This is a genomic window from Thermosynechococcus sp. M3746_W2019_013 (assembly GCF_015296045.1).
Taxonomy (GTDB): Bacteria; Cyanobacteriota; Cyanobacteriia; order Thermosynechococcales; family Thermosynechococcaceae; genus Thermosynechococcus.
Genome location: NZ_DVDW01000016.1, coordinates 1 through 56,563, shown reverse-complemented (window position 1 = coordinate 56,563; position 56,563 = coordinate 1). Strand labels below are relative to the sequence as shown.

Annotated in this window: 59 protein-coding genes and 1 pseudogene (1 of these 60 cut by a window edge); 19 read left to right on the top strand and 41 right to left on the bottom strand. The window is 53.5% G+C overall.

The features are described 5' to 3' along the window. Positions 1–364 carry the 3' end of a tryptophan synthase subunit alpha gene (trpA, locus tag IGQ16_RS03035; RefSeq protein ID WP_365970669.1) on the top strand. The gene continues 431 nt to the left of window position 1, outside the view, so only the last 364 of its 795 coding nucleotides appear in the window; its start codon lies off the left edge, out of view; its stop codon occupies positions 362–364. Here trpA and IGQ16_RS03030 read toward each other — a convergent pair. The 12 genes from IGQ16_RS03030 to IGQ16_RS02975 form a co-directional block, all read right to left on the bottom strand. After that, the gene (locus IGQ16_RS03030) at positions 361–2,085 is read right to left on the bottom strand and encodes a ShlB/FhaC/HecB family hemolysin secretion/activation protein (protein WP_297060189.1); all 1,725 of its coding nucleotides are present in this window, start codon (positions 2,083–2,085) and stop codon (positions 361–363) included. The genes trpA and IGQ16_RS03030 overlap by 4 nt on opposite strands. 187 nt (positions 2,086–2,272) lie before the next feature. Continuing rightward, entirely contained in the window at positions 2,273–4,231 is a 1,959-nt protein-coding gene (gene nblS, locus IGQ16_RS03025; RefSeq protein WP_297060187.1) for a two-component system sensor histidine kinase NblS, read from the bottom strand. Positions 4,232–4,277: 46 nt separating this feature from the next. Beyond that, the gene (locus IGQ16_RS03020; RefSeq protein ID WP_024125088.1) at positions 4,278–6,809 is read right to left on the bottom strand and encodes a mannose-1-phosphate guanyltransferase; all 2,532 of its coding nucleotides are present in this window, start codon (positions 6,807–6,809) and stop codon (positions 4,278–4,280) included. 239 nt (positions 6,810–7,048) lie between these two features. Further along, positions 7,049–8,560, bottom strand: coding sequence for a F0F1 ATP synthase subunit alpha (gene atpA, locus IGQ16_RS03015; protein ID WP_024125087.1), 1,512 nt, complete (start codon positions 8,558–8,560; stop codon positions 7,049–7,051). 41 nt (positions 8,561–8,601) lie between these two features. Beyond that, complete coding sequence (atpH, locus tag IGQ16_RS03010) at positions 8,602–9,159, bottom strand: ATP synthase F1 subunit delta (protein ID WP_024125086.1); 558 nt, start codon at positions 9,157–9,159, stop codon at positions 8,602–8,604. Beyond that, positions 9,156–9,695, bottom strand: coding sequence for a F0F1 ATP synthase subunit B (locus IGQ16_RS03005; RefSeq protein WP_367116110.1), 540 nt, complete (start codon positions 9,693–9,695; stop codon positions 9,156–9,158). The genes atpH and IGQ16_RS03005 overlap by 4 nt, the downstream gene beginning before the upstream one ends. Positions 9,696–9,697: 2 nt before the next feature. Further along, positions 9,698–10,114, bottom strand: coding sequence for a F0F1 ATP synthase subunit B' (locus IGQ16_RS03000; protein WP_297060183.1), 417 nt, complete (start codon positions 10,112–10,114; stop codon positions 9,698–9,700). A 61-nt stretch (positions 10,115–10,175) separates the two neighbouring features. Then, entirely contained in the window at positions 10,176–10,424 is a 249-nt protein-coding gene (gene atpE, locus IGQ16_RS02995; RefSeq protein WP_024125083.1) for an ATP synthase F0 subunit C, read from the bottom strand. An 83-nt stretch (positions 10,425–10,507) separates the two neighbouring features. Beyond that, entirely contained in the window at positions 10,508–11,266 is a 759-nt protein-coding gene (atpB, locus tag IGQ16_RS02990) for a F0F1 ATP synthase subunit A (protein ID WP_024125082.1), read from the bottom strand. A 41-nt stretch (positions 11,267–11,307) separates the two neighbouring features. Beyond that, a complete protein-coding gene (locus IGQ16_RS02985; protein ID WP_024125081.1) occupies positions 11,308–11,655 on the bottom strand; it encodes an ATP synthase subunit I in 348 nt (115 codons plus the stop codon). A gap of 123 nt (positions 11,656–11,778) precedes the next feature. Next, positions 11,779–12,234 carry a ribonuclease III domain-containing protein gene (locus IGQ16_RS02980; protein WP_297040725.1) on the bottom strand — a complete coding sequence of 152 codons (456 nt, stop codon included), beginning with the start codon at positions 12,232–12,234 and terminating at the stop codon, positions 11,779–11,781. A 50-nt stretch (positions 12,235–12,284) separates the two neighbouring features. Then, complete coding sequence (locus IGQ16_RS02975; protein ID WP_024125079.1) at positions 12,285–12,698, bottom strand: STAS domain-containing protein; 414 nt, start codon at positions 12,696–12,698, stop codon at positions 12,285–12,287. A gap of 141 nt (positions 12,699–12,839) precedes the next feature. On the opposite strand from IGQ16_RS02975, the gene IGQ16_RS02970 reads away from it, so the two are divergent. The 5 genes from IGQ16_RS02970 to hemB all read left to right on the top strand — a co-directional run bounded on the left by IGQ16_RS02970 (position 12,840) and on the right by hemB (position 17,259). Continuing rightward, the gene (locus tag IGQ16_RS02970; protein ID WP_024125078.1) at positions 12,840–13,157 is read left to right on the top strand and encodes a hypothetical protein; all 318 of its coding nucleotides are present in this window, start codon (positions 12,840–12,842) and stop codon (positions 13,155–13,157) included. Between the two features lie 51 nt (positions 13,158–13,208). Further along, on the top strand, positions 13,209–14,651 hold the full coding sequence (locus IGQ16_RS02965; RefSeq protein ID WP_024125077.1) for a deoxyribodipyrimidine photo-lyase, 8-HDF type: 1,443 nt from the start codon (positions 13,209–13,211) through the stop codon (positions 14,649–14,651). Positions 14,652–14,740: 89 nt separating this feature from the next. Continuing rightward, complete coding sequence (map, locus tag IGQ16_RS02960) at positions 14,741–15,565, top strand: type I methionyl aminopeptidase (RefSeq protein ID WP_024125076.1); 825 nt, start codon at positions 14,741–14,743, stop codon at positions 15,563–15,565. A 5-nt stretch (positions 15,566–15,570) separates the two neighbouring features. Then, entirely contained in the window at positions 15,571–16,119 is a 549-nt protein-coding gene (locus IGQ16_RS02955) for an NUDIX hydrolase (protein ID WP_024125075.1), read from the top strand. Positions 16,120–16,272: 153 nt separating this feature from the next. Then, on the top strand, positions 16,273–17,259 hold the full coding sequence (gene hemB, locus IGQ16_RS02950) for a porphobilinogen synthase (protein WP_297060181.1): 987 nt from the start codon (positions 16,273–16,275) through the stop codon (positions 17,257–17,259). Here hemB and IGQ16_RS02945 read toward each other — a convergent pair. From IGQ16_RS02945 to IGQ16_RS02935, 3 genes are all read right to left on the bottom strand, one after another. Continuing rightward, positions 17,256–17,804, bottom strand: a complete 549-nt coding sequence (locus IGQ16_RS02945) for an NADPH-dependent FMN reductase (RefSeq protein ID WP_024125073.1) — start codon at positions 17,802–17,804, stop codon at positions 17,256–17,258. The two genes, hemB and IGQ16_RS02945, sit on opposite strands and share 4 nt — an antisense overlap. Positions 17,805–17,865: 61 nt before the next feature. Then, positions 17,866–18,900 (bottom strand): hypothetical protein, encoded by a 1,035-nt coding sequence (locus IGQ16_RS02940; protein ID WP_297060178.1) that lies wholly within the window; start codon positions 18,898–18,900, stop codon positions 17,866–17,868. Positions 18,901–18,959: 59 nt separating this feature from the next. Beyond that, positions 18,960–19,541, bottom strand: coding sequence for a PAP/fibrillin family protein (locus IGQ16_RS02935; protein WP_297060177.1), 582 nt, complete (start codon positions 19,539–19,541; stop codon positions 18,960–18,962). Between the two features lie 107 nt (positions 19,542–19,648). Here IGQ16_RS02935 and IGQ16_RS02930 point away from each other — a divergent pair, with 107 nt between their 5' ends. Further along, entirely contained in the window at positions 19,649–20,788 is a 1,140-nt protein-coding gene (locus tag IGQ16_RS02930) for a glycosyltransferase family 1 protein (protein ID WP_024125070.1), read from the top strand. Here the strand turns inward: IGQ16_RS02930 and IGQ16_RS02925 are convergent. Further along, entirely contained in the window at positions 20,785–21,939 is a 1,155-nt protein-coding gene (locus tag IGQ16_RS02925; RefSeq protein WP_297060175.1) for a class I SAM-dependent methyltransferase, read from the bottom strand. The two genes, IGQ16_RS02930 and IGQ16_RS02925, sit on opposite strands and share 4 nt — an antisense overlap. After that, complete coding sequence (pruA, locus tag IGQ16_RS02920) at positions 21,939–24,881, bottom strand: L-glutamate gamma-semialdehyde dehydrogenase (RefSeq protein WP_297060173.1); 2,943 nt, start codon at positions 24,879–24,881, stop codon at positions 21,939–21,941. The genes IGQ16_RS02925 and pruA overlap by 1 nt, the downstream gene beginning before the upstream one ends. A gap of 455 nt (positions 24,882–25,336) precedes the next feature. Here pruA and priA point away from each other — a divergent pair, with 455 nt between their 5' ends. After that, entirely contained in the window at positions 25,337–27,778 is a 2,442-nt protein-coding gene (gene priA, locus IGQ16_RS02915) for a primosomal protein N' (protein WP_024125067.1), read from the top strand. On the opposite strand, the gene cruF is transcribed toward priA, so the two are convergent. The 9 genes from cruF to lepB form a co-directional block, all read right to left on the bottom strand. Further along, the gene (gene cruF, locus IGQ16_RS02910) at positions 27,734–28,648 is read right to left on the bottom strand and encodes a gamma-carotene 1'-hydroxylase CruF (protein ID WP_024125066.1); all 915 of its coding nucleotides are present in this window, start codon (positions 28,646–28,648) and stop codon (positions 27,734–27,736) included. The two genes, priA and cruF, sit on opposite strands and share 45 nt — an antisense overlap. 70 nt (positions 28,649–28,718) lie before the next feature. Further along, positions 28,719–29,414, bottom strand: a complete 696-nt coding sequence (locus IGQ16_RS02905; protein WP_024125065.1) for an energy-coupling factor transporter transmembrane protein EcfT — start codon at positions 29,412–29,414, stop codon at positions 28,719–28,721. A gap of 21 nt (positions 29,415–29,435) precedes the next feature. Then, a complete protein-coding gene (locus tag IGQ16_RS02900) occupies positions 29,436–30,149 on the bottom strand; it encodes a TrkA family potassium uptake protein (RefSeq protein WP_024125064.1) in 714 nt (237 codons plus the stop codon). Between the two features lie 32 nt (positions 30,150–30,181). Then, complete coding sequence (locus IGQ16_RS02895) at positions 30,182–30,469, bottom strand: glutaredoxin family protein (RefSeq protein ID WP_024125063.1); 288 nt, start codon at positions 30,467–30,469, stop codon at positions 30,182–30,184. Beyond that, complete coding sequence (locus IGQ16_RS02890; protein ID WP_024125062.1) at positions 30,466–30,933, bottom strand: VOC family protein; 468 nt, start codon at positions 30,931–30,933, stop codon at positions 30,466–30,468. The genes IGQ16_RS02895 and IGQ16_RS02890 overlap by 4 nt, the downstream gene beginning before the upstream one ends. Positions 30,934–31,040: 107 nt before the next feature. Next, positions 31,041–31,355 carry a hypothetical protein gene (locus IGQ16_RS02885; protein ID WP_024125061.1) on the bottom strand — a complete coding sequence of 105 codons (315 nt, stop codon included), beginning with the start codon at positions 31,353–31,355 and terminating at the stop codon, positions 31,041–31,043. A gap of 48 nt (positions 31,356–31,403) precedes the next feature. Beyond that, entirely contained in the window at positions 31,404–32,729 is a 1,326-nt protein-coding gene (locus IGQ16_RS02880) for an aspartate aminotransferase family protein (protein ID WP_297060171.1), read from the bottom strand. A gap of 4 nt (positions 32,730–32,733) precedes the next feature. Continuing rightward, complete coding sequence (locus IGQ16_RS02875) at positions 32,734–33,561, bottom strand: DUF975 family protein (RefSeq protein ID WP_024125059.1); 828 nt, start codon at positions 33,559–33,561, stop codon at positions 32,734–32,736. Positions 33,562–33,879: 318 nt separating this feature from the next. Continuing rightward, positions 33,880–34,449: a signal peptidase I gene (gene lepB, locus IGQ16_RS02870; RefSeq protein ID WP_297040407.1), complete on the bottom strand. Its 570-nt coding sequence runs from the start codon at positions 34,447–34,449 to the stop codon at positions 33,880–33,882. A 326-nt stretch (positions 34,450–34,775) separates the two neighbouring features. On the opposite strand from lepB, the gene IGQ16_RS02865 reads away from it, so the two are divergent. Next, the gene (locus IGQ16_RS02865; protein WP_024125057.1) at positions 34,776–35,462 is read left to right on the top strand and encodes a TPM domain-containing protein; all 687 of its coding nucleotides are present in this window, start codon (positions 34,776–34,778) and stop codon (positions 35,460–35,462) included. 19 nt (positions 35,463–35,481) lie between these two features. Next, on the top strand, positions 35,482–36,216 hold the full coding sequence (locus tag IGQ16_RS02860) for a 2-phosphosulfolactate phosphatase family protein (protein WP_297060169.1): 735 nt from the start codon (positions 35,482–35,484) through the stop codon (positions 36,214–36,216). On the opposite strand, the gene IGQ16_RS02855 is transcribed toward IGQ16_RS02860, so the two are convergent. Continuing rightward, positions 36,206–37,084 (bottom strand): 4-hydroxybenzoate solanesyltransferase, encoded by an 879-nt coding sequence (locus IGQ16_RS02855; protein WP_297060167.1) that lies wholly within the window; start codon positions 37,082–37,084, stop codon positions 36,206–36,208. The two genes, IGQ16_RS02860 and IGQ16_RS02855, sit on opposite strands and share 11 nt — an antisense overlap. A 153-nt stretch (positions 37,085–37,237) precedes the next feature. Between IGQ16_RS02855 and corA the strand changes: the two genes are divergently transcribed. From corA to IGQ16_RS02840, 3 genes are all read left to right on the top strand, one after another. Beyond that, complete coding sequence (gene corA, locus IGQ16_RS02850; RefSeq protein ID WP_297060165.1) at positions 37,238–38,416, top strand: magnesium/cobalt transporter CorA; 1,179 nt, start codon at positions 37,238–37,240, stop codon at positions 38,414–38,416. A gap of 222 nt (positions 38,417–38,638) precedes the next feature. Beyond that, positions 38,639–39,541: a Tic22 family protein gene (locus tag IGQ16_RS02845; RefSeq protein WP_024125053.1), complete on the top strand. Its 903-nt coding sequence runs from the start codon at positions 38,639–38,641 to the stop codon at positions 39,539–39,541. A gap of 9 nt (positions 39,542–39,550) precedes the next feature. Further along, the gene (locus tag IGQ16_RS02840; protein ID WP_024125052.1) at positions 39,551–40,618 is read left to right on the top strand and encodes an esterase-like activity of phytase family protein; all 1,068 of its coding nucleotides are present in this window, start codon (positions 39,551–39,553) and stop codon (positions 40,616–40,618) included. Here the strand turns inward: IGQ16_RS02840 and IGQ16_RS02835 are convergent. Both IGQ16_RS02835 and ebsA read right to left on the bottom strand, forming a co-directional pair. Then, positions 40,615–41,682 carry a phosphotransacetylase family protein gene (locus IGQ16_RS02835; RefSeq protein ID WP_024125051.1) on the bottom strand — a complete coding sequence of 356 codons (1,068 nt, stop codon included), beginning with the start codon at positions 41,680–41,682 and terminating at the stop codon, positions 40,615–40,617. The genes IGQ16_RS02840 and IGQ16_RS02835 overlap by 4 nt on opposite strands. Before the next feature lie 45 nt (positions 41,683–41,727). Continuing rightward, a complete protein-coding gene (gene ebsA, locus IGQ16_RS02830) occupies positions 41,728–42,102 on the bottom strand; it encodes a type IV pilus biogenesis protein EbsA (protein ID WP_297039354.1) in 375 nt (124 codons plus the stop codon). Positions 42,103–42,248: 146 nt separating this feature from the next. Here ebsA and IGQ16_RS02825 point away from each other — a divergent pair, with 146 nt between their 5' ends. Beyond that, positions 42,249–42,581, top strand: coding sequence for a DUF760 domain-containing protein (locus IGQ16_RS02825; protein WP_024125049.1), 333 nt, complete (start codon positions 42,249–42,251; stop codon positions 42,579–42,581). A gap of 42 nt (positions 42,582–42,623) precedes the next feature. Continuing rightward, a complete protein-coding gene (locus tag IGQ16_RS02820; protein WP_297060161.1) occupies positions 42,624–43,052 on the top strand; it encodes a hypothetical protein in 429 nt (142 codons plus the stop codon). Here IGQ16_RS02820 and IGQ16_RS02815 read toward each other — a convergent pair. Further along, positions 43,049–43,348, bottom strand: a complete 300-nt coding sequence (locus IGQ16_RS02815; protein ID WP_024125047.1) for a TM2 domain-containing protein — start codon at positions 43,346–43,348, stop codon at positions 43,049–43,051. The genes IGQ16_RS02820 and IGQ16_RS02815 overlap by 4 nt on opposite strands. An 87-nt stretch (positions 43,349–43,435) precedes the next feature. On the opposite strand from IGQ16_RS02815, the gene IGQ16_RS02810 reads away from it, so the two are divergent. Continuing rightward, the gene (locus tag IGQ16_RS02810; RefSeq protein WP_297060159.1) at positions 43,436–44,719 is read left to right on the top strand and encodes a glycosyltransferase; all 1,284 of its coding nucleotides are present in this window, start codon (positions 43,436–43,438) and stop codon (positions 44,717–44,719) included. Here IGQ16_RS02810 and IGQ16_RS02805 read toward each other — a convergent pair. The 9 genes from IGQ16_RS02805 to IGQ16_RS02765 all read right to left on the bottom strand — a co-directional run bounded on the left by IGQ16_RS02805 (position 44,707) and on the right by IGQ16_RS02765 (position 52,103). Then, positions 44,707–45,933, bottom strand: a complete 1,227-nt coding sequence (locus IGQ16_RS02805) for an aminotransferase class I/II-fold pyridoxal phosphate-dependent enzyme (RefSeq protein ID WP_367116109.1) — start codon at positions 45,931–45,933, stop codon at positions 44,707–44,709. The two genes, IGQ16_RS02810 and IGQ16_RS02805, sit on opposite strands and share 13 nt — an antisense overlap. A 45-nt stretch (positions 45,934–45,978) precedes the next feature. Next, positions 45,979–47,127, bottom strand: a complete 1,149-nt coding sequence (gene cruG / locus IGQ16_RS02800; RefSeq protein ID WP_081711816.1) for a 2'-O-glycosyltransferase CruG — start codon at positions 47,125–47,127, stop codon at positions 45,979–45,981. A gap of 44 nt (positions 47,128–47,171) precedes the next feature. Continuing rightward, a complete protein-coding gene (minE, locus tag IGQ16_RS02795) occupies positions 47,172–47,486 on the bottom strand; it encodes a cell division topological specificity factor MinE (RefSeq protein ID WP_024125043.1) in 315 nt (104 codons plus the stop codon). Beyond that, a complete protein-coding gene (gene minD / locus IGQ16_RS02790) occupies positions 47,483–48,286 on the bottom strand; it encodes a septum site-determining protein MinD (RefSeq protein ID WP_024125042.1) in 804 nt (267 codons plus the stop codon). The genes minE and minD overlap by 4 nt, the downstream gene beginning before the upstream one ends. Positions 48,287–48,324: 38 nt before the next feature. Continuing rightward, the gene (gene minC / locus IGQ16_RS02785) at positions 48,325–49,125 is read right to left on the bottom strand and encodes a septum site-determining protein MinC (RefSeq protein WP_297060155.1); all 801 of its coding nucleotides are present in this window, start codon (positions 49,123–49,125) and stop codon (positions 48,325–48,327) included. Continuing rightward, positions 49,122–49,913, bottom strand: a complete 792-nt coding sequence (locus IGQ16_RS02780; RefSeq protein WP_297060153.1) for a nuclear transport factor 2 family protein — start codon at positions 49,911–49,913, stop codon at positions 49,122–49,124. Before IGQ16_RS02780 ends, minC begins: the two co-directional genes overlap by 4 nt. A 19-nt stretch (positions 49,914–49,932) precedes the next feature. Next, positions 49,933–50,781, bottom strand: a complete 849-nt coding sequence (locus IGQ16_RS02775; RefSeq protein ID WP_024125039.1) for a Ycf66 family protein — start codon at positions 50,779–50,781, stop codon at positions 49,933–49,935. 103 nt (positions 50,782–50,884) lie between these two features. Then, complete coding sequence (locus tag IGQ16_RS02770; RefSeq protein ID WP_164921214.1) at positions 50,885–51,010, bottom strand: photosystem II reaction center X protein; 126 nt, start codon at positions 51,008–51,010, stop codon at positions 50,885–50,887. A 94-nt stretch (positions 51,011–51,104) separates the two neighbouring features. Then, positions 51,105–52,103: a phosphodiester glycosidase family protein gene (locus IGQ16_RS02765; RefSeq protein WP_024125037.1), complete on the bottom strand. Its 999-nt coding sequence runs from the start codon at positions 52,101–52,103 to the stop codon at positions 51,105–51,107. Between the two features lie 187 nt (positions 52,104–52,290). Here IGQ16_RS02765 and IGQ16_RS02760 point away from each other — a divergent pair, with 187 nt between their 5' ends. The 3 genes from IGQ16_RS02760 to IGQ16_RS02750 are packed head-to-tail and all read left to right on the top strand — an operon-like array spanning position 52,291 to position 55,595. Further along, entirely contained in the window at positions 52,291–53,277 is a 987-nt protein-coding gene (locus IGQ16_RS02760; protein ID WP_041429669.1) for a cytochrome c oxidase subunit II, read from the top strand. 34 nt (positions 53,278–53,311) lie between these two features. After that, a complete protein-coding gene (ctaD, locus tag IGQ16_RS02755) occupies positions 53,312–54,970 on the top strand; it encodes a cytochrome c oxidase subunit I (RefSeq protein WP_024125035.1) in 1,659 nt (552 codons plus the stop codon). A 19-nt stretch (positions 54,971–54,989) separates the two neighbouring features. Next, on the top strand, positions 54,990–55,595 hold the full coding sequence (locus IGQ16_RS02750) for a heme-copper oxidase subunit III (RefSeq protein ID WP_024125034.1): 606 nt from the start codon (positions 54,990–54,992) through the stop codon (positions 55,593–55,595). Here IGQ16_RS02750 and IGQ16_RS02745 read toward each other — a convergent pair. Then, on the bottom strand, positions 55,592–56,308 hold the full coding sequence (locus IGQ16_RS02745; RefSeq protein WP_297041682.1) for a DUF4079 domain-containing protein: 717 nt from the start codon (positions 56,306–56,308) through the stop codon (positions 55,592–55,594). The two genes, IGQ16_RS02750 and IGQ16_RS02745, sit on opposite strands and share 4 nt — an antisense overlap. A 41-nt stretch (positions 56,309–56,349) precedes the next feature. Further along, positions 56,350–56,563 (bottom strand): annotated as a pseudogene (locus IGQ16_RS02740) (hypothetical protein); the annotation flags it as partial.

Genomic DNA, 56,563 nt, shown 5'->3' with positions numbered 1-56,563 from the left:
TTTGGGCTTGGAATTGACACTGCTGATTGCACCCACCACATCCCCTGAACGGATGCAGGCGATCGCCACCGCTTCTCAGGGATTTATTTACCTTGTCAGCACCACTGGCGTCACTGGCATGCGTCAAGAAATGGCCAGCCGTGTTCAGGAACTCTTGCGCACCCTACGGCAGATCACCCCCAAGCCCATTGGTGTCGGGTTTGGCATTGCCAGTCCAGAGCATGCCCGCCAGGTACGTGATTGGGGTGCCGATGCCGCCATTGTCGGCAGTGCCTTTGTTAAACGTCTGGCAGAACCGGATCAGGGGGTTGCCGCTGTTGCTGAGTTTTGTCAGTCACTCCGCACCGCCCTCGATACGCCCTAGGGACGCACCGTCAAGGAAAAGTAAATGCCATCGGACTGCAAACTACGGGTTTGACCCGGCAGATCAATTAATGGTGCTGCATATTGAAACTGAAGATCGAGGTTGCGCGTCGGTTGCACCAAGAGCCCCAAACCCAGACCGGCAATGACATCGTTAGCAACGGGACCTGCTGGATTGCGGCTATTGTTCCAGACTACCCCCAGATCAAACAGCGGCCCAAGGGAAATAATCGGGCGACGATTGGCAGTCCGCAGCACTGGGAAGCGGGCTTCTCCAGAAAACCGCAGGCCATTATCCCCAGAGAGCGCATTGGTTGAGTAACCGCGCACCGACAGCGGCCCACCAATCACAAATTGGTGAAAGGGGAGCAGGCTATTGGGACTGAGTTGAACATCGGTGCGTAAAATCAAGAGATTGTCTGCCCAAAGGCGTTGTACCCGCCGCCCCTGTCCTAGCCAGCTAAAAAAGGTGCCATCCGGTAGCGGACTTGGATTTTCTGTTGCCCCCAAAATGGGCAGGCCAACGTTAAACTGCGAGCGAAAGACCCATACCCCTTGGGGGTCGCGGCGAGTATATTCTTGGGTGAGTTCTAGCACACGGGAAGCACTGTAGCCAGAAGCATCAGCTCCAGCGGAAATGGGAGCTGGTATTCCCGCTACAAAGGTTTGCCCGGACTGCATCAAGAAGCCAATGCCAAAGGCCAGTTCCTCGCGGATATTGCGAATCACTGGTTGGCGAAAACTGGCTTGGTAAATCGAAGATTCACTGCGAATATTAAGGGCCGCAAGGGCGGGGGGGCGGGTAATTTCGCTGTCCGCTTGCAGGGTGCGAATGGTGAGTGTGCCATTCATGGCATTGAGGGGGAGGCTGTAGCCAAACTCCACGGTGTTGGATGCTCCCCAATCAAACGTGCCTAGATTGTTACCGATGCCGTAGGAGCCATAGACACTATCGCCGCGCCCACTGAGGTTGTTGTATCCCAAAAAGGCCGTGGTCCGATTCGGGGCGATCGCTGGCGGCGTATTGTTATCCAGACCAAAAGCAGCATTCAGCCAGCGGGCAGGTACCACCCGTACCACCAAAATACTCTCCTGGGGTGTCGTGCCGGGTCGCAAACTCGCAGAAAGATTGGCAAAAAGCGGATCTGTTCGCAACAGACGCAACTGCTCTTCAAGGCGATTGGAATTGAGGGGCACGCCTGCACCAAGGGCAATACGGCTGCGAATATAGCGCTGGACAATTCCTTTATTGCCTTCAATACGAATGTCCTCTAGGCGGCCTTCAAGAACTTGAATCGTGATGACCCCATCCCGTGCCACCTGCTCCTTCAAAACGGCGCGAGAAGTCAAATAGCCCCCCTCTAGATAGAGTTTTGTAATGGCATCGGCGGCTCCCTGTAGCTCTGCGAGGGTCACCTGCCGCCCTTCGAGGGGCTTGATAATTGGATCAAATACTGCCGGCCCAAAGATGGTGCTGCCTTCAACAATAATTTTTCGTACAGGTATTAAAACATTTTCTGACTCGGGGGGTGGACTAGGGAGTGAGGGGGGCGGTTCAAGAACTGGCGGTGAGGTGGGTGGTAGAGGGGGTGGAGCCGGTAGGGCTGGCTGAATATCCTGTTGGGTGGGAGCGATAATCGGAATTCCTAAAGCAGGCAACACCACCCCCGTACTGCCGAAAATAGATAGAATCGCAACGGGTGTAAACGAGTTTGTTTTCACTTCCTCAGCTCCAATGTTTAATAGCGAGTTTTAGATTGAGATGAAAATAAATGCAAAAACCTGTATTTTTTTCCTCAGGGCCCAGCCCAAGCAGCCATTGGCGTGAGGAGTGATGGATTCTTGCCTTCAGATTTTAGCGGATGATTTGTTGTTACTGGCAAGGGGGCATCGCTCCCATCCACCCCTTTTAAGCGGGGGGCAGCGCCGTTTCAGCGGTGCCATGAGGGTTATCAACGAGGGCGGATTCATCAATGGCCAAATCAAACCAAAAGGTACTACCGACCCCCAATTCACTAACTAAATGAATTTGCGTATTGTGCTTGTGGATAATATCTTGGACAATGGCCAACCCCAGACCCGTCCCCTCTAGGGTATGCACGCGATTCTCGACGCGGAAAAAGCGTTCAAAAACACGGGGCTGATCCTCTGGGGCAATCCCCATACCCGTGTCCGCCACTTCAATGCGGACCCGTTCCTGCTCTGGATCGCTGGGGGGATGCCAGACATAGGCACGAATCGTTACCCGTCCATTTTCGGGTGTAAATTTCAAAGCATTGCCCACCAAGTTAGTGAGCGCCCCAATGAGCAGATCGTAGTTGCCCCAAACCGGTGGCAGGGGGTTTTCCACCTCGGCAGTTAGGGTAATGGACTTATTGGCCGCATTGAGTTGGTAGGTGCGCATGATCTGATCAATCACCTGCGCCATCTGTACGGAGCCAAACTGATAGGGGCGACCCGATTCGAGGCGGGAAATATCGAGAAAATCATTGACAAGGCGAGTCAGGCGATCGGTCTCGTGGTTAGCGGTTTCTAGGAATTCCTGTTGCTCTTTTTCGCTGAGGCTGCTGCCGTACTCTTGAATCGTTTCGATGATTGATTTGATATTGAATAGAGGTGTCCGCAACTCATGGGAAACATTGCTAATCAATTGCGCTTTGGCTTCGTTGAGTTCCACTTCCCGGGTAATGTCCTGAATCGTAATCGCAATGCCTTTGGGCTTTTCCCGCTGCACATCCATAACCGTTGTCAGCAGAATCCGTACTGATCGCGAGCTAGGTTCTTGCAGCGTCACCCGAAATTCTCCCCCTTCTGACTCTCCGCGAGAGGCCTTGTAAAGGGGACAGGTGAGTTTTTCGCACACCGGTGCTGGAAAGCAGTCCAGGGCATTTTGGCCAATGACGTTCATCCCCTCCCAATTGAAAAGACGCTGCGCTGTGGGGTTGACAAGAATAATCCGCATGTCGGTATCTAACAGAATTGCTCCATCTGCAATCGTGGACACCAAGGTATCCAGTTTGGCTTTCTCGGCTTGGAGTTCTTCAATGTTTTGGGCCTCGTAGGAGGCGAGGCGCTCAGCCATGTCATTAAAGCTGGTGATCAACTCCCCCAGTTCACCGCCAAAGGGCAGGTGAATACGTTGCTTAAAATTCCCCGCTGCAATGTTTTTCACCCCCTGCACCAATTCTTTAATGGGTTGGGTAATGGTGAGGGCATTGAAGACCCCCCCCAAGATCACCATGATCCAGAGGGAAACAAAGACAGCGATCGTGAGATCCCGCGTGAGATTGGCAGAAGCAATGAATGTTGGGTTTGGGTTAATCCCCAGGGCAACAACCCCTAAGTTTTCGCCATTGAAGGTTAAGGGAACAAAGACATCGGCAACTAGACCATTGGGGGTTTGGTGTTGGCGCACGAGGGGTTCTTGGCTAGCACGGTAGGTCTCTGGCAGTTGAATACGGCGGCGCAACGTCAGGGCACTTTCCACTTGGGGGGCAGAGTAGGGCAGGCCATAGTAAATTTCTCCGTCGGGATCCGCATAGAGGATGTAGCGAATACTGGCACTGCGCTCATAGAATTTGCGGGAAAATTCAGCAACAGCGGCGGTATCCCCTTTGGCCACAAGGGGCGCCACATCAGCGGCTAGGAGTAACCCTAAATCGCGACCATAGCGGGTGTCATTGAGGTGGGCATTGGTTTGAATCGTGTTCACCGCCCAGAAGGTGAGGCCACTCATGATGATGGAGACCACGAGGGTTGCTGTGGCCATGAGGCGGGTTTGAATCTTGAATTCTGACCACCAACGGACAATTCCCCGCAATTTATCGCTCAAGCTCCCTTCGGTTTTCTCCGTTTTCAAAACCACCATTGTGCCTAACGTACGAAAAATTTTCCCTGATTCTACGGGATTTGGGTTACATCTTTATTGTGGCATCTGAGAGAGGTTCCAAGCGGGCAAACTCTTCAATGCGGCGGCTATAGCGTTGCAGCATCTGCTCACTCCAAGGGGCATCAGGACTATTCACGTAGAGGTGTACCAGTGGCTCACTGGCATCGGGCAGAATCAGTACCCAATGGTCAGTATTGGGTTCACCAATTTTGACGCCATCAATGAGACTTAAATGGTTGCGGGGATGGGTTTCCACTAAGTGGCGCATCAATGACCCCTTGGCAAGCCAAGGACAGCGAATTGGGCGGTGATAGTAGTGGACGCGGGGCAGTTCTTGGCGTATGACTGTGAGGGGCTTACCAATGAGTGCCAGCAGTTCGAGCAGGGTGGCGATCGTAAACATGGCATCAAATCCCGGATGCAGTTGCGGGAAGATGAAACCGGTTTCTGCGGACCCCCCTAGGACAACGCTGCTGTGGTGTTGGCAGGCTTCCATAAGATCAGTCGGGTTGGTACGACTGCGGATAATGTGCCCTCCCTGCTGGCGGGCGATCGCCTCCACGGCACTAGAGGTTGTGACCGGCACCACGATGGTGCCCCCCGGATGGGTCAAGAGGGTCAAGTAGGTCATCAAGGCCGTGAGTTCTTGATCACTGAAAACCTGACCGGCATTGTCCACCAAGGTCAACCGTTCGCCATTGGCGGAGACTTGCACCCCTAAACTTGCAGAAAGTGCTGTCACCACCTGTCCTAGTTCCCGCAGGAGTCGCTGTCGCTCGAGAATATTTAGGGGAGTGGGGTGGAGGGTGGCATTGAGAACAACGGCATCGCAGCCAAACTTACTGAGGATCTGGGGCAAGACGACCCCAGAAACGGCATAGGCATAGTCAATAACAATTTTGGCGGGGTTGCCATAAAACAGTTTCGTATTCAGCCACTTTTCAAAGCCTTGGGCATAGGCGGCCACGCAGTTGTTGGGATGGGTCATGACACCGACATCCATCAGTAGGGCACGGCGAATCTCTTCGCGGAAGTAGGCGGTTTCGATTTGTCGCTCTTTGGCTTTACTGAGGTTGATGCCTTTGTGGTCAAAAAACTCAATCAAAAGCTGATCGGCGCGATCGGGATGGGCGCGCACATGAATTCCCCCACTGACTGAAAGGGTTTGGGCGGCAAACCGGGCAATCGGCAGGGCGATCGCCTCCAAATTGAGGACATGAATCCCCACCGACATCAAACCCGACATTAGGGCATGGGACACCATCCGCGATACATTTCGCTGATCTCGCGACACGAGCACACTGGTTCCGGGCTCAAGAATGGAGGCATAGGCTGCCGCCAGCCGCACGGCAAACTCCGGTGTAATGTCTACATTGGCCACGCCGGCCACTCCCCGCTGCCCAAAGAGATAGCGCTGCCCTGTTGTGCCCCAGATCAGGCTTTCATTGACAATTGCACCCGCTTCAATACGTTTTCCTGGCCAGATCCGCACTCCCTGACTCAGGCTGGCTTCCTCCCCCACCACACAGCGACTGCCAATAATCACTCCTTCCTGTAGTGTTACATGGCGATCAACATGGACATAGCGAGCTAAGATGCAATGCTCCAGTTCACTGTCATCCCCAATAAAGCAGCCATGCCAAGCCACCACTGAACGCAACCGACTGCCATTGCCAATAATCACGTTATCCCCCAAGACCGTTCCCGCCCCAAGGGTGACCCCCGCACCAAAGCGGCAGTTATTGCCCAAGACGAGCGGCGCCTGTAGCTGAACCGTTTGCGGCAATGGGGTGTTGTGGCCTACCCAAATTTGCGGCTGAACTTCGTGCCCCTGAATTTCCAAGTGCACTCGGCCATAGAGGGCATCCTGTTGCACCTGTTGGTAGGTTTGGAGACTGCCGACATCGCACCAGTAGGCATCGGTGATATAGCCATACATCGGCACATCCGCCTGCAACAGCAATGGGAACAAATCCCGCGAAAAATCCCGCTCGATGCCGCTACTAAGGTAATCCATAACTGTGGGGCTGAGGATGTAGATACCCGTATTGACTGTATCTGTAAAGACTTCCGCTGCTGAGGGCTTCTCCAGAAACCGCCGCACGCGGCCATCGCTATCAGTAAAGACAATGCCAAACTCCTTTGGCTGAGGCACGCGGGCAAGGATCAGGGTTACGGGAGCACCGTGCTGCTGGTGAAAACGCAGGGCATCGGTTAAATCGACATCGGTAATGCTATCGCCACTGACTACTAAAAACGGATCCGTTAACAAATTGGCAATGTTTTTCACCGAACCGGCCGTGCCAAGGGGCTGCTCTTCCTCAACCACATAGCTCAGGTGCACCCCAAACTCATTCCCATCGCCAAAATAGTCCCGCACGATATCGGGGAGATAGTGCAATGTCATGACCACATCATCAAGGCTATGGCGGCGCAGGAGATTGAGAATATGCTCGGCAATGGGACGATTGACCACCGGTACCATGGGTTTGGGTAGATCGCAGGTGAGGGGGCGTAAGCGAGTGCCACTCCCACCGGCCATGACAACGACACGCACTACAGAACTCCTTGATAAAGGTTTGTCCGCGGATCCTCAGTGTAAGAGAGAATACAAAGCTAAGGGGTCCTCATTAACGAAACTGCAATGATTTTTGATACTCCTTTTTCTCTAACCCGCTACCAACTAGCGCCACATTGGCTATTGACAAAAAAACCTACCCTTGGTGGAGGGCAGGTTCAAGTCATTGTTGATTTGTTGATCTTGATCTGTTGATCGTGATCTAAGTAAGGTGATGCTTAGGCACTAAAGGCAGCTTTGTACTCAGCGATCGCCGCCTTCAGCAGGGCTTCAGCCTTTTCATCCAGTTTTTGGGTGGTGCGGATAATCTCACCGTATTCTGGCTTATTGGTGTGCAGGTAATCGCGCAGACCGGCAACAAACTTGGCCACTGCCTCAACGGGGATATCGTCAAGGTAGCCATTGGTACCTGCATAGATGGTTGCCACTTGGTACTCCACAGGAATGGGCGAATATTGAGGCTGCTTGAGGATTTCCCGCAGGCGCTGACCCCGGGCCAGTTGGTTTTGGGTGGCTTTATCCAAGTCGGAGGCAAATTGGGCAAAGGCCTGCAGTTCATCAAATTGCGCCAACTCCAGCTTCAGTTTCCCGGCCACCTGTTTCATGGCTTTGATTTGAGCAGCGGAACCCACCCGCGACACGGAAATCCCCGCGTTGATGGCAGGACGCAAGCCAGCGTTGAAGAGGTCAGAGGAGAGGAAGATTTGACCGTCGGTAATGGAAATGACGTTGGTGGGAATGTAGGCAGACACGTCACCGGCTTGGGTTTCAACCACCGGCAGTGCTGTCATGCTGCCACCACCAAGGGCATCGTTGAGCTTGGCCGCCCGCTCTAGCAACCGGGAGTGCAAGTAGAACACATCCCCAGGATAGGCTTCGCGACCGGGGGGACGACGCAGGAGTAGCGACATTTGCCGATAGGCTTGAGCCTGTTTGGAGAGGTCGTCATAGACAACGAGGGTATGCTTACCTTGGTACATGAAGTACTCAGCAATCGTGGCCCCGGTGTAGGGGGCAAGATACTGCAAAGCCGCTGGATCACTGGCGTTGGCGGCAATTACAATCGTATAGTCCAGCGCCCCCCGCTCCCGCAGCACGTTCACCACTTGGGCAACGCTGGAGGCTTTTTGACCAATGGCTACATAGACGCAAATCACGTCTTGGCCCTTTTGGTTCAAGATCGTGTCAATGGCAACAGCCGTTTTCCCTGTCTGGCGATCGCCAATGATCAGTTCCCGCTGACCGCGACCAATGGGAATCATAGCGTCAATGGCGGTAATCCCCGTTTGCAACGGCTCACACACAGATTTGCGCTGGACAATACCGGGTGCGGGAGATTCAATCAGGCGAGTTTGCGTTGTGTGGATCTCCCCTTTGCCATCAATGGGGCGCATCAGCGCATCCACAACCCGACCAATGGCCGCTTCACCCACGGGAATCGAGGCAATTTTCCCAGTAGCACGCACAGTACTGCCTTCTTCGATGCCGAGGCCATCGCCCATCAGCACCACCCCCACATTATCCTCTTCGAGGTTGAGGGCAATCCCCACGGTGCCATCTTCAAATTCCACCAATTCGGAGGCCATCACCTTGTCGAGGCCATAGACACGGGCAATCCCATCGCCCACCTGCAAGACAGTACCGACATTATCGACTTTGATCGACTGTTCGTACTGCTCGATTTGCTGGCGAATAATGCTACTGATTTCGTCGGGTCGGATACTTACCATAGAAGTCGCTCTCAAGGGTTGAACAGTTTACAAAGAGGATATTAGGCGGCTTGCGCCAAGGTGACACTGAGGCGGCGGAGTTGACCCCGCAGGCTGGCATCAAAGATTTGGGAGCCAACTTTAATGACCACGCCACCAATCAGTTCAGGATCACAGGCAGTGACAAGCTCTACATCGGCAGCACCGGTTATGGTTTTGACCTTCTCGACCACTGCACGGCGTTGATCGTCATTGAGTTCGACGACACTGGTCACTTCCGCCAAGGCCACATTGCGGAGTTTGCGCACCAGGGCACGGTACTGCTCACAAATGGAACCGAGAAAGTTAATTCGCCGCCGATCCACGAGCAACATTAGGAAGTTGAGGAAATAGCCGTGCACCTTATCCACTGTCAACTGCCGCAGCACATTCTTTTTGGCCTCAGGCTTAATCAGGGGATTCGCGAGAAACTGTTGCAGTTCACTGGAACTGGCAAGCAGTTCCAAAATCAATTGCGTGTCCTGCTGAAACTGATCAATGAGGTTGTGGGCTTGCGCCAACGACAGCAGCGCCTCGGCATAGGGTTCAACAACTTCACCACGGACGGTGGTCTGCATCATTTGCCTCCTAGTAGGGCAATACTGCGATCAACAAGGGTGCGCTGAAGGTCTGGATTTTGGCTCAACCGTGCTTTCAGTTGGTTTTCTGCCTCTGCCAGTGCCATAGCGGCAATCCGCTCACGAATTTCGGCGATCGCCCGCTCAGTGGCAGCACTGGTATCTTGGGAAGCAGTTTCCTTCAAGCGCTCAATTTCCCGCTTGGCTTGGGCAATGATTTCTTCCTTGGCAGCCTTTGCACGGGCAAGAGCCTCCTCGCGAATGCGTTGTGCCTCCTGTTTAGCCTGAGTCAGCTTTTGCTGCGCTTCGGCGAGGCGGGCTGCCGCCACTTTCTGGCGTTCTTCTGCCTCGGCAATGGCTGTGGCAATTTGTTTCTGGCGATCGCCCAAGGTTTTGCCAAGTACACCGCGGCCAAAATACACCAACACCCCAATAAGGATGCCAAGGTTGATCACATTAGTTTCGAGCAAATTGGTGTTAATGCCAAAATGCCCCACCTCTTCCGTTGCCAATAAAAATACTGCGTCCATGACCCACACTCCTAGGCCAGTAACTTCGCTAATAACTGCTCACTCAAGCTGGCAACTTGGCCCTCCAGTGCCTGCAGTGTCACCTGCTTTTGCTCATCAATCTCTGTTTGAAGCTTGAGTAACTCTGCTTGCACAGCCTGCTGTGCTTCGGCAATTTCGGCGGTGGCAATTTTCTGTGCCTCAGCTTTGGCCTCTTCAATTAAGGCTTGGGCTTGGCGACGGGTACTGGCCAATTCCTGCTCATATTGTTGAGCCAGCTCAGTGGCCTGTTGCAACCGCTCCTTAGCCTGCTGCAAGTTGGTTCGGATATACTCATCCCGATTGTCCAGCGCCTGACCCAAAGGCTTGTACAGCAGTGCATTCAAAATAACGGTCAAGATTAAGAATTGCAGAGCCATCAGGGGTAGGGTGGCATCAAAATCAAACATCAGCCTCTCCAGAATGGGGGATTGGGGGAAAGCTCAGCCAAGCCTCCCCCACTGGGGTGAATTAGGATGCAAAGGGGTTGGCAAACAGGAGCACCAGCGCAATCACCAGACCGTAGATGGTCAGGGACTCCATGAAGGCTAAACTCAGCAGCAAGGTACCGCGAATTTTACCTTCTGCTTCGGGTTGGCGTGCAATGCCTTCTAGAGCCTGACCAGAGGCATTCCCTTGGGCAAGCCCAGGACCCAGTGATGCCAAACCAATTGCCAAAGCAGCAGCCAAAACGGAAGCAGAAGCAATTAAGGGATTCATAGTTGATTTCCTCGAGACGTAGTAGGACAAAACAAAATTTCCAGAGATCACAATAGCAGGGGATGTACCCCTTTTAGGAGTTTTTAGGAGTGGGCCGCTTCGTGATCACCCCCATGACCCTCCATCGCCTCCCCGATGTAGGTGGCTGCGAGGGTCGAAAACACAAGAGCCTGAATGGCACTGGTAAACAGGCCCAAAACCATCACAGGCAAGGGTACAAACAACGGTACCAGCAACACCAAGACACTCACCACCAGTTCGTCCGCTAAGATGTTGCCAAAAAGACGGAAGCTCAGGGAAAGAGGTTTTGTGAAGTCTTCCAAGATGGCGATGGGAAGTAGGACGGGCGTTGGCTCAATGTACTTGGTGAAATACTTCAGCCCCCGCTTGCGGAGCCCGGCATAGAAATAGGCCAAGGAGACCAGCAACGCCAAGGCCACGGTGGTATTGATGTCATTGGTGGGTGCTGCTAGCTCCCCTTCTGGCAGTTCAATGAGTTTCCACGGTACCAGTGCCCCTGACCAGTTACAAACAAAAATGAACAGGAACAGTGTCCCTACGAAGGGAACCCAAGCTCGGTACTCGTGCTCACCCATTTGACTTTTGGTCAAGTCACGGATAAATTCCAGTGCGTATTCCATCAGGTTTTGGATACCACTGGGTACCCGCTGAATATTCCGCGAGGCCGCAAAGGCCACCGCGATGAGAACGGCCATCACAAACCAAGTGGTAATGAAGACTTGGCCGTGAACTCTCAGATTGCCAATGTACCAGTAGAAGTGATGTCCCACCTCCAGCTTGGCAAGGGGAAGAGCTGTCCAAAGGTCTATCAAAGGCATCATGCCTCCGCGCTCGCTCGTTTAAGCATTACAGTGGGCCAGTGTTAAGGAGAGGGCAAAATCCCACGCAACAAATGAACCAGAAGGGCAGCTTTGTAGGTTAAGAACCCCAAGAAGACTGGAATAATCTGTAGCGCTTGCCAACGGGCTGCCACAATCATCACAACCACGACGACAAGAAGCTGCGCTTTTCCCAGCTTTTTCTGGTCGTTGCCTAGGCGCTCCACACTACGGGCTAAGAGCCGCAAGTAGATTAGGCTGGCACTTGCCCCCAAAAGGTAATTCAACGCTGTGTTAAGGCCATAAATCAGCCAAACCGCTCCAAAGGCGATCGCCATAAGGACGAGGGTTGTCGTAAATAATTCACGACAGAGTTGGTAAAACTCCACCATTGACCCCTCCTTTTTTGAGGAATGGGAAACGGTTGGAGCTACAGGGTCAGGAACGGTCACAGCAGAATATGGAGCATCCGAGGATGCCTTAAACTGGCCACTAAGCATCCTATCACGCAGTGGTTACATTTCACTGGGGGATTCTGTTGCGGGTCTCTTGTTTTCAACTTCACTGCGGATGTGACCTGCAAGGAGTTGAAAAATTTCCTGTAGGCGTTGCGGATTGGTGAGGTAAAGGTACCCAAGTAGGGCTTCAAAGCCAGTGGCTTGGCGGTAAATTTTTGCAGTGACTCGCTTGGGGCCATCGGCAGCAGCATTGCGACCTTGGCGGAAAATGGCGCGTTCAGTTTCTGTGCAATATTCCCAAAGAAAGTCCATGTAACGGGCTTGGCTTTCGGCACGCACGTGATCCACCACTTGGCGGTGGTAGGCGTTAATGCGTTGGGGGGGGGTCAAAAAAAGTAGCCGAATAAAGAGTTCATAAACTGCATCGCCAAAGTAGGCTAAAGCTGCTGGGGGGAGCTGGTGGGCGGGAATCTTGGGGGGTTGCAGGGGTAACAGTTCACCAAAGTCAAGCATGATTGTTCAATACGGGCACCCCCCTTGGTTTTACCACGCCCAGCACAGCTTTATTGCGAGGGGGATTCGCCACTGATTTTGGCGATCGCTGTCGCCAGATCTGGCTGAAGAGACAAGAAATTTTCTAGGCGAACCAGTTTAACGGTTTGGGTGACACGGGGATTGGTGACAATTTGTAGTTGCCCCTGGCGTTCCTGGGCTTTTTTGGCCAGTTGGACTAGGATGCCAAGGCCAGAGCTGTCAATAAATTCAATTTTTGAAAGATCGAGGATGACGTTGGCAGGCCCATCGTCAAAACACTTACTAATCACCTTGCGAAAGGCTGACTCTGAAAATGCATCAATGAGACCCGTCAGGCGAAAAACCTGATAGTTATCGCGAATCTCACGGGTTCCCCTTAGACTTTGGGTGAGGGCAAGTGGTTCAGAAATGAGAGCCTCCTTTGCCGATGACTGGGCACGCAAAACGATAGAACACAAGTATAGGAAAAGGTAGCATTCTTGTCTATGGCTTCATCCGCAACTCAACAAAACTTTGAAGGAGCAGCGACAACAGGAAGCGGTTTGCCAGAATTGGCTTAGTGATTACTTGCAGGGGTTGCCGCCATGGCCCTTTCCAAACTATTAATTGCTTTTGTGAGCATTAACGCGCTTAGCGCGCTGAGTTTGCCGCTCCTTGCCCAACAAACGCCAGCGGCGACTTATCCCCCAGAGGCGATCGCAGTCTTTATGCAGGAGTGTCAAGCCAAATTTGCGGCGCAAGCCCCTCCCGGTTTTCGCGATCGCGGCGATCGCTACTGCACTTGCCTCATTAACCACCTCCAAGAAAAAATGACCTATGGGCAATTTCAGCAAATGACCCCCGATAATGCACCTCCAGAACTGAAGGCCGCAACCAACGCCTGCATCGGCGCTATTTTCTAGATTGTCTAGGTTATCTAGGATCCTTAATCCTGTTTTTAGGATTGACTGACCATGAGCCTACGCCTGTTTTGGCATCGTCGCGATCTGCGCCTCAATGACAACCTGGGCTTGGCTGCTGCCCACACCCGTACCCCCAAAGTGGTTGGTCTTTTCTGTTTTGACCCCGCGATTCTCAGCGCCTCAGACATTGCCGCAGTGCGGGTAGCCTACCTTGTTGGTTGCCTACAGGCTCTGCAGGAGGCCTATCAGCGACTTGGGGGGAGCTTTTTAATTTTTCGTGGTGACCCGCGTCAGATTCTGCCCCAAGTGGCCAGTGGTTTAGGGGCAGTGGCGGTGCACTGGCATGAGGATGTGGAACCCTATGGACGGGGGCGCGATCGCGCAGTGGCTGCTGCCCTCAAAGAAAAAGGTATTGCTGTGGAAACCGCTTGGGATCAACTCCTGCATCCCCCAGAGGCTATACAAACTCAACAAGGACAGCCCTACACCGTCTATTCCCCCTTTTGGCGCAACTGGTCAAGCCTAGCGAAACCAGAGCCTGTCCCTACCCCCAGCTACCTCGAACCCCTCACCGAAATAGAACAGGCAACGGCGCGCACCTTGGGGGCGATTTGTCTCCCCACCGCTAAGGACCTGGGATTTCATTGGTCGGGGGAACTGATCCTTGCTCCCGGTGAAGCCGCTGCCCAAGCACAACTGGAGACATTTATTGACCAGCACATTCAAGACTATGGGGAGCAGCGCAACTATCCGGCGCAGCCCGGAACCTCCCTCTTAAGCCCTGCCCTCAAGTTCGGCGTCATTGGGATTCGCCATGTCTGGACAGCCACTCAGGCCGCTATGGCCGCAGCCCGCAGTGAAGAGGGACAAAGGAGTATTCGCACCTGGCAGCAGGAATTGGCTTGGCGGGAGTTTTATCAGCACGCCCTCTACTGGTTTCCCCACTTGGCGGAGCGTCCCCATCGCCAAGGATTTGCCACCTTCCCTTGGCTGAATAACGAAGCGCACTTTGCGGCTTGGTGTGAAGGTGCCACGGGTTACCCAATCGTGGATGCTGCCATGCGGCAACTCAATGAAACAGGCTGGATGCACAACCGCTGCCGTATGATTGTGGCCAGTTTCCTCACCAAGGATTTGATCATCAATCCCCAGTGGGGTGAGCGCTACTTTATGCAGAAACTCATTGATGGGGACTTGGCAGCCAATAATGGCGGTTGGCAGTGGAGTGCCTCCAGTGGCATGGACCCAAAACCCCTGCGGATTTTTAACCCCGCCAGTCAGGCGCAAAAATTTGACCCGGAAGCAGAATATATTCGGCGTTGGCTTCCAGAAGTGCGATCGCTGGACACTACAGATTTAGTGACGGGCAATATTTCCCCCCTAGAGCGACATCGCTGTGGTTATCCTTTGCCGATTGTGGATCACAGGCAGCAACAGCGGCGATTTAAGCAGCTCTATCAAGAGCATTTTCGTTCACCAATCCCTCAAGAATAACAAGAATAAACAAATAAAATTTACATTCCCCTGATCAGCGCAACAGCGTTATCCTGAAAAAGAAAGATTTTTGCGGTAGCATCGCGCCCATGAATATTCTTGGTAGTCTGCTCACTCCCTCCCCCACCCCTGTCCAAACCCGTCCCCGCCGTGGTATTGAAATTAAGTCCAAGCGCGAAATTGAGATTATGCGGCAGGCTTCGCGCATTGTGGCGACGGTGCTCAAGGAAATCTCCCAGATGATTGAGCCAGGGATGACGACGGCGGATCTCGATGCCTATGCCGAGAAACGTATTCGGGAAATGGGGGCAACCCCTAGCTTCAAGGGCTATCACGGCTTTCCCGCATCCATTTGCGCCTGCATCAACAATGAAGTGGTTCATGGCATTCCTAGCCCCCGCAAAGTGATTCGCAATGGCGACATTGTGAAAATTGACACCGGTGCCTATTACAACGGCTTTCATGGCGATTCTTGCATTACGATTCCGGTGGGGGAAATTTCCGAAGAGGCCGCTAAGCTGGTGAAAGTGGCCGAAGAAGCCCTCTACCGCGGCATTGAGCAAGTCAAAGAAGGCAACTACCTCATGGATCTGGCGGGTGCCATTCAAGATTATGTGGAAGCCAATGGCTTCGTTGTCGTTGAGGATTTTACTGGCCACGGCGTAGGGCGCAATCTCCATGAAGAACCTTCGGTATTTAACTTCCGCACCCATGAACTCAAGAATGTGCGGCTACGGGCGGGGATGACCTTGGCTATTGAACCCATTGTGAATGCGGGGTCAAAACAGGTGCGTATTTTGCGCGATCGCTGGACGGCGGTTACAGTTGATAATTCTCTCTCTGCTCAATTTGAGCACACCGTCTTGGTCACCAAAACAGGCTACGAAATCCTCACCGATCGTACCCTCGTCTAACCCCTATGACTAAAATCCCCCCCGAAGTCCTCGAGCGCCACTGCTTTTGTCGCAGCCGCAAGTTTACCTTCGAAGTCAATCAATACCGTCTGCCCCATGGATCTGTCTCGATCTTGGGAACTGTGCGGCACCCAGGGGGGGCACTTGCTGTCCCTGTAAACCCAGAGGGAAACCTGATCCTTGTCAAACAATATCGCTTTGCTACTGAGGAGTATCTACTGGAGTTTCCAGCAGGCACCGTTGAGGATCATGAAAATCCTTTTACCACGATTGAGCGGGAAATTGAAGAGGAAACCGGCTACCGCGCCCACCATTGGCAAAAACTGGGGGAGTTTTACATTGCCCCCGGCTATTCCGATGAAGTGATCTATGCCTATTTGGCTACCCAACTGGAGAAACTAGAGGTACCCCCACCTCAGGATAGTGATGAGCACATTGAAATTGTGGAGTTTTCTCTATCTGAGTTGGCAGCCGCCATTCATAGTGGTCAAGTAAAAGATGCCAAGACCGTCACTAGTTTCTATCTGGCTTTGCCCTATCTTCAGCCCGCTTGAGCACTGAGGTTTTTGTAAACGTTCGTAAGCATCCTCAACCCCCCACAGTCTTGATCCCTTAAGGTGAGATAATGCGGAAATAATCCAAAGGTTCTATGTGCTGATCCACAGCCGTTTGAACTGGGACATGAGTGAGTTTTTGATTGTTGAATTATGGAGCTAACCCATCGGCCTCGCCGTTTACGCCGCACGGCTCAAATTCGTCGCCTGGTGCGCGAGCATACCCTAACTACGGCGGATTTGATCTATCCGGTCTTTGTCATGGAGGGGGAAGATCAGGTGCAGGAAGTCCCCTCGATGCCCGGCTGCTATCGCTATAGCCTGGATCGCCTAATTTTAGAGCTGAAGGAGGTCTATGCCTTGGGAATTGGGGCGATCGCCCTATTTCCCTTGGTCCCTGAGCATCTCAAGGATAATGCTGGCACCGAAAGCTACAATCCCGATGGCCTGGTCCAGCGATCGCTACGAGCGATTAAGGAAGTCTTACCTGATTTGCTCATCTTTACGGATGTGGCCCTTGATCCCTACAGCAGCGAAGGCCACGATGGCATTGTCAAAGATGGCGAAATTCTCAATGACGAAACTGTAGAGGTGCTGGTCAAACAGGCAGTGAGTCAAGCGGCTGCGGGGGCCGATTTTGTTGCCCCCTCGGATATGATGGATGGCCGTGTCGGTGCCATTCGGGCGGGTCTGGATGCCGCGGGCTATACTCATGTGGGAATTCTTGCTTACTCTGCGAAATACGCTTCCGCCTACTATGGCCCTTTCCGTGATGCTTTAGACTCAGCTCCCAAGTTTGGCGATAAAAAAACCTACCAAATGGATCCCGCCAATGTCCGCGAGGCAGTGCGGGAAGTGAGCTTCGACATTGAGGAAGGGGCAGATATTGTCATGGTGAAACCTGCCCTTGCCTACATGGATGTCATTGCGCAGCTAAAGCAGGTGAGCGATGTTCCCGTGGCTGCCTACAATGTTTCTGGCGAATACGCAATGGTGAAAGCCGCCGCCCGCAATGGCTGGATTGATGAGAAAAAAGTGGTCCTAGAAACCCTACTGGGCTTTAAGCGAGCAGGTGCCGATGTCATTCTCACCTACCATGCCAAGCAGGTGGCGCAGTGGCTGCAGGAGGGATTGAACTAGGCCCTTGCTTCTCGGAGTTGACGGGTGGTTTGAATCCAACTGGCAATCAGTTTGTCCACTCGCTCCTCGAGCTTGGGATCGCTCAATTGCCCCTCGGGTGTGAAGGCTTGCCAAGCCTGACCAATGGCCACCTGTTCTGGAATCACCCAAGCATGCACCCAGCGCAGAATCACCCGTAGATCGTTGAGGGCATTGCTGTTGGTTTGGCCACCGAGGACACTCATCATGGCGACTACTTTGCCGCTGAGATGTTCAAAGCTCAGGAGATCGAGGGAGTTTTTTAGCACACCGCTGACACTGCCATGGTACTCCGGTGTCACTAGCAAAATGCCATCGGCTTCCTTGACCTTAGCTTGAAAGGCGGCCACATCGGGATAGTCGGGGTAGCTCTCAGCACCTGTGCAAAAGGGAAGCCTCATCTGCCGTAGATCAAGACGTTCAACGGTAACCCCTCGGGTGGCTGCTTTGGCAATCGCAGCATCTAATGCCCTTTGGGAGTAGGAGCTATCCCGCAGACTCCCTGCCCAACCAATGAATTTGACCATAAACAAACTCGTAATGACTATGATTTATTATACGAAATTTAGATTTGGGAAGACATCCTCCCTAAGAGGGAACTTCACTGAGGGAAATGGAGCCACCCGTGGCCATTTGAGCAATGACTCGTTGTAACTGTGCGAGCGATCGCTCCGCCTCGGTGTAGCGATCTTTCCAGTGTTGCACAGCGGTTTCCTGCTCCCGTGCCTGCTGCGCTTGATGGAGAATTTGCTCTTGAAGTTCCGCAATTTGGGCTTCTAGGTGTTGTAGCCGTTCCTGTTGTTGGCGAGTGCGGGCTTCCAATTCTTGGTTGTAGTGTTGGGTGGTCATATATTGCAGGCGCTGCTGCTGATAGTCCCGTTCTAATTCCTGTAGCTTGGTTTGAGTTTTTAGTAGGGTTTTACTGAGTCCCTGAATAACACTGTTTTTGCTGGTCTGTGATCCTTGAGCCTCTTGCAGCGCACTAATGATCCGTCCCTGGGTTTCAATTAAATGATTGGCTTGGGTGAGGCGACGATTGAGATCATCTATTTGGGTTTGGCGATCGCTCAATTCTGAGCGGGCTTGTTCAAGGCGAGTTTGTAGCAGCGCTTTTTCCTCTTGGACTTGGCGCAGTTGCGCTTCCAGGAATTGGCAGTCCTGTTCCCGTTGCCGCAGGAGACGATGGCTATGCACCAATTTAGCTTCAAGGGCATCTTGGGCCTTGAGTAGCCGCTCCACCTCCTGATGTAGGTGCTCAATTTCCATTTGCGATTGCTGAAGAATGGTTTCCAAGGATTGGCGATGGTGGCTCATTTCTGCCAGCTCCTGGGCACAGGTGGCTTGGGAGCGCAATTGTTCTTGAAGGGCAACGATCGCCTGTTGTTGAATCTGAGCTGTTTCCTCAGTACGGGCCAGCAAATCCTCGAGAAACGCCTGATTGCGCAGTTGTTGCTTTAATTCATCAATGTAGTGTTGACACTGATCAATGGCTTGCTCTAAGTGCTGGATGCGCCGTTGGCTATTCTCGCCCTCTGCACCAGTTGCCAGTGAGCTTTCCGTCAGAGGCTCAGAGATAGTTGGGTTCCATGGAAAACTAAGTTGGTTGGGGGGCTGTGTTTCCATTGCAGGGGATGTGAGAATGGTGCCACTCTTCCTTAGTCTAAGGGTATCGGGAATCGGGACTAAACCCGGGTTAAGACAAAGAGGCTGCCTTCATTGCCGCGGCTAATTCGCAAATCTTCATCCAGGTAGGTAATGTCAAGCCAGCCCTGTTGATCATTGCTGTTGAGGGGCACATCTAGGGCCATCAGGGGCTGATGGCTGTGGAGTTGGGGAATGAATTGGGCGGGGGAGTAGTAATTCAACCACTGGCGCAGGCCAACAATGGAACGTTCAAAGTACACCTGTACCCGCTGTTGGGTCAAGGGTTCAAATCGGGCCAACACGCTGATAATTCCCTCAAGGAAGGGCAATCCATAGAGTTCAGCAATGTTGTAGATGCGCTGCTGCTGCGGACGAATGCACTGATAAATTTGCCCCAGCTTCACGAGGGGAGAGCGATCTAAGGCGAGAAGGGCCTGACTACTGGTGTAGATCAATCGCCAATCCCCAGCTAATTTTTCAGGGGCATTGAGGGGATCCGAAGTGGGATTCATGCCTTCCAGGGAAGCGACAAGGGCGGCTACCTGTTTGCGATCGCGCGGTGTGGCTAGCAGACCTCGATTCAGGCCAGCGATCGCCATCAATAACTCAGCTTTTGCCACAGTTTACCCCTCCTTAATCTAAGGAACTTTTTCGCCCTAATGGGTTGCGTCAAGCCCCCCCTAATTCGAGAATGGGAGAAATCCCCCTCGCCCTTCAGGTTAGCGAAATGCGGATCGCGCTATTTACTGAGACATTTTTGCCTAAAATTGATGGCATTGTTACCCGTTTATGTCAAACTGTCCGACATCTGCAGCGGAATGGCCATCAGGTGCTAGTGGTGGCCCCCGAGGGCGGGTTAGACCATTACGAAGGCGCGCGCATCTATGGTGTCTCCGGTTTTCCCCTCCCATTGTATCCTGAACTCAAATTGGCCCTGCCGCGACCCGCTATTGGCAAAGCCCTAGAGGCCTTTGAACCCGATCTGATCCATGTGGCCAACCCAGCTGTCTTGGGCTTGGCTGGTCTGTACTATGCCCAGAAACTCCAATTGCCCTTGGTGGCCTCCTACCACACCCACTTGCCCCAATACCTGAAGTACTATGGCTTGGGTTTTCTGGAGGAGCTCCTCTGGTTCCTCTTGCGCTGGGGCCATAACCGCGCCCAACTCAACCTGTGTACCTCAACGGCCATGGTGGCAGAGCTGAAAGCCCATGGGATTCGCCATCTGGATCTCTGGCAGCGGGGGGTAGATGTGGAATTGTTTCATCCACAACGCCAAAGTCAAGAAATGCGCCACTTTCTCAGCCAGGGGCATCCAGAAGCCCCCTTACTGCTCTACGTTGGTCGTCTCTCTGCTGAAAAGGAAATTGAGCAAATTAAGCCAATTCTTGAGCAGATTCCCCAGGCACGGCTGGCTCTGGTGGGCAATGGCCCCCATCGCGAGGCCCTGGAAAAACACTTTGCTGGCACACCCACCCATTTTGTCGGCTACCTGCGCGGTGAACGCTTAGCAGGGGCCTTTGCCTCTGCCGATGTCTTTGTCTTTCCCTCGCGCACGGAAACCCTTGGCTTGGTTCTCTTAGAAGCAATGGCGGCGGGCTGTCCTGTGGTGGCTGCCAATAGTGGGGGAATTCCCGATATTGTCACTGATGGGGTAAATGGGTTTTTGTTTGATCCAGCAGACCCTACGGGAGCCATTACCGCTTGTCAGCGCCTCTTTGACTCTCCGGGCGATCGCGAGACCCTACGCCAAAATGCCCGCCAAGAAGCCGAACGCTGGAGCTGGGCGGCAGCCACGCAGCAACTAGAGCAGTACTACCAGTCAGTTTTGCCAGTTCCCCAGCGGGATGTGGCTCTTAGTCATTAACCGAATCCCTGAATCGCTTCCCTGAGTTGCGGTAGATCGAGGCTGGCTTGCTTTCCTTGAAGAACGACGTAAAAGCCCCCAAGGCCAAGGGGATCAATGAGTTGGTGGAGTGATTGATGGCGGTTGAGGGCTTGCAGGAGATTGCCATTACTCTGTTGTTGTGCCATTAGGCGATCGCCCAACCCCAAAGCCATGAGAAATAAACTCTGGCGGGTGACATAGAGGGTTTCAAGACCAAATTGCTCACCATAGCATGTTAAAGCGGTTACATCCACATGGGCCGTAATGTCCTGCTCGCCAACAAAGCAGTAAGGATTATCGTGGCAGCGGTGTTGGTAGTAGCACTGCAACGTGCCCTCACAGCGGGCGGGATGATAGTATTGCTGGGCGGGATAACCATAGTCAATGGTGAGAACAAAGCCCCGCTCTAGGTGCTCACTTAGATCCTTGAGCCATGGGATCAGGTTCAAATTCACCTCAGTACGGTAGCCGTCGCTGTAGCCCTGCTGCTGCGGATCAATGCCAACGGTGGCAAAGTACTCGTGAATGCGATTGTCGCTGAGGGGACCCAAAACCTCTTGAAACGCTCCCTGGGCATTGAGGCTGACATAAATTTCATGCCAGTTGCCCCCCTGCCATTGCAGGCGATGTACGGGAAACGCATCCACCAGCTCATTGCTAAAGATGCAGCCAACACTGGGTTCACAGGCGGTGTCCAAGCCTCGCCAGCGCAGGCGATCGCCCCAAGGTGCCAAGCGTTGCCGTTGACGTTCCTGTAAACAGGGGGATTGCTCTTGAATCTGGTACTCAAGGGCAGCAAAGAAATCGGGATAGGTCCCTTGGCTGTAGCTTAAGACCCCCTCGGCAAAGTGGCCTTCACCGCCACCCATCTCCAGGAGGGTAAATCGCTGCGGTCGCTCTAAGGCGTGCCACATCTGCACAAAAGCCTCAGTGAGCAGTTCCGCAAAATCCCTCGTGAGACTACTGGAGGTGATAAAGTCGCCGCGCCGACCAATCTGCAGTTGGGGACGATTGTAATAGCCCCCCTGTGGTGCATAGAGAGCCAAGCTCATAAACTCACAGAAGGAAATGGCGCCCGCTGCTCTGATGCGCTCCTGAATCTCGGCCAATAACGGAGTGCTTTTTGGCATCAGTCATCTACCCCGGCAATGGGGGCAAACCCTTGACGCTGGACATTCTCGGTAATGACGCGCGGTTCAAGGAATTGCAGTAGGTAATCGCGTCCACCGGCTTTGGAACCAAGGCCCGACAGCTTAAAGCCACCAAAGGGCTGCCGATCCACGATCGCCCCTGTAATCCCACGATTGATGTACAGGTTCCCTACAGCAAATTGGGCTTTGGCCTGCTGAATATGGGAGGGCGTCCGCGAATACAGCCCCCCTGTCAGGGCATAGGCGGTGGCATTGGCAATTTCAAGGGCTTGGGTGAAGCTTTCTGCCCGTAGTACGGCTAGCACCGGGCCAAAAATTTCCTCTTGGGCGATCGTAGCTGTGGGGGGCACGTTGGTAAAGATCGTGGGCGAGACAAAATAGCCCACCTCCGGTACCGGTACGCTCAAGGCGAGTTCCGCTTCTTGCTGGCCTTTGGCAATGTATTCCTGAATGCGATCGCGGGCGGCGGCCGTCACCACCGGTCCGACACGGGTACTGGGCAAGTGGGCTGGCCCAATATTCAGGGACTTGGTGGCCGCTACTAAGCGCTCCACAAAGGGTTCGTAGATGGACTCAAGGACAATCACCCGCGAACAGGCGGAGCATTTTTGGCCGCTATAGTCAAAGGCGGACTGTATAACCCCCGCCACTGCCTGATCTAAGTCGGCACTTTCGTCAATGATGATGGCGTTTTTGCCCCCCATCTCGGCAATCACCCGTTTGATATGGGTTTGTCCCCGCTGTAACACTGCTGCCTCAGCAATAATGCGGCAACCCACCTCTTGGGAGCCAGTAAAGGCGATGAGATGCACATCGGGATGTTTGGTTAAATAGGGGCCAATCACGGAGCCAGGTCCGGGGAGAAACTGAAACACCCCCGGCGGAAAACCGGCGGCAATCAGGATCTCCGCTAGTTTGGCAGCAACCACGGCGGCGGGATCCGCAGGCTTGAGAATCGTGCAGTTACCTGTCACTAAGGCGGCCACGGTCATACCTGTGGGAATCGCCAAAGGAAAGTTCCAAGGAGAAATCACGACCGCAATGCCCCGCCCTTGGTAGTGGTAATGGTTTGTTTCGCCGGGAAAGTTGCGGTCATAGCCGCCGCTGAGGCGCTCCATTTCATCGGCGTAGTAGCGGCAAAAATCAACGGCTTCCGAGACTTCGGCATCCCCTTCTGCCACCACCTTGCCCACTTCGTAGCACATCCAAGCCACTAGTTCATGGCGCTGTGCCTCTAGGAGATCTGCTGCCCGCCGTAGCAGAGTTGCCCGTTCGGCCACGGGGGTCTGTTGCCATTGGGCTTGAGCGGCTTTGGCAGCCCGGATCGCATGCTCGGCATCTTCAATGGTGGCCAGGCCAACCCGACCGACGATTTCCTCCGGCTGCGAGGGGTTCAGGGAGTGACTGTATTCGCGGCAATTGACGCGATCGCCATTGATGATGGGGGTATAGGTGTGCCCCAGTTGGCGATGGACATGAATTAAGGCCGCTTGAATGGCTTCCCGCTGGCTGGCTCGGGCATAGTCACTATTGGCAGCATTGACAAAGGTTGAAGTCTTGCCCGTGGTCAGATGGACGTTCACAGCCGCAAAGTCCGCCGTTGGTTCCGGTGGTGCCAGTAATTCCTCGACGGCCACAGCCCCCAACTGTTGGCGTAAAAAGGAACTGTTGGCGGTATTTTCCAAAAGCCGCCGAATCAGGTAGGCCATCCCCGGAATGAGATCGCCATAGGGACAATAGACCCGCACCGTTTGCCCTGCGTCCACCAGTGCCTTGGCCAGTTTATCGGCCATGCCGTAGAGAACTTGGCATTCCATGGCTGTGGGCGGAATGTGCTGCTGTTGAGCGATGGCGATCGCCCGCGCTTGGGAACGCACATTATGGCTAGCGATCGCCGTACGCAAAACCGTATGGTGACTCAGGAGCAGTTCAATGATGCGCTCAAAGTTGGCATCAGTGTCCTGTTTGTGTTGATAGACGGGCAATGGCCAATGATGTTGTACTGCTTTAATGAGTTCCTGATCCCAGTAGGCGCCCTTGACCACCCGCACGGTAATTGGTGTGCCCCGCTGTTGCACCCAAGTAATTAGATCTTGGGCATCTTGGTAGCTATCCCGCAGATAGGCCTGCAGTGTTAGCCCAATATCGGCGCGATCGCGAAACTCTGGCTCTAGCAAAATATCCTTGAGGATCGCCAAGGTAATGTCTTTGTAGGCATACTGTTCCATATCAAAGTGCACCGCCACCCCCAATTCTTGGGCACGATGCAACAGCCGGCGAATCGGCTCTCCCACCTTGGCCCGGCAGCCAGAAACATCCAAAGGATCAAACTGGGAGTAAAAGGCCGTCAGCTTTACGGAGACCTGGACTGGATTCAGGCCCTCCCGTTGGCCCAAGGGACTGAGGTGCTCCATCAAATCAAGGTAGCGATCGCAATACTGCTGTGCCTCTGCCTCCGTAATCACAGCTTCCCCCAGAATATCCATCGTCACCAGCATGCCCTGCTTGCGCAGACGGCCAATGGTTTTCAGCACCTGCTCGGTAGTTTCACCGGCAATGTACTTGTGGGCAAGGGCTTGAACTGCTGTTGTGAAGGTGGTTGCCGCTGCTTGGGCGGGCAGGGAATCCGGCTGGGCAAAGTTCAAGAGTTTTTTCAGGCCGGGCGGCAACTCCACACTGGGGTCACTGAGGTACTCCTGCAAGTGGCGTGCCACCTCGGTTTTGCTGCGCAGACTCGGCAGACAGTCAATGAGGCGAAAGAGTTGTACCCGTAGACCCGGATGTTCCATAGCCCAGCCGAGGAGCTTATCTTCAATGCGCATTTGCTCCCGCAGTTGGCTAAAGAAGTTGCGTGACTCTTGGCTAGCCGCCCACAGTTGACGGGCGATCGCGATCGTTTTTGCTTCGTAAAGACCGGTCATGGAGAATGTTAGGTGAGGAGCAGTTTTTCCTATTTTCCCATGTCCTCTCAAGCAAACAACCCAATTCTCAGTGGGGACAAATAAGACAAATCAATTGACGGCTGGCTCGCACCAAGCAAATGTGCTCCGACACCTTAGCCAAGGCAACCCTGACGATCCGTATCGTGGTAAAACTGGCGGGTGTGATATTGGTTGTTAAGACTGTCCCCTTGGGAAAGTGGCGCGCCACAGGGCACAATCTCCCTATTTGGCCAGCAAGCCCTGGGGCCTACTAGGCCTGCAGCACCTTGTCCAAGCAGCGACAGTTGAAACGATGCCCATCGGGATCAACCACGACCCGAGGAGGCGATATAGTCGCCATGGCAGTTGGGTTGGGGTAAATTGCCGTTTTGGGCAAGGATAGGAAGTAGCAGCAAAGTTCTCCCAAGGCTGCCATTCATGGCTCTCCCCGCAAGATGACGAGTTCCTATTTAGGATTTCCCTCTCATGAAGGCCCTACCTACGCCAGTGTGCTTGTGGACTGTCCGGGGGCAACCGCAGCCTATACCTACCAAATTCCTAGGGGTTGGCAGGTGCAGGGGGGAGACGTGGTGGAAGTGCCCTTTGGCTCTCAGGTGGCACGCGGGATTGTTCTAGAGGTGTTGGCGGCATTGCCCCCATCAGTCGAGCCCCAGCGGTTGCGATCGCTCCTTGAGGTGGTTGACCAGCAGCTTTTTCCCAAGGACTACTGGGCCCTGTTAGAGCAGATTGCCACCTACTACTGCACACCTTTTATCCAAGTGGTACGCACTGCTCTGCCGCCGGGGGTTTTGGGGCGATCGCAACGGCGGGTACGCCTGCGGCCACAACAGGGGATCCCCCCCCTTTCGGAACAAGGGCAACATCTACTGCGCTTTCTCCAGACCAAAGGCAGTGGGGACTACAGTGTACGCTACCTCCAGCAACAGCTTCCCAAGGTTCAGCGGGCCCTCCAAGAGCTCGAACGCCTTGGCCTAGTGGAAACCTACTTAGCGGCACCCGCGAGTCAACAGCCAAAACAGCAACAGGCAGTGATACTCCTCAATAGTAAAGGGGAAACCTTAACGCAGCGGCAGCGCCAAATCCTCCGCTACTTGCAGCAACAGGGTCGCGATTGCTGGCTACAGGAGGTGCTCAAGGCCACGGGCACGACCCCCCAAACCCTCCACCGCCTTGCTGCTAAAGGATACATTGCCATTGTGGAGCGGCAGCACTGCCGCACTGAACGGGGGATAGCGGTGACACCCGATCGGCCAAAAACACTGACGACGGCCCAAGCCACTGCCCTGCAAGTCATTTCAAAACACCTAGACTGTGCCCAAACGTTTCTCCTACACGGGGTCACGGGCTCGGGTAAAACGGAAGTTTATCTGCAAGTTATTGCTGAGTGTCTAGGGCGAGGGCGATCGGCCTTGTTGCTGGTGCCGGAGATTGGCTTGACACCCCAACTGACGGATCGAGTGCGAGCCCGCTTTGGTGAACGCCTGTTGGTTTATCACAGTGGTCTCAGCGAGGGAGAGCGCTACGATACTTGGCGATTGACCCTGATGCCGGAGCCACGGGTAATCATTGGCACGCGCTCGGCGGTACTGCTGCCTTTGGTGGGCTTGGGTTTGATCATTCTCGATGAAGAGCACGACAGCGGCTACAAACAGGATCAACCTCAGCCCTGCTACCATGCCCGCACTGTTGCCCAATGGCGATCGCGCCAGCAACAGTGTCCCCTGATTTTAGGAACCGCCACCCCTGCCCTCAGCACTTGGCAGGCTGCCCAGGAGGGACAGATTCACCTCCTTTCCCTACCTCAGCGCATTCATGCCACCCCCTTACCCCCCATCACGATCGTGGATATGCGCCAAGAATTGCACCGTGGCAACCGTTCGATGCTCAGCCGTCCGCTTCAAGAAGCGCTGGCGAATCTTCAGGGACAGCAGGCGATTCTCTTTGTACCGCGGCGGGGTCACAGCACGTTTGTCTCCTGTCGCAGTTGTGGCACAGTGATCTACTGTCCCCATTGCAGTGTGTCTCTGACTGGGCACCTCTTTGGCGAAGAAATGGAAGTGCTGCGCTGCCATTATTGCAACTACACTCAGGGGGTGCCGCAGCGCTGTCCCAGTTGTGGGTCCCCCTATCTCAAGCCCTTCGGTGGGGGAACGCAGCGGGTGGTGAGGGAACTGAATCGCCTCTTTCCCCAGTTGCGAGTACTGCGCTTTGACAGTGATACCACCCAACGCAAGGGTGCCCATCGCCAGTTATTGACTCAATTTGCAGCCGGCGAAGCCGATGTGATGGTGGGGACGCAAATGCTGACGAAGGGAATTGATTTGCCGCAGGTCGCCCTCGTGGGAATTTTGGCTGCCGATAGTCTCCTGCACTTGCCCGATTATCAGGCGGCAGAACGCACGTTTCAAATTCTCACCCAGGTGGCGGGGCGATCGGGTCGAGGGGCGCATCCCGGTAAGGTTATTCTCCAAACCTATGTGCCGGATCATCCAGTGATTACAGCAGTCCAAGCCTATGACTGGGACAGCTTTGCTACCCAGGAGCTCAGTAGCCGCGCCCCCTTGGGCTATCCCCCCTATGCCCAACTGATCCTGCTGCGCTTGAGTAGTCCTGATCCTGAGGAAGTAGCCACAACGGCACAGGCAATTGCCCAACAACTCCAGATCTTGGCCCCGGTTTCTCAGGGAGACTGGGAACTCCTTGGCCCCGCCCCCGCCGCGATCGCCAAAATTGCTGGCCGCCACCGCTGGCAAATTTTACTCAAGGGCAAATTACTGCAAAGTTCTGAACTCGGCCAAGCCCTGATGCATCTCAAGGGGCAATGTCCCCGCTCAACCCGCCTCAGTATTGATGTTGACCCCCTGAACTTTCTCTAAGGGTGCTTCGGCAAACCACCACAGGGCTGTGACCGGCACGACCCCCAAAACAAATCCCAACGTTACCGGAATCCAAAAGCGTTGATCCAAGGACGTGAGCGTAATCATTGCCCCAAAGGCAAAATTCACCAGATACACCACCAAGGGGGTAATCAGTTGTCCACGGTTGACGACCATTGGCTTTGGCCACCAAGTGATCATCGCCAGTCCCATAAACACGGCTCCTGTGCCCGTCCAGCCCAGAATATTGCGGTAGGGCATACCAAAGAACTCACCCACCTCCTGAAATTGCCAAAAGGGAATCGTGGTTTGACTCATGGCCGGATCAAGGACAAAATCCCAAGCCGTTAAAAAGATGGCTCCCAAGCCTACCGTCATCAAAGCTGCCCCCAACCCCACGCCTTTGCCTTCCCGCCGGGGACGACTAATGAAACCACTGTAGGCCAAAAGAAACGTGACTAGCCCCATATAAAACCAAGAAAGGGGAATCGTGAAGGGTACTAACCCAGCAATTTTGTAGCCCAAGCCACTGAGGTAACCGTAATGGCCAAAGGGAAAGCCGGTACTCGTCCCCAACAGTTCACTGGTGAGGGAAATGCCCACCGCTGGCAGCAAAAAGCTAAGGAGTTTGCCAAGGCCAAAGTTGCGATAGGTATGAAGGGCGATCGCCAGCGCACCCAGGATAATATAAACTACGCCGCCATTCCCCATACTCCATTGAAAAAGTTGCTGACCCCACGCGGGCAATGCCAAAATAAACTCGGGACGGGGTACAACGAGGAGCAACCCCGCTAAGCCAAAGGCCATCGCCACAATATGGCCAACGAGGCACACCTGCTCCGCAACGAAAAGCGTGTTCTTGGGTTTCATAGGGGCAATCTCAAAGGGGCAACCGTTTACAAATGTTAATATGTTAATGTATCACTGTTCCCACCATTGGCTATTCACTCCAAAAAGGCAGTTTGATTTCCCCAAGGGTGTCATAGGTTGCCAACAACCCTGCCCCTATGCTAGCAATCAGCGTGAGCCCCCAACTCCACGGTGCTCCCTCAGAAAATTGAGGACGACGGTGGAGGATTTGCCCATAACCCCGTAGCCGCATTGCTAGGTAAATCTGCTGGGATCGTTCTTCGGTGCGAATTAGAAAGCTGCCAATCACTTGCCCCCAAGGGCGAAGACGGCCCCAACTCAACTGAAATCCTCGCAGAAACAGAGCCTGCTGCATTTGCGCCAACTGTCTCTCCAGCTCAAAAAGGTAGCGATAGGTCAATGCCAGGGTATCCACCAACAGCGGCGGTAGCCCCCACCAGCGACAGACGCGCACCCACTCGCTAAAGGTGAGGGTGTCGAGCAAGACCACTCCCAGAGCCAGACACAGCAGCAGGCGCCAAGGGAGCAGGAATGACATCGGCCACGGGGTTAGTGCCAAAAGTGCCCACAGCCCTAGAAAAAAGAGCCACATCTGCCGTAGACGTTTGCCCAAGCGCTCCCAGGGGAGGTGGCTCAGGGTGTAGAGCAGCACCACCAGCACAGTCGCGATCGCCAGGCTGGGCCAGCGCTGCAAACTGCTAATACAAAGAATCCATAGAAAAATAGCTAATACCCGTGCGGGGGGCGACCAGTGATGGAAGCTCAACAGCCTAGACCTGGGTTTGTCTCAGTGAATGTGCTGACTACGCAAAAAGCGCTCAATATCGTTATTGTCACCAATCACCACCATGATGTCCCCTTGATGCAGCTTCTGGCTGGGACTGGGATTGATTTCAAACTTATCATCAAAGCGCAGGGCAATCAGGTTCAAACCATAGCGACTGCGGAGTTCAACCTCCGCAACTGTACGGCCATGAAATGCTGCGGGTACTTTCACTTCCACAATACTCTTTTGCGGATCGAGGTCAAGACAGTCTAAAATCGCAGGTCGAGTGAGCGATCGCGCCAGTTCACAACCTGCCTCATATTCTGGAAAGACAACCCGGTCGGCCCCTACCCGCTCTAACAATTTCTTGTGAACTTCCGATGAAGCCTTAGCAATAACCTTGGGAACACCGGCTTCCTTGAGGTTGAGTGTGGTAATAATACTGGCATCCAGGTGATTGCCAATGGCCACAATGACCGTTTCAAACTCAAAAATTCCTGCCTCCTTCAGGGCTTGAGGATCGGTAGCATCCAATTGAATCGCATGATCCACAATGTGATCTTGGAGGACTTGATTCACTAGCCGCTCCTGATTGTCACTGCCAAGCACCTCATAGCCCATTCCGTGCAGGGTTTCACACACCCCGCGGCCAAACCGTCCTAGGCCAATGACCGCAAACTGCTGCGAGAGCTTGACGCCACGGCCACGAAAGAGCATCGCTCCCAGGTCTACCATGCGTGAGTTCCTTCTTGGTTTTGCTATGCCGATTATGCACCTGAATTGGCCGCCGCTGATCCAGTTCCCTTGGCCAATTCCTGGAGACGTTGACGAATGTGGGCCACCGAGGCACGGGGGGAAAGTCGCGGCACAGACATCACTTGGGCCCCAATCACTAGGTAGAGAACAGGAATCTCGTACTGGTAAGCCTGCCACCAATCTTCACGGCTGGTGATGTCGCGTACCTCGAGGGTAAATTCCCTCAAGGTGGCCAGCTTTTCCTGCAGTCCTTCACAGAGGTGACAGCCCGGCTTGCTGTAGAGAATCAGATGACTCACGGTTGCGGTGCAGAAACGAGGGGGGTATCCCCAATCTTACGGTAATCCCGCAGACCAAAAATGGCTTCTGGGTGGCGGTAGTGTTTAATTTCAATCAGGTTGTGGAAGGGGTCTGCAAGAAAAAAGGTTTGGTGCTCTAAGGGGGTATTGGCAAAGCGGGTACGGGGTGGTTGGTAAAAGTTCAGCCCCTTGTGGATCACGCGATTGCAGAGATTTTGCCAGTCTGCCTGCCCCAAGAAAATTAGGCCAAAGTGGCGCGGATAGATTCCTTTGGGGGCCACCAAGGGTTCCTCGGTGACATGGGCCACCAGTTGATGACCATAGAGCTTCATGATCAGGCAGTGGGGATTTTCCCGCCCCGGTTCGCACCCCAAACCATCAATGTAGTAGGCCTTGGTGTCGGTGAGATTATTGACGGGAAAGGCCAAGTGAAATAGCACTGGAGCGATCGCCAACTGAGCCATAGATTTCTCTTGAAGGAAAATGGCTAAATTAGCTGCTATTGTAGCAGGAGAAGAAGCTCTTGACCTGCTTCCCAACTCGAGTCAAGTATCAATTCCTGTATTGTTGCTTATCGACAACGGAATGGATAACAGGGGTAATAGGGGTAGTAAACCGGTGAATAGGGGGGCTGGTAAATTATGGGGCGGGGTGGATAGGGCACTGGCACGATAATGTAGGTCGCTGATTGCCCCGGCGGCCGGTAAATGATCGGATGGTAGGGATCATACTGCGGTGTCCGTGGCCGCCCAAAGGACTCTAGCCCCGGGAAGAAGATATCGACACCCGGCTGATTGGGAAAGAGGGGATAGGCAGCACGGCCAGGGGGCGCGATCGCCAGCAGTGTCACAAAGCTACTGATGGCCAGTGGGAGGACGCGTAACATACAAGCCTCCAAGGAGAGAGTGATCCTTTAGATTTGACGCTGTCGTACCTAGGGAAGTTCCTGGAGAACTCGACTTAAAATGTCCACCATTTGATCAATGTGCGATCGCTCCACAATCAACGGTGGCGAGAGGGCAATAATATCTCCCGTGACACGAATCAATAGTCCCGCTTCAAAGGCCCGGCAGAGGGCATCATAGCCCCGTGTTCCTCCTTGACCCTCCCGTGGCGCCAATTCAATGCCAGCCACCAAACCCAAGTTGCGAATATCAATGACATGGGGAAGACCCCGTAGACTGTGGATGGCCTCCTGCCAATAAGGCGCAAGGGAAGCCGCCCGCTCAAATAGGGCTTCTTTCTCGTAAATCTCCAGGGTTGCCAAGGCAGCGGCACAGGCAAGGGGATGTCCCGAATAGGTGTAGCCATGGAAAAACTCAATCTGTCCCGCTGGTCCTTGCATAAAGGTGTCGTAAATCTCATCGCGGACAATGACCGCTCCCATTGGCACAGCGGCATTGGTGAGACCCTTAGCAACAGTGATGAGATCTGGAGTGACGCCAAAGTATTGACTGGCAAAGGGGGCACCGAGACGGCCAAAGCCTGTGATCACCTCATCAAAGATCAGCAAGATGCCGTAGCGATCGCAAATGGCACGGAGGCGTTCCAAATATCCCTGAGGCGGAATCAATACTCCGGTAGAGCCAGCAAGGGGTTCGACAATGACCGCTGCAATTGTTGAAGCATCATGGAGCGCCACTAGGCGTTCTAGCTCATCGGCTAAATGTGCCCCCCAAGTGGGTTGCCCTTTGCTGAAGGCGTTGTGTTCCAGGTTGTGGGTGTGGGGCAAATGATCTACCCCTGCCAAGAGAGAACCAAAGAACTTGCGATTGGGGGCAATTCCCCCCACCGAAGTCCCACCAAAGCCAACTCCGTGATAGCCCCGCTCCCGCCCAATGAGCCGTTGCCGCGTCCCTTCTCCCCGCAGCCGATGGTAAGCGAGGGCAATTTTTAAGGCTGTATCCACGGCCTCAGAGCCAGAGTTGGCAAAAAAGACATGGTTGAGGGGGTCAGGCGTAATTCTGCGCAGGCGATCGGCCACCTGAAAGGGTCCCGGATGTCCCATCTGAAATGTGGGGGCAAAATCTAGGGTGGCTGCCTGTTGGGCGATCGCGCTAACAATTTCCGGACGGCAGTGCCCAGCATTAACACACCACAACCCAGCCGTGCCATCGAGAATCTCACGGCCATCTATACTCCTGTAGTACATCCCCGCTGCCGAAACAAGGAGCCGCGGACTTTGCTTGAACTGGCGGTTTGCGGTAAAGGGCATCCAAAAGGGGTCGAGGTTGAGATCCACAAGGGTGGGCAGCGTCATTGCTCTAAGACGGGTTGGTGGTATCAGTGGTGGGTCTGAGGCCAATAATATCGCGGTAGGCTGCCACAATTACACAATTACTCCAGGGACCAGTCACCAGCAGCCCCACACAGCAGAGACAAAAGCCCAAAATATTGCAGAAAATAATTGACACAATGAGGAAAAAGCAGCGCCACCAATTACGGGAGACCAAGCGGCGACTTGTTTCTAGGGCTGGCCACACGTCAAACTGGTGTTCCACCACCAAAGGTACAGCAAACACGTAGGCTATCCCAAAGTAAATCCCCGGCAGCAGCAGGACCACACCCAGGAAGATTAAAACAGGGTTGAGTCCATCCGGTACAGGGGGAAGCTGCTCCAGTAACGCTAGCAGTTGTTCTAAGTCGGCATCGGGCTTCGCTGCTTCAGCTGCCGCCTGCTCTAATATCCTTTGCAACAAGGGTAGCCCCGCAATCATGAATAGAAGGCTGGCACTGATCACAAACACATTCGTAATCAAGATGATCGCTAGGTTTGTCAATAGGATGGGCAAAAAGTAGTTGTTTTTGAACGCATTAAAAAATTCGCTAAATGTGGGTCTTTGGTTGCGGGCAATGCGAAAGCTAAAAAAGTAGTAGCCTGCGGCGAAGGGCCCTGACAAAATCGTGCTAACAATCAGGCCAACCCCTGGAATATTGTTGAGTACACCATTGATAATCGTCATCAGAACCAGGAAGCCAATGTAGGCAGCGGGTTGAGTGCTGAAAATTTCCCAGCCCTCCTTGAAGTATTGACCAATTCTGACCTGATAACGACGGTTGGCGATCGCTTGGGGAGTATGTTCACTGTACATGATGACACTTCCTAAGGAGGCATCTTTAGCCTAGCGATCGCTTGCGGCGGCATCAACTGTCAATGTATCACTTTTTACCTTTCTAATTACCTTTCTAAAACAGAGGATACAATTTGGCGGCAGTCTCTTGCTGCGACGATCATTTGAGTTGGTTAGCAGTGTTTTCTTACGATATCTTTGGCTTGCAGCCAAACCCATAGCGCGCTACAGGTGGGAGCAACGGTTATTAAAACCATGAAAACCTATTTGTTAGGTGAGCCGAGCTGCCCATTGAGTGAGGAAGGGGGGAGGATGCCAAACAGTGATGCAGCTGGCCACCTAGGTAGCCGGAGACAAAATTTTGCCCGCATGGTTAGGGGGCCAATAGCAGGCGATCGCCCGACCAATGACATTCTCCAGGGGCAAAAATCCCCAGATGTGGGAGTCGTTGCTGTGGTTGCGGTTATCCCCCATAACAAAAAGCATATTCTCTGGCACGGTGACTGGAGAGAGGGTATAAATGGGTGGCTCAGCAATGTAGGGCTCATCGAGGGGGCGATCGTTGACCCAAACGCGGCCATCATGCACGGCAACGGTATCCCCGGCTGTCGCAATCACCCGCTTAATCAGGGCTTGATCAGCACCATAGCCCAGGGTTTGCAAGAGGGGTGGAGTATAGAAGACAACAATATCCCCCCGCTGGGGCGATCGCTGGCGATAGGTGATCTTTTCTACCACAATGCGATCGCCGGGCCAAAGTGTTGGCTCCATAGACTCTGAGGGAATAAAACGCGACTCCGCTACAAAAACGCGAATCAGGAGTGTGATCAGCACAGCCACCCCAATCAACAGGGCATTATTGCGTAGCGATCGCCAACGAGAAGAGGAATGGGTTACCGAAGCAGACATGCAGCTTTTTTCTAAAATATGGAGGTTTTTCTAGATATAGAATAAACGAAGGCGATGAAATACTACCCTACAGTGACCTTCACAGTGTTAAGCGTATTCTATTGAAAGAGAGCTGTACCATTTCTATGGGTTAGGTTGATAAACCCACTTACTTTCAAATCCTTGACTAATAACCAAGGACATTATTTTTGGGCAAGGTTTACGCTTGGGGGTGCTCCTTCGTAGAGCAGTTCTTTGGGAAATACTTTAAGATTTGTTAAAAGAAAATTTAGTTTTGCAAGCAATATCTGGGAAAATTGCATTGAGAGATACAGGATGAAGCACAGATGCATTGGCAAGTGGCTTGGAAAAACGGCATTCGCTATCTTTTGCTGGCACTACTCGCTAGTACGTTGTGGGTCACCCCTGTCTGGGCAACCGGGGCGATCGATATCCCCTTTCCGGGAACAGCAGCCGGGGTCATTGATGAGGGCAATGTGCTCAGTGCCGTCACCCAAGGCAGTGTTGGGCGATCGCTCCAAGACCTCTCCGAGGCAACGGGCATTCATGTTCATATTGTTACCCTACACCGCCTTGACTATGGCGAAACCCCCCAGAGCTTTGTGGATGACCTCTTTAGCCAGTGGTTTCCCGATCCTGCGTCCCAGGCCAATCAAGTGATCATTGCCCTCGATACCGTCACCAATGGCACAGCGATTCATTATGGCGACGCCGTGGCCGAGCGCTTGAATCCTGAGACCGCTGAAAGTATTGTCCAAGAAACGATGCGGGTGCCCCTGCGGGAGGGCAACTACAATCAATCGGTACTTGACACCGTTGATCGCCTTGGGAAAGTCCTCAAAGGCGAACCGGATCCGGGACCCCCAGTGGTACGCGAAGTGGTTGTCGAGAAAACCTACAAAAGCAAAGAGGAAACGGACGATCGCTCCGCCACAATTCTTGTGGTTGCCCTGCTCATTGCCGCTACAGTGATCCCAATGGTGACATACTTTATGTATCAAGGATCATCGTAGCCAAACTCCCCTTCCATTTATGAAAATCTATACCTACCACACACCAGAGGGTGTACCAGCCGACTGGCAGCCCGACTGTGCCATTGCTGTCGATGTCCTGCGGGCAACCACCACGATCGCCACTGCTCTAGCCGCTGGAGCAGAAGCCGTTCAAGTCTTTAGTGATCTGACAGAACTCGAACAAGTCAGTCAGCAATGGCCGGCAGCCAAGCGGATTCGCGTTGGTGAACGGGGGGGGAAAAAAGTTGCTGGCTTTGATATGGGCAATTCTCCTGCTGAATGCTTGCCGGAGCGGGTGAGAGGATGTCGCCTCTTTATGAGTACTACCAATGGCACCCGTTCCCTTGAGCGAATTCAGGCAAGTCCCCTCGTTCTCGCTGCCGCCCTTGTCAATCGTGCCGCCGTTGCTGAGTTTGTCCAAAAACATCAACCGGAAACCCTCTGGATTGTTGGTTCGGGCTGGGAAGGCAGCTATTCCCTCGAAGATACTGTCTGTGCTGGGGCACTGATTCATTACCTCTGGGGTCAGCAGGATGCCCCCCTCGAAACCCTTGCTGGCAATGACGAAACCATTGCTGCCACTGCTCTGTACCGCTACTACCAAGATGATCTATTGACCCTCTTTCACCATTCCAGCCACGGGCAGCGCCTCCTTAATCTGGGCAATGAAGCCGATCTCAAATACTGTGCCCAAGTGGACATTCTGACAATTGTGCCGTGGCAGGTTTCTCCCAAGCTCTTGACTAAGGCCTAGGGCACCACATCCCCACCCAGAGCAAAAAGCCCAACCAGACATTTTCATTGAAGTAACGACCATAGGTCTGAATGGGGAGCGTTGTTGTTTGGGTATCGCGGCGCTCGTGGGTGTAAATTTGCAGGGATTGGCGCAGCCAAAAGTAGGTGGTGACTGCCAAAGCCAGCCAAAATCGCCAAGGGAGTCCTGCCCTCAAGCCAACAATCATCAGGAATATCACCGTCAGTGCATAAAATAGCGCGATCGCCAAGGGCGCATGGGCACCGAAAAATAAGGCACTGGAATTGACCCCCAGTCGGCGGTCGTCGGGGCGATCGGGCATGGCATACACCGTATCAAAGGCTAATGTCCACATCACCACTGCTGCCCACAACCACGCGGTGGTCAAGGTTAAGCGTCCCTGTACCGCTGCCCAGGGAATGAGCACAGCAAACCCCCAGGCCACTGCTAAGACCAGTTGTGGAATTGGCAACACTCGCTTCGCCAAGGGATAGAGGAGAATCACCGGCACTGCCGCCACCGCCAGCCAATACCCCAAGGGAGTAAGGTAGAATGTCAATCCCCAAGCACAGAGTAAAGCAATCACCATCAAACCCAAGGCTACACCAAGGGAGAGTCGGCGACTGGCTAGGGGGCGGTTTTGAGTCCGCTGCACATGGGGGTCAATATTGCGATCCCAGCAGTCATTGACAATGCAGCCCGCCGCACTCGTGGCGATCGCCCCCACCGTGATAATCAGTAGCAACTTCAACGACGGCAAGCCTTCACTAGCCAATGTCAAAGACCAGAGGGCAGGAATGAGGAGAATCAAACGACCTGCCGGCTTATGCCACCGCAACAGTTGGGCGATCGCGACCCAAATTGACACTGAGGTTCTCGAAACTTGAGAATTCACCGCACCGCTCCCACCGTGAATGCCACTACACTTAAAAATCTTAACTTTTCAGGCAGTTTTGGGACGTTGCCGCTCAATTTGCCCTAAGTTTCTAGTAGCCCGTTTGCCCTCCGTCTGTTACCCTTTATGGCCAGGCAACCCTTTCACTTTTTCCGCAATGTCCCCTCACCCCCTGCCGAGGAAGAAGATAACTATCTCGAAGATTACTTCTTTGATGAACCCGGAGCCATGCCCGGCACCCTCAGTATTGAGGCTGACGCTCCACCACCGACCATTATTCTCATTGACTATCAGCTAGATCAGGCCAGCCGTCGCATTTTAGAAACTCCGGAAGAATGTGGCCCCTACCTCAGGAGTCCGTCTGTCAGTTGGATTGATGTTCAAGGCATTGGCGATGAAGATGTGATGCGGCGCCTCGGTCAAGTTTTTCAGCTGCACCCCATTGTTCTTGAAGACATTGTCAACGTTCCGCAGCGCCCCAAAGTTGAAGACCATGGCGATTACATGGTCCTGATTACCCGCATGGTCACCCCCAAAGAAAATGAACACGGCTTTTATACCGAACAGGTGAGCTTTGTCTTGGGGCAACATTTCTTGCTCACCGTCCAGGAGGAACCCGAACGGGACTGTTTTGAGATAGTGCGGCAGCGGATTCGGACAAGTCGGGGCATTATTCGCCGCTACGGCCCCGATTATCTGGCCTATGCCCTCCTAGATGCCATTATTGATGGCTTTTATCCGGTTCTGGAGGACTATGGCGAGCGTATTGAGGCGCTGGAGGATGCTGTTGTTACCCATCCCAGTCCCGCCATCCTCGAAGAAGTCCACCAAGTGCGCCGCGAACTACTGGCGCTGCGCCGTGCCATTTGGCCGCAACGGGATGCTATCAATGCCATGATTCGAGATTCCAGCCCCCTCCTTTCGGAGGAAGTGCGTATCTATCTGCGGGATTGTTATGACCATGCAATTCAGGTGCTAGATATGGTGGAAACCTACCGCGAACTGGCGGCCAGTTTAATGGAGGTGTATCTTTCCTCCGTTGGTAATAAAATGAACGAAATTATGAAGATTCTGACGATCATTTCGACGATTTTCATACCATTAACGTTTATTGTCGGTATCTATGGCATGAACTTTGATCCCGATGCCTCCCCTTGGAATATGCCAGAATTGAAGTGGTATTGGGGTTATCCGGCCTGCTGGGCGCTCATGCTCACCATCGCGGGCAGTTTATTTTTCTTTTTCTGGCGCAAGGGCTGGTTCAAAAGCGCTACTAGTTTAGAGCCCCTAGACCCTGAACGCTAGTTCGGCGAAGACTCTAGAAACTTGCCCCTTGTCCATTGCGTCAAATTGGCCTAGGGTGGAAAAGCAAAGAGAGTACGTCATATGTAAAAATACCCACTGGTTTGGTGCATAAGTTTTGGTGTGAGTTAGGTACTACATTGCGATCGCTACCCCTCTCCACAGCTCAGGGACTAAATTTGGAGAGTTCACCTACTGCAACAGAGCATTCATTTAGGAGACTGTATGAAGAGATTGGCACACTTGAGTGTTTTGGCAGGTTTAGTGAGTAGCCTGTGGCTCGCTCCTGCTATTGGCCGCTATGAGACTGCCACCGCCTTACCGGAAGAACAGGTGCTGCAGATTCTCAACAATGTGCCCGTTTTTATGATCACCAACGACAAAGGGGAGCCGCTGACCTTTGAAATCCCTAACCCCCAAGATCGAAATAAGAAAACCCAAGTGTTTACCTTCTTTATTAGTCAGAAAGATGCTGAAGGTGCCCTCAATGCCATCAAAACGCAGCAGCCCGAGATTGGTCGTGTGGCGCGGATTTCTGCGGCTGCCCTCAGTGGTGCGGTGAAAATTGCCCTCGAAAGCCAAAAAAATCCTGTTGTTGGTGTGGACATTATTCCCTCAAAACCCCAACTGGAGGCGGCGGTGAATCTGCTCAAACAAAGTGGTGATTTGGTCGAGCGCGATGGCAAAATTCTGACCAAGGATGGCAAACCGTTCATAGGTGGTACTCCCCTCTTTTTCCTAGCGGATAGCAAAACAGGCAACCCCATCGCCGTAGAAGCACAAGTGCGCGAAAACGGCCAGACCCGCACGCAGCGGTTTATTCCCTTTTACTTTGATAAAATGCAACTCCAACGGGAAGTGGACCAAGCCCGTCAGCAGCGACCGGAACTGATCAAGGATACGGGTATCCGCGTTGTCATGCTGGATAATTTGGTGGCAACCATGCTCAGCACCAACGATCCGGTGGCTGGTCAAATTCAACTGGTACAAACCCCTGAGGCGATTCAGTTTGCCCTGCAACGCAGCGGTGGCAATAATGCCCAGCGCCCAAACCAAGCGAATCAACCCGCTTCCCCCCAACGCCCAAATCAACAGGGGGGCACTCAAGGTACAAATCGTAACCGCTAAGATAGGCTGATGTACGGGCGACGCCTGCTCATGGGACTTCTGTTCCTTTGCCTACTGTGGGGATGTGCGCTCCCCCAAGTGCAAGCGGCGGAGCGGCTGTTTCTGAAGGTGGGGGTGGAATTTCGCGGCGAAGTCCAATTAGCCGTCGGCAGCCAGTGGCGAAATACCGAGGTGGGAGGGCTGTCGGGTTTGACCTACGATCAGCGTCAACAGCAGTTCTATGCCATCAGTGACGATCGCCAGCAACCTCGGTTTTACACCCTCGAGATCACTCCCAAAGCCATTACCCCCAAGGGCGTGACCTTTCTCCAGCAGATGAATGGTGAGGTGTATCCTCCCAACACCGCCGATACTGAGGGAATTGCCCTGACGCCCGAGGGACACCTGCTGATTAGCAGTGAAGGGGTAACGGCCACAGCTAGCTCGCCCTGGATCAAGGAGTTTGAGCGCAACAATGGACAAACCATTACAGCGCTACCCATTCCCAAATACTATCTGCCCAATGGTCAGCAAGGGATTCGCAATAATCTTGGCTTTGAGGCGCTGACGCTTTCCCCGGCGGGCGATCGCCTGTTTGTCGGTGTTGAATCTGCCCTTGCCCAAGATGTCCGTCCCAATATCCCTATTTACTGCCGTCTGCTCCACTACCTGCGGGGGGATGTTGCCCCTGTGTTGCTGGCGGAGCATCTCTATCCATTGGATCCCTCCGAGGCAGTGTTCAATGGCCTCGTAGAGCTACTTGCCCTTGACAATGGTGGCCATTTTCTCAGCTTGGAGCGCACCTACAGTCCGGGGGTAGGACATGGCATCAAACTCTTTGAAGTATCCCTAGCGGGAGCGACAGATACCCTTGGCATGGCCACCCTGCCGGTTGATCTGGGTCCCATCCGCCCTGTGCAGAAACGTCTGATTTTGGATTTCAAGACCCTAGGAATTCCCTTAACCAATTTGGAGGGGATGAGTTTTGGCCCCCCCTTGGCCGATGGGGCGCGATCGCTTTATATCATTGGCGATAACAACTTTGACGGCAAAACCCCGACTCAAGTACTGATGTTTGCCCTGACTGTCAAACGCTAGGCCTCAACCGTCAAGAGTCCCAACTGGGTCAGCAGGCGATCGCCATCCACATGCTCCTGCATCATTTGCTCGACACACTTGACTTTGGCGATTTCATGAAGACGCACCTGACCAAAGGCACGATCCACAATTTCCACCGCCGTCAGCGTATCCAGATCCACAGAGAGAATGGGAATTTCCAACTCTTCGGCACGGGCAAGAATGGCTGGGGAAGGCGGCAAATGCCCCGTGAGAATTAGACAGTGGGTGGAGGTCTCCAGGGCCGCCCATTGAATATCGGTGCGATCGCCCCCCGTAATCACCGCCATATTGTTCGCTTTACGGAAATACTTCAGGGCAGCACTGACATTCATTGCGCCAATGGTGAGTTCTTCTACCAGCAAATCCAAGCGATCAGGACGGCACAACACTTCGGCATTTAACTGGCGTACCAATTCTTTGACACTGACACTGCGCAGCAACTGACTGCGGGGTAATGTACCAAAAACTGGAATTTGGTGGGCCTCGAGATATTGGCGAATAGCAGGCAAGGGTTGGGTCTCGGTTGCGGGAATATCGTTGATGATCACCCCCAATAGGCGATCGCCCAATTCCGACTTGGCTAGGAGGAGCGATTCCACCACCAAGGGGGATTCATAGCGCACCACCAGTAAAATCGGTGCCTCCAACACCGCTGCCATCTGAGCTAAGTCCAAATCAAACAGTCGCCCCTCTGCTAATGTTGCTGGCCCTTCAAGAAGCACTAAGTCTTCGCTGTTGATGTGGTGATAGGCCGCTAGGGCTTGGCGATAATCCTGCTGATCTGTGCCCGTCAGTCGCCCCTTGATGGCTTCTGGAGTCAGGGTGAGCAAGGTGGGCCGTACATTTTCTAGGTTCAGGGTTTCCTGTAAAAAGCTGACATCGGCTTCGGTTTCTTCGCTATCGCTGGCGGGTTGGTATGTACCCAGGGGCTTACCATAGGCAATGCGCAGGTGGCGATCGCGACAGAGCTTGGCCAAGCCTATAATCGTTGCAGACTTGCCGCTATAGGGAACAATTGAACCAATCAATAAATGCTTTCCCACCGTTGAGTTACTCCTCCCGCAACCCCAATCCTAAACACACAAGCCTTAGTCAAGCCGTAACAGCTTACGATAAAATGCTTTGGAAAAATCAGCAATACGATGTTTTTTATAGTTAATAATGACATCAATGAGATAATCCACCAGTTCAAATGTGGTGATAGACATTTCGTACTGTAGATCAGGAGAGTTATCAAAGGTCACCGTACAGCGGGATAAATCCGCCGGCAAGTTAGCGATCGTCCATGTGGCAACAAAATCAACATTGTTACCGCCTTCAATTCCCCGTTGTCCCTCCAACTTACCCAGACGGTAGAGGGCGATGCCCAAGGGCAGTAGTGGACGCTTCTCAGCACGCATATAGGGGGCAAAGATATTGACTTCCCGAGGGTTGGCAGGCTGAAGCTGATCGAGGGCAGTCATGCAAGAATCCTTGTGTGTTCGTGTATTCAGTCTGACTGAGTGCTGAGGTCTATTCTACAGTTAGAGCAGCGAGCACGGGAGCCTTGGCTCTAGGACGGTATTTTGTTTTGGTAACATATAGTTAACATAACTAACGAGCACTGCCTATGGTTTTTGATCCCGGAAACGCTAATTTCTACCAGTCTTCTACGGAGGATGGGCAGCCCAATCTGCTCCTGAAGTACCTGCAAAGCCAATCGCCAGAAGTTTTGACCCGTATTGCCCGTTCCGTCAGTCCAGAAATTCGCCAAATTATCAGCCAAAATGTTCAAGGTCTCGTGGGTGGTCTTCCCTCTGAGGATTTTAATGTCCAAATTGCCACCGATCGCGACAACTTGGCGGGGTTATTGGCCTCAGCCATGATGACGGGGTATTTTCTGCGCCAGATGGAACAGCGCATGGAGCTGGAAATGAGCCTCGGCGATCTACCGATGCCCTAGGTTCTGCCAATATCCTGACTATCCTGAATGTGAGTCTTGGTTGTGTCCGATCCTTGGCAACAGTTTAAGGCACTACCGTGGCGATCGCTAGTGCCCACAGGTCTTCTCGTTGCCTTGCTTGCAGCGCTGTTTGATACAGGGCTTTACTATATTGCGGGTGCCGTTACGGCGGTGCGCGAGGCACTGATCATCCTGCTTCAACCTCCCTTGGTTTTGTTAGTCCGCCTTGGTCTGAGCATTGGCCTTGGGATGGTGGCAGTGATCTTTTTAGAGGTGTGGTTTAACCCAGCACCTATCTATAGCGGTACCCTTTGGGCGTTATTTCTGTGTGTCCTAGTGGGCAGTATGTTTTTGAGCTTTTTGGGCAGTACCTTCGGACTGCGGCCCCTATTTTTTCCTGTCACCGACGTGTTCCTGATTGGCACAGCCGTGGGGATTTTTTGGCAAGGTCGTCGCTATTGGCGGTACTAGGTTGATTTCTCAAGAGGAGGGGCCGGCAGCTTTGGAACCACCGCACTAATGTTGGGGTTAAAGGTGGCATCAAAGGCATCAGCCCCCTGAAACAAATACCACACGGCCTCAATCACACAGGCAATACGAGCAATGCTACCTAGAGAACCGTGGGGTTCTGTCGAAAAAAGTAGCCCCAGCATCAGGTAAACTCCCCCCCATAGGGGTTGGCGCAAATAAAACTTATGAAGTCCCGGCAGAAAGATGCCAGCCAACGCTAAGAGAATAGCGATCGCGCGATTACGATAGCCCATCATGGCTCACTGTGAATGACTCTATAATGCGATATTTATAATGTGATATTCAGTGAATCTTTAATAAAATGCAACCTTGAGAAGACTAGATTGCCACAACCATTATCTGTTGCTGTCTTCATTTGCTTAGAATGGCACCCCAATGCCGGCGGGCATGTCAAATGTTGGGAACGTTTTGCTGAAGCTGCCAGCCACTACCTAGACCGCGTTGACCTGACGCTCTATTTCCTTGGGGCAAAACAACAAACCCTAGAGGTGGCGGCCAATGTTCGCTACCAATTGCTGCCGCCCCAATTCAGCACGCACTCACTAGAAATCATGCGCCAAGGGGCAGGTATGACCGATGTCGCTCCCTTTCACTGGGGATTGCGCCGTTACTTACCCCAACATCAGGTGTTTCACATTACAGATACCTTTAGCTTTGCTCAAACAGTGCGCCGCTTTTGCCGCCAGCAGTGTCGTCCGCTGCTCAGTTCGATTCACACGGATTTGCCGTTACTGACCCGCACCTATTCACGGGAAATTATTTGGCGCATGAGTGGCCGCAGTTGGGGGCGGCAATTTTGGCGGTGGCTATGGCTGAAGCAACTACAGGTGGATCAGTGGTTGGGTTGCCAAGCCGAACGAAAACTAGCGGGCTTTATGCGGGCCAGCGATCGCGTACTGGTCTCGCGGCAGCAGGATGCCGATTGGCTGCTCACGTTTTTGCCCCCTGAGCGGGTGGCATGGTTTCAGCGGGGCATTGATCGCGATCGCTTTCATCCGCGATTTCACAATCCCCGATGGCTACGGGAGGAGTATCACCTGCCAGAACAGCCGATCATACTTTTTGTCGGTCGGGTAGATGCCAGTAAAAATGTGCTCCTGTTGGCGCGGGCAGCTCAAGTGTTAGCTAGCCAAGGAAAGGCGTTCCATGTGCTGATTGTGGGTGAAGGGGCGCAGGCTGTCCTTGTCAAAGACCTCTTGGGCGATCGCGTCACCCTCATCGGCAAGGTGCCCCAAGAAAAATTGGGGGCAATTTATGCCAGCAGTGATCTATTCGTTTTTCCCTCGGAGTCGGAAACAGGACCCAATGTGGTGGTGGAAGCACGGGCAGCGGGATTACCGGTCGTCATTTCTGGTTTTGATGGTGGACGCAAATATGTCCAAGCCCCGGGGGAGGATGGGGTAGTGGTTTACAGTCGCGACCCCCAAGATTGGGCGGCCGCCATTAGCCGGCTGTTAGACGATACTCACTATCGCCAGCGGATGGGGGCACAGGCACACCAAATTACCCAAGCGACCTGCCCCACCTGGCAGGAAGCCTTTGAGCAAAGCATTTTGTATCAATGGGAAGCAGTTGCCCAAGCTTACGGCTGGCCTCAAAAGGTTTGATCCTCTAGGAGCGCTTCTAAAATTAAGGCCATGTGGGTGGAGTGGGTCCCTCCCTGACAAAAGACAATATAGGGTGGACGCAAGGGGCCATCAGCAGACAGTTCTGAGGTGCTACCATCAATAAACGTGCCGCCAGCCATCACCAGATCATCGGCATAGCCGGGCATGGGTGCCGGTACTGGATCCAAGTAGGAACCCACGGGGGAGTAGCGTTGCAAGGTGCGGCAAAAGGCAATCAGCTTCTCAGGACTGCCCAATTGGATGGCTTGAATGACATCGCGGCGGCGGGCGAGGGGGGCAGGGTTGACTGGATAGCCCAGTTGGTCAAAGACATAGGCCAATAGGTGGGCACACTTAAGGGCTTCACCGACCATTTGTGGTGCTAAGAAGAGCCCTTGAAAGAGCAGGCGATGTTGATCAAACGTGGCCCCCCCTTCATGCCCAATTCCCGGTGCGGTGAGGCGATAACTGGCCTGCTCAATGATATCAGCGCGTCCCGCTAAATAGCCCCCCGCTGTGGCGATGGTACCCCCAGGGTTTTTAATCAGCGAGCCAGCAATTAAATCGGCACCGACATGGGGTGGTTCTTGGGTCTCGACAAACTCACCGTAGCAGTTATCCACAAAACAGACCACATCGGGATTCTGGCTCTTGATCAGTTGAATCATTTTGCCAATGTCTTCGAGGCTGAGGCTGGGGCGCCATGTGTAGCCGCAGGAGCGTTGAATGAACACCATCCGGGTTTGGGGTTGAACACAGGTGGCGATCGCCCCCCAATCCGGCTCACCACTGGTCAGCAGGGGAATTTCGCGATAGTGAATACCAAAGTCCCTGAGGGAGCCCTGTCCTTGACCCCGCAGGCCAATTACCTCTTCTAGGGTGTCGTAGGGAGCACCGGCAAGGGAAATGAGTTCATCCCCAGGACGTAGCACCCCAAAGAGGGCGGTGGCGATCGCGTGGGTACCAGAGACAAATTGCACCCGCACTAAAGCTGCCTCCGCCCCCATCACCTGTGCAAACACCCGATCCAGGACCTCTCGCCCCAGATCGCCGTGGCCATAGCCGGTCATACTACTGAAGTGGTGTACCCCCAGTCGGTGCTGACGAAAGGCTGCCAGAACTCGATCTAAATTTTTCTTGACGCGGCCATCAATTGCCGCAAATGTAGTTGCAAGTGCCCCTTGGGCCGCAGTTAAGAGTGATGTTCTCGTCAATGTCATCGATGTCATCGATCCGGTCAACCTGATAAACAAAAAGCTCTAAGTTTGCGAACTGTAGGTTCGTCCTCGCCACTGCTTGGGACGTTGCCAACCGGAGAGGGTAATGCGCAGTGCCGCTAGGGGATCCGCAAGAGGTGACAGCCAAAAGAGCCAGCGCCCTTGACCCGTCTGCCAATCATAGACAGGGGCGATCGCCAGTGTCATGCCCCAGCGAATCAGCACCAGGAGGCCATTGAGCAATGTCGCCATCTCAAGAGGCAGGGTGGGAGTAGTGACTGCCAGGGCCACTAACCCCAAAACCAACAGGGGCAACGGTAATCCCTGGACTGCCCAGAGGAAATAGGCATCGCCCCACACTTGGGCAATTGGGGTTGCATCCTTCAGGTCCAGCGATCGCCCCCATTCCCGCCAAGTTTCTGCCATTCCTTCATACATGCGCACCTTGAGTACCTTTGAGCCATCCCGAAAGGCCACCCGCGCCCCCGCAGCTGCTATGGCTCGCACCAAGGTCACATCATCACAAAAGGAGGAAGCGGCAACCTGGTACCCCCCGATCGCTTCGAGGCAGGATCGCCGCACCAACAGGCACTGACCATTGGCCAAAATCCGCTCCGGTTGCGTTGCCACAGGCGGAGCTGCACCAAAGCGATAGATCAAGGTTAAAAGTAACGCCGGTTGCAGCCACCATTCGCCTCCCGTCTTGAGGATAAAGCAGGGTGAGAGGGAAATGAGATCCAATTGCTCCCGCTGTGCTGTTTCCAAAAGACTGGCCACAAGACCGGGCTGCGGTTGCGTATCCGCATCAATTCCCAAAATCCATTCGCTGTCAGGATGGACACGACAAAAGCCCGTATGTAATGCCCAAGGCCGCCCCACCCACCCCGGCGGTAGGGGAGGATCAAACTCCACTCGCAGACGGGGATCCCAGGGTTGCGCCGCCCGTACCATCTCAACTGTGCCATCTTGGGAATGACTATCGACAATAAGAATTTCCCGCACCTCGTAGCCCTGGCGCATGAGACCCTCCAAACAGGGCTGCAGTCGCTGCGCCTCATTGAGGGTGGGTACAATAATTGATACCTTGGCCAAGTTTTCTGGGCGGGAGGGCTGAGGGGTCAAGGGGGAAGGGCGTCGCCAACCCAACCCTAAACGGGCGATTAAAACAGCTGCCCAAGGTGCCTGTGCCACGATCGCGCCACTGGCGATCGCTGCTAGCCCAACTGTAACGGTACTCAACGTTCTTCTTCCTCGTTTTCTGCTGGGAAATTCTCTGGCGCATCCTCTGGAGGCAGCTTCAGCCGTTTAATGGGTAAATTGGCAATCAGAGCTGTTGTCCGCTGATCCGACTCTAGGGAAACCGCTAGCCCCTCTGTTTCTAGCTCCACATACCGGGAGACTACCTCCAAAATATCTCGCCGCAGATTGTCTAGAATTTGTGGCGTCAGCGCCGTGCGATCGTGGGCCAACACCAGCTTCAGGCGTTCTTTAGCGGTGGTGCGACTGGGGGGAGTGCGCGTAAACAGCCGCTCCAGAAGTTCGCTGATCATCCCTTTGCCCCAAACAAGCGTCGAATCCGACTGAATAATCCCCCGCTTGCCGCCTCTAGATCGAGAAACTCAACCTTTTCCCCCTCCAGGCGGCGGGCAATATTCATAAAGGCCTGTCCAGCCAGCGACGGCGACTCTGCCAAGACCAAAGGTTCCCCCTTATTGGTGGAAACAATCACCTTCTCATCCTCAGGGACAATACCAATCAGGGGAATAGACAGAATTTCTTGGACATCTTCGACGGACATCATATCGTTGGCTGCCACCATTGCCGGGCGCAACCGATTCAAAATGAGATGGCTATTGCGAATGCGGTAGGCCTCCAGCAGGCCAATCACGCGATCAGCATCCCGCACGGCGGCAATTTCTGGGGTGGTCACCACTAAGGCTTCCTGTGCGGGGGCAATGGCATTCCGAAATCCTGCTTCGATCCCTGCTGGACAATCAATGAGTACGTAGTCATAGTGCTTGCTCAGGGCGGATGCCAACTGTCGCATTTGCTCTGGGGTAATGGCATCCTTATTGCGGCTTTGGGCCGCGGGCAGCAAGACCAATTTATTGAGGCGCTTATCACGCACAAGGGCTTGATCGAGGCGACACTGCCCCGTCAGCACATCAATGGCAGTGTAAACTACCCGATTTTCCAAACCAAGCAGTAGGTCGAGGTTGCGCAAGCCGAAGTCTGCATCAATGAGCACCACCGATCGCCCTAATTTGGCCAAAGCAACACCAATATTGGCACTGGTGGTTGTTTTCCCTACACCTCCTTTACCCGAGGTAATGACAATCGTGCGCCCCATTGAACTCCCTAGGAATTGGCTTACTAGAATAGATTAGCTCAAGGTGCTGCGGATACGGCGAAGACTCGCCCCCAAGTATAGGCGGGGGCAATCTGAATCCCTTGGTCTGTGGCGTAGGCCACCTCTGGATAGGGAGGACGAGGGGGAGCCGGTGTCCGGGCCAGTAGATCGGCAATCCGTAACTGTGTCGCCGCCATTTCAAGGGTCATAATCCGCGCTCCTAGATGACCCTTAGCGCCGGCGTGGGCAACTCCCCGTAAGCGGCCCCAAACGATAATATCGCCGGCGGCAATAATGCTGGCACCGGCATTTACATCGCCAACAATGATCACACTGGCATCATGGTGAATTTCTATTCCTGAGCGCAGAGTGGTTTTCAAGTAGAGGGGATTGGCAGTGGGTTCTGGGTTGCCGTCGATTTCCTTAGCCAGCAAGGGTGGCAGTTCCCCCTGTTGAACGCTGTAGCCAAGGGTAGCAGCGGCGATCGCCGTCTGGCGGCGTCCGGTAATAATTTTGTCCAGTCGCAACTGATGCTCGCTGAGGGCCTCGGCCAACTGTTGCAGCTGTGACTGATCTAAGAGCCGCTGTCCACAGGCACACTCGACAGGTAAGGGCTCTGACCAGAGGTGTTCTTGACCGACGAGGTATAGTTGCAACTGCGGCCACAAATCAATCCAGTCTAAATCGCTAGGCAACGTGAGTCGGTAGCGTCCTTCACAGTGTTCTAAAGTCAGGCCACTGACCAGGGGTGTACTTTGCTCAAGCTCTGGAATTGCGCCAATGCCTGCAGTGCTTTCCGAGCCAGGTTCCTCTACAGGGGTTGACTCCGCCTCACTCATGGTTTTTCCACCCGCAGTCGCTGTGTAATCAAGACCATGCCCGTATCCCGAATTAAGGCTACAGAGACCCAACGGCCACCGGGTTCTTGGGGGGCACGTCCCACCTTAAAAATGCCGCCCGCAGAGAGAAGCTCCAATTTCACTGGGCTGGGATTGGCGTAGGTTTGGGCATTGATGGGCTGATCGCTGGCAGCACCAAGGAGAATCGCATTGCCAATGGGTTCTTGGACAATAGCATCAAGGCTAAATTCCTCGCCGGTACGCACCGTTTGAGGGAGGGAAAGTTGAACCGTGGGCGGTGTTGTACCAATGGTGATGGTGGTTTTCTCGTTGGTAATGTCTTGGCGAATAATTTTGCCGTTGCGGATAACTTGGGTGGCCTGGAGGTTCCCACGAATGTTTTGCGGGCGATCGCTGGTGCCGCCGGTGCCTTCAATGGTGGTACTAATGTCTAGAACCCAGTCACTGCCCTGCTGTTGCCAGCGGTTGACGGTGGTACGGTAGCGGATATCGCGATAGGGTTGCCAAAAAGTGGGCAGTTGTTTGCGCAATATCTCAAGGGTGAGACCATCCCCTGTTTTGAACTCAGGGTCATAGAAGGCCAAGACGCTGTCTAAATTCTTTTGACTGGCTGCCGCATCCAAGCCATTGACCACCGCTTGCACCGATTGCGGCAAGGGAGCCGAGGTGGCTTGCTCTAGGGGAGCTGCCCAAGTCCTCCCTGAAACACCCCCCCAAATTGCTGCCAAGCCAAGGACTGAAACCAGAAGATAGCGACGCATTGTCAACCGCCTTTGCTCCTAGGGTTTATTCATCGTCAAAATTGGCCGAGTTATCCTGCTCATCACTGGGAGGACGATCCAAGGGTTGATAGGGCACATACTCACTGCCATCGGTGGTGCCTTCAGGACGCGGACGGGGAGGACGGCGGCGCGTGGGGCGATCGCTCACTGTTGCTGTTTCTGTGGTAGGTGGTGGGGGACGGCGGCTGGGCTGGCGCGTTGGTGTCGGTGGACGATAGGGTTCATCCACAATCTCATCTGACGGTGATGTTGTCGGTCGAGGACGCCGTGAAGGGGGACGACGTACACTAGGACGGCTGGGGGGTTCAGGACGGGATGGGCTACTGCGCCGCGAGGGTAAACGGCCTACCGGGGGGGTCTCCTCTACATCCTCGTCTTCATAGCGCGATCGCGACACATCGCGGCTACCCCGAATTCGCCGTAAGGGTGGGTACTCCTCTTCCTCCTCCTCGTCGTAGGGTTCCAGTTCCTCTATTTCTGCCCGGTAGGTGTAGCTGCGGCTAACGGGTCGCTCTTCATCCACAATGGGGGTATTCCGCCGTGCCTGCTCTGTGGCCACTCGCCGCAAACGAATACTTTCATAGGCAAAAAAGGCAGCAGTGCCCGTCAGCAGAAACTGGCCAAACAGCAAAATTGGGTCGAGGCGCCATCCCTGGAAAAAGAGAATCCCCCCGCACAGGAGTGCCACTGCGGCAAAGAAAATATCATGATCTCGCGCTAACTCCGGCTGAATCGAGCGCAGGAAATAGAGAAGCGCCCCAGCAACAGCGAGGCCGATTCCCAAAAGACCAGCAGGTCCAAGCCCAACATTAACAATTTGACCAAGGAGAGGGGAGAAGGAAAGATAAGTCATTTAACCCATTGCCTAAAGGGGCAAAATAAAAAACCAGAGTCACGGCTTTATGGCCATGACCCTATTTTAGTGGGAGTGCAAGGCCCACTACTAGGTCTGCTGACTATAAAGAACGCTGCACCTTATCAATCTGACTAATGGCGATCAGAACCGCAAAGGTTAAACCCAAAACCACGGCGCCGGACAATAGGCCAATAAAGAAACCTTTCAGGGAAGGGGTAATGGTCAGCAGGAGGGAGTATGCAGACTGAATCATAGCTTTGCGTGTGCCGGTCAAAGTGAACACTAGGATTTTAACAAAATCTGGTCTTGGTTTTCAGGAATTAGACGGCGTCTCGCCAAGCCCGTAGTCGGGCAAGTAGTCGTTGCTGCAAGGACTTCCAAAACGCCAAGGAAAGGAAGGCTGGGGGGCGATGTCGGGGTACTAAGCCAATGTTGGCGCCAACAGGTCTGAGCGATCGCCCCAGGGCCATCGCTGTTTCGCGAGCCTCCTCTTCAGGATTAATAAACGTGAGGGTGGGAGCAGGTAGCCAACGTGCTAGTTGGCAATAGCGATCGCGGGGATGATTTTTCACTTGCCCCTCCACTACCAAGGTGGCCGACTCACCCCCATCCATTGCCGTTGCCTCCGTTACTCCCTGCTGCAGTAGGAAGTCTTGAAGTTGCAACAAAGAAAGCCCTGGTGAACCACCATTCCCTCGCCCATCGCTGACAACAAAGACATACTCGTTCCCGCGTCTGCCAAGAATTGCCTTTGGGGACGTGCGATCGCTGCCATCAACGGGTAGCTTTCTGCCACCGTCTAAAAGCTGCTGCGAGCCACTGACCACATTAAAGGGCTGCTCTGGCAACCTGCCGCGATAAAACTCAATGCCTCCTTGGGCAGGAAAATTTACAATTCCTGAATAGCCCCCCTCATAGGGACGCACGACTCGACCATTGACAATGTAGGCTCCGAGAACCCCCGCTGGAATAGTGCCTCGACCCCTCAAGCACGTTTGCCGCAGTGCTTGGTAACTAATGCCGTCAGGATGGGACTCCCCCATGATCCATTTTTGATAGTCCTGAAAAGAGCGCAGGGATTGGGCATTTAGCCAGCGGAAAAAATTGGTATTCATGGCTGCCACAGCGCCTGTACGCCGCGCAAAAGCCGCCGTCGTTTCTAAATAGGTATCTTGGCCACTGGTCGCTGGTTCTGTCATAACCACCCGATACTCGGCCATCGGCGCAGCCACCATATACACCTGCGTTTGATCTACTCTATGGGTCGAGTAGTGTAGACTTGCCAAAGACATCCCAGCCAGGGGAAGGACATTGAGCATTCGTCATCCTCCGGTAAACAATTGCTTGAGTCTACTAGTCCTCAATGACATCGGGAAGGTCTTAATCTGTGCCCAATCTGCCTTAAGCATCATGAATCAATCAACATAAATCTTTAGGTTCTTTTAACCCACATCCTTGGGGAATCTGCCTAGGATCGGGATGGGATTTTCTGGACGCTTTGGCCCCATGGAACAAATACCCGCTTCAATTTGGACACTGACCGCTGGCGTTGTTGTTACCCTGATTAGTTTTTGGGTAGGACATCACCATGGCCTCCTGCCGGAACAGGCCTCTGAGCAGGCTCCCTTGGTGGATAACTTCTTTGACATTATGCTCACAATTGGTACTGCCCTCTTTCTGGTAGTACAGGGTGCCATCATCCTTTTTGTGATTCGCTATCGCCGCCGTGCCGGTGAGGAAGGCGATGGGCTACCCGTGGAGGGCAACCTACCCCTAGAGGCCTTCTGGACAGCAATTCCCGCTTTGATTGTGATCTTCCTTGGTATTTACAGCGTGGATATTTTCCAGCGCATGGGGGGACTGAATCCGGGGGATCATGCGATGCACTCGATGCATGCACCCAAGTCAGGGATGGCGGTTGTTGCCCAAGCCCCCTCGAAGACTACCAGTGATGCAACTGCCCTCTTAGCAGCAGCGCAAACCCCTGAAATTGGCATTGGGGCTAGCCCTGATGTTCAAGGCAAAGCCCCAGACGTAGTAGTGGATGTGACGGGTATGCAGTATGCGTGGATTTTCACCTACCCCGACAGTGGCATTGTCTCCGGCGAATTGCATATCCCAGTCGGCAAGGACGTGCAGTTAAATCTCTCTGCGCGGGATGTCATCCATTCCTTTTGGGTGCCCCAGTTTCGCTTGAAGCAGGATGCGATTCCCGGCGTCCCCACTGAACTGCGCTTTAAGGCCACTAAAGTTGGGACATACCCTGTGGTCTGTGCGGAACTTTGTGGGGGTTACCACGGGGCCATGCGCACTCAGGTGATTGTGCATACCCCAGAGGATTTTGAAACGTGGCGCAATCAAAACCAAGCGATAGCAACGGCTCCAGTAATTCCCTCCCTGAGCGATCGCCATATCCAGGAGATGGGCATAACCCCGCAATTGGTGGCGCAAGTAGAAGCAATGACCCACCACCATTTTCCCGAAAAGCTTTAGGCTTCTTCCGAACTGTTGCATTCTTGAGAGCGTTATGGCGCAAGCACAACTGCCCCTAGATACCCCCTTGTCCCTCCCTGAGCATCCTAAGGCATGGAAGTGGTATGACTACTTCACCTTTAACGTTGATCACAAGGTGATTGGTATTCAATACTTGGTTACTGCCTTTATCTTTTACCTGATTGGCGGTCTGATGGCGGTGGCCATGCGCACGGAGCTGGCTACGGCAGATTCCGACTTCCTCGATCCCAATCTTTACAACGCCTTTCTCACCAACCACGGCACGATCATGATTTTCCTGTGGGTGGTGCCGGCAGCGATTGGCGGCTTTGGCAACTACTTGGTGCCCTTGATGATCGGGGCACGGGATATGGCCTTTCCCCGTTTGAATGCGCTGGCCTTTTGGCTGAACCCACCGGCGGGGGCCTTACTTTTAGCCAGTTTCCTGTTTGGGGGTGCCCAAGCGGGCTGGACCTCCTATCCGCCCTTGAGTACGATCACAGCCACCACTGCCCAGAGTATGTGGATTCTGGCGATCGTCCTTGTGGGCACCTCCTCGATTCTGGGGTCGGTGAATTTCATTGTCACTATCTGGAAGATGAAAGTGCCCAGTATGCGCTGGAATCAGATGCCCCTCTTTTGCTGGGCAATGCTAGCGACCTCTCTGCTGGCTCTAGTCTCAACCCCTGTGCTGGCCGCGGGGCTGATTTTGCTGCTGTTTGATATTAACTTTGGTACCTCGTTTTACAAGCCAGATGCCGGGGGCAATGTCATTATTTACCAGCACCTTTTCTGGTTTTACTCTCACCCAGCGGTCTACCTGATGATTTTGCCGATCTTTGGCATCATGTCCGAGGTGATTCCCGTGCATGCCCGTAAGCCCATCTTTGGCTATCAGGCGATCGCCTACTCCAGTTTGGCCATCTGCTGTGTGGGTCTGTTTGTCTGGGTGCACCACATGTTCACCAGCGGTACACCCCCTTGGATGCGGATGTTCTTTACGATTTCAACCCTAATTGTGGCGGTGCCGACGGGGGTGAAAATCTTCAGCTGGGTGGCCACCCTCTGGGGCGGTAAAATTCGCCTCAACAGTGCTATGCTCTTTGCCATTGGCCTACTGTCAATGTTTGTCTTGGGGGGTCTTAGCGGTGTCACCTTGGGGACTGCCCCCGTGGATATTCACGTCCATGATACCTACTATGTGGTGGCACACTTCCACTATGTGCTTTTTGGCGGTTCTGTGTTTGGTCTCTATGCAGGCATTTACCACTGGTTCCCCAAAATGACCGGACGGCTTCTCGATGAACGCCTAGGGATTCTCCACTTTGTGCTGACGTTCATTGGCACGAACTTAACCTTTTTGCCTATGCATGAGTTGGGGCTGAAGGGGATGCCCCGCCGCGTTGCTATGTACGATCCCCAGTTTGAGCCAATTAACCTGATTTGTACGATAGGTGCCTTTGTCTTGGCCTTCTCAATAATTCCCTTCCTGATTAACATCATTTGGAGCTGGAATAAGGGCAAAGTTGCTGGCGATAACCCTTGGGGCGGTCTCAGCCTAGAGTGGACGACCAGTTCACCGCCGCTGATTGAAAACTGGGAAGTACTGCCCGTGGTTACCAAAGGTCCCTACGACTATGGCATTGAGCGGCGCAGGGAAAGCACCGATGAGGATCATGACGAGGAAGAGTAGGACACTTTAGGAGCAAGCCATGCAAGGTGCTGTTGAGTCTCAAGGGGCGGCCATAGGGGTTGATCATACCCATGAGCACCCTGATTTTCGGGTTTTAGGGTTGCTGGTCTTTCTAATTTCTGAATCCCTGATGTTTGGTGGCCTCTTTGCGGCCTATTTACTGCTGCGGGGCATGAATGAGCAATGGCCACCCGAAGGCACCGAGGTGGAACTTCTTGTGCCCACCATCAACACCCTCATCCTCATCTCTAGTAGCTTTGTTATCCACTACGGCGATATTGCCATCAAAAAGGATGATGTTCGCGGCATGCGCAAATGGTATTGGCTCACGGCGGCGATGGGGGCGGTGTTCCTTGGGGGGCAAGTGTATGAGTATCTCACCCTCGGCTACGGTCTGCGCACTAATGTGTTTGCCAGCTGTTTCTATGTGATGACGGGCTTCCACGGTCTCCATGTCTTTATTGGCATTTTGCTGATTTTGGGGGTGATCTGGCGATCGCGCCGCCCCGGGCATTACAACGCCCAAAAGCATACGGGAGTGGCTATGGCAGAGATCTATTGGCACTTTGTGGATGTGATCTGGATTATCCTCTTCACACTGCTGTATATCCTGACTCGTTTTTAGGGACAGGTCTTGAACTGGGGCGATCGCGGATCAAAGTTGCACTGATAGACTACGGGTGCTTGCCAACTCAAGGGAATTTCCAAGAGGTCACGGGTCCCTGTAATGCCCTGCAATAAAAAGAGAACCACAGCAAGGGAATTTAAGCCAATATGAATCCGCCGCCACCGGAGCGATCGATCTTGGTAAATCTCTCGCACAATGGCCACAGCAAAAATCATCAGCATTACAGCCGCCAGACCAAAGTAAAAGTGAGAAACCCACCACTCGTCATCGCGGCGAAAGACCCCCGGCTGAAAGGCTAGGATGATCACCCCCATTCCTGAGAGCGTGGCAAAGACAGCACGCCATAGTTTTGATTGAGCGCGATATAGGAGCACTGTTGCTGCAATGGTGACAATAAACATCAGCGCTACGAGGACAACAGAGAGCGGTTGCAGCCTGTTCTGCTCCGCCTGCATCAAGAAGCCCTGAAAGCCAAACACGACTGAATAGGCCAAGGCCACCAATGTGATACCAATGACGCCAGCAGCTAGGAGATTACCCAATTTCACGTGCAAACTGCCGACTGTGGCAGGGATTGAGGTGGTGTCTTTGAGGCGACGCTGCCGGGTTTGCAGGGCAAAGAACGTTGTGATACCAAGCACGGGAAAAACAAATGTGCAGGCCAAGATGGGATGCAACAGCAAAATAATATCTTTGAGGTTGAGAAACATACTGGCTAAGAAGAATTAGTCCAGTTTTTAAGGTAACGAATTTAGGGGCGAGGTAAATCAAAGAACAGCACTTTTGTCAGTAATCCAACAGTAGCCACCAACAGGGTCACTAGGAATCCCCATAACCGCGCATCCGTGCCTGCTTGTCGTTTGGCAATATCCTGTAACGTGGATTCTACTGTATCAATCCGCTGCCCTAACTTGGCCTCGACGGCATTAATCTGTTGTTCCAGTTTGGCCTCGACGGCGTTGATA

Excerpts from the sequence above, each read along its gene's own strand:
- nblS (WP_297060187.1), bottom strand. The coding sequence starts at position 4,231 with ATGGTGGTTTTGAAAACGGAGAAAACCGAAGGGAGCTTGAGCGATAAA.
- atpA (WP_024125087.1), bottom strand. The coding sequence starts at position 8,560 with ATGGTAAGTATCCGACCCGACGAAATCAGTAGCATTATTCGCCAGCAA.
- atpH (WP_024125086.1), bottom strand. The coding sequence starts at position 9,159 with ATGATGCAGACCACCGTCCGTGGTGAAGTTGTTGAACCCTATGCCGAG.
- IGQ16_RS03000 (WP_297060183.1), bottom strand. The coding sequence starts at position 10,114 with ATGTTTGATTTTGATGCCACCCTACCCCTGATGGCTCTGCAATTCTTA.
- atpE (WP_024125083.1), bottom strand. The coding sequence starts at position 10,424 with ATGAATCCCTTAATTGCTTCTGCTTCCGTTTTGGCTGCTGCTTTGGCA.
- atpB (WP_024125082.1), bottom strand. The coding sequence starts at position 11,266 with ATGATGCCTTTGATAGACCTTTGGACAGCTCTTCCCCTTGCCAAGCTG.
- IGQ16_RS02985 (WP_024125081.1), bottom strand. The coding sequence starts at position 11,655 with ATGGTGGAGTTTTACCAACTCTGTCGTGAATTATTTACGACAACCCTC.
- IGQ16_RS02980 (WP_297040725.1), bottom strand. The coding sequence starts at position 12,234 with ATGCTTGACTTTGGTGAACTGTTACCCCTGCAACCCCCCAAGATTCCC.
- IGQ16_RS02970 (WP_024125078.1), top strand. The coding sequence starts at position 12,840 with ATGGCCCTTTCCAAACTATTAATTGCTTTTGTGAGCATTAACGCGCTT.
- IGQ16_RS02965 (WP_024125077.1), top strand. The coding sequence starts at position 13,209 with ATGAGCCTACGCCTGTTTTGGCATCGTCGCGATCTGCGCCTCAATGAC.
- map (WP_024125076.1), top strand. The coding sequence starts at position 14,741 with ATGAATATTCTTGGTAGTCTGCTCACTCCCTCCCCCACCCCTGTCCAA.
- IGQ16_RS02955 (WP_024125075.1), top strand. The coding sequence starts at position 15,571 with ATGACTAAAATCCCCCCCGAAGTCCTCGAGCGCCACTGCTTTTGTCGC.
- hemB (WP_297060181.1), top strand. The coding sequence starts at position 16,273 with ATGGAGCTAACCCATCGGCCTCGCCGTTTACGCCGCACGGCTCAAATT.
- IGQ16_RS02945 (WP_024125073.1), bottom strand. The coding sequence starts at position 17,804 with ATGGTCAAATTCATTGGTTGGGCAGGGAGTCTGCGGGATAGCTCCTAC.
- IGQ16_RS02940 (WP_297060178.1), bottom strand. The coding sequence starts at position 18,900 with ATGGAAACACAGCCCCCCAACCAACTTAGTTTTCCATGGAACCCAACT.
- IGQ16_RS02930 (WP_024125070.1), top strand. The coding sequence starts at position 19,649 with ATGCGGATCGCGCTATTTACTGAGACATTTTTGCCTAAAATTGATGGC.
- IGQ16_RS02925 (WP_297060175.1), bottom strand. The coding sequence starts at position 21,939 with ATGCCAAAAAGCACTCCGTTATTGGCCGAGATTCAGGAGCGCATCAGA.
- pruA (WP_297060173.1), bottom strand. The coding sequence starts at position 24,881 with ATGACCGGTCTTTACGAAGCAAAAACGATCGCGATCGCCCGTCAACTG.
- priA (WP_024125067.1), top strand. The coding sequence starts at position 25,337 with ATGACGAGTTCCTATTTAGGATTTCCCTCTCATGAAGGCCCTACCTAC.
- cruF (WP_024125066.1), bottom strand. The coding sequence starts at position 28,648 with ATGAAACCCAAGAACACGCTTTTCGTTGCGGAGCAGGTGTGCCTCGTT.
- IGQ16_RS02900 (WP_024125064.1), bottom strand. The coding sequence starts at position 30,149 with ATGGTAGACCTGGGAGCGATGCTCTTTCGTGGCCGTGGCGTCAAGCTC.
- IGQ16_RS02890 (WP_024125062.1), bottom strand. The coding sequence starts at position 30,933 with ATGGCTCAGTTGGCGATCGCTCCAGTGCTATTTCACTTGGCCTTTCCC.
- IGQ16_RS02885 (WP_024125061.1), bottom strand. The coding sequence starts at position 31,355 with ATGTTACGCGTCCTCCCACTGGCCATCAGTAGCTTTGTGACACTGCTG.
- IGQ16_RS02880 (WP_297060171.1), bottom strand. The coding sequence starts at position 32,729 with ATGACGCTGCCCACCCTTGTGGATCTCAACCTCGACCCCTTTTGGATG.
- IGQ16_RS02875 (WP_024125059.1), bottom strand. The coding sequence starts at position 33,561 with ATGTACAGTGAACATACTCCCCAAGCGATCGCCAACCGTCGTTATCAG.
- lepB (WP_297040407.1), bottom strand. The coding sequence starts at position 34,449 with ATGTCTGCTTCGGTAACCCATTCCTCTTCTCGTTGGCGATCGCTACGC.
- IGQ16_RS02865 (WP_024125057.1), top strand. The coding sequence starts at position 34,776 with ATGCATTGGCAAGTGGCTTGGAAAAACGGCATTCGCTATCTTTTGCTG.
- IGQ16_RS02860 (WP_297060169.1), top strand. The coding sequence starts at position 35,482 with ATGAAAATCTATACCTACCACACACCAGAGGGTGTACCAGCCGACTGG.
- corA (WP_297060165.1), top strand. The coding sequence starts at position 37,238 with ATGGCCAGGCAACCCTTTCACTTTTTCCGCAATGTCCCCTCACCCCCT.
- IGQ16_RS02845 (WP_024125053.1), top strand. The coding sequence starts at position 38,639 with ATGAAGAGATTGGCACACTTGAGTGTTTTGGCAGGTTTAGTGAGTAGC.
- IGQ16_RS02840 (WP_024125052.1), top strand. The coding sequence starts at position 39,551 with ATGTACGGGCGACGCCTGCTCATGGGACTTCTGTTCCTTTGCCTACTG.
- ebsA (WP_297039354.1), bottom strand. The coding sequence starts at position 42,102 with ATGACTGCCCTCGATCAGCTTCAGCCTGCCAACCCTCGGGAAGTCAAT.
- IGQ16_RS02825 (WP_024125049.1), top strand. The coding sequence starts at position 42,249 with ATGGTTTTTGATCCCGGAAACGCTAATTTCTACCAGTCTTCTACGGAG.
- IGQ16_RS02815 (WP_024125047.1), bottom strand. The coding sequence starts at position 43,348 with ATGATGGGCTATCGTAATCGCGCGATCGCTATTCTCTTAGCGTTGGCT.
- minE (WP_024125043.1), bottom strand. The coding sequence starts at position 47,486 with ATGATCAGCGAACTTCTGGAGCGGCTGTTTACGCGCACTCCCCCCAGT.
- minD (WP_024125042.1), bottom strand. The coding sequence starts at position 48,286 with ATGGGGCGCACGATTGTCATTACCTCGGGTAAAGGAGGTGTAGGGAAA.
- minC (WP_297060155.1), bottom strand. The coding sequence starts at position 49,125 with ATGAGTGAGGCGGAGTCAACCCCTGTAGAGGAACCTGGCTCGGAAAGC.
- IGQ16_RS02775 (WP_024125039.1), bottom strand. The coding sequence starts at position 50,781 with ATGACTTATCTTTCCTTCTCCCCTCTCCTTGGTCAAATTGTTAATGTT.
- IGQ16_RS02765 (WP_024125037.1), bottom strand. The coding sequence starts at position 52,103 with ATGCTCAATGTCCTTCCCCTGGCTGGGATGTCTTTGGCAAGTCTACAC.
- IGQ16_RS02760 (WP_041429669.1), top strand. The coding sequence starts at position 52,291 with ATGGAACAAATACCCGCTTCAATTTGGACACTGACCGCTGGCGTTGTT.
- ctaD (WP_024125035.1), top strand. The coding sequence starts at position 53,312 with ATGGCGCAAGCACAACTGCCCCTAGATACCCCCTTGTCCCTCCCTGAG.
- IGQ16_RS02750 (WP_024125034.1), top strand. The coding sequence starts at position 54,990 with ATGCAAGGTGCTGTTGAGTCTCAAGGGGCGGCCATAGGGGTTGATCAT.
- IGQ16_RS02745 (WP_297041682.1), bottom strand. The coding sequence starts at position 56,308 with ATGTTTCTCAACCTCAAAGATATTATTTTGCTGTTGCATCCCATCTTG.